This window comes from Streptomyces sp. NPDC001219, from assembly GCF_053597915.1.
Genome location: NZ_JBSFJF010000043.1, coordinates 1 through 56,637, shown reverse-complemented (window position 1 = coordinate 56,637; position 56,637 = coordinate 1). Strand labels below are relative to the sequence as shown.

Genomic DNA, 56,637 nt, shown 5'->3' with positions numbered 1-56,637 from the left:
CACAGGTTCGCGGCCTGCGCCATGGGGTCGTCACCGTAGCTGCCGGGGTCGCCGAAGAGGGCCAGGTCAGCCTTGCCGTCGCCGTTGAAGTCCCCCACCTGCGGCGCCTGTCCGTACGTGGCGATCGGTGTGCCGCCGGTCAGGCCGGACGGCGAGCCCCACAGGATCACACTGCCCGACGATGCCCTTCCCGTACCGATGACCAGGTCGCTGTAGCCGTCGCCGTCCAGGTCGCCCTTGCTGAAGGTCTCGCCGAAACGCTACCTGGCGGCGGCCGATCCCGGCACGCCGCTCGTCGAACGGCTCACCAGCTTCTTGTGGGACGGCACGAGCCCCTTCGCCGAGCCGTACGTCACCGCCACGTAGCCCGCCTGGGCCTTGTGGGAGACGGTGGCGCCGGGGGCACCGGAGACGAGGTCCGCATAGCCGTCGCCGTTGAAGTCGTCCGCGGGCGCCGCGTGCCCGGTCGCCGCGTACGCCTCCTGGGGAGCGAGCGACCAGGCGGCCAGGCCCCCGGCCACCAGGAGCGCGGCCGCCAGCGGAGCCGTGGCGCGAACACCCCGTACACCGCGGGCACTTGGAGCGTTACGGGCCCTGCGGAGATCAAGGCGTCTCAGGTGCGTCATGGGGGCTTCCTTCGGTCGACAGGCCATGTTCACCTCAGAGGACACTCCGGACCCGAAGCTGGTTGTATGCACCATGCGACTCGGTGCGTGCCCGCGACGCGCGCAGCCAACTCCGCCACCCTCGGGCCCGATAGAGCGGACGCAGCGAGTGGCGCGGTCGGCCCGGCTGACCTTGGGCTGGCGGCATCACCTACCGGGCGACACAAGCTCGGCCAGGTCGAGCACCTGGACCTTGTTGGCCACCTGGTAGTCACCGTTGGGATGGCTGACGTGACACATGTCCACCCGGAAGACCTGCCCCACGTTCCCACCCTGCAGACGACGCGGCGAGGCGAAACTCATCGCCTCGGTGGGAGCGCCTTGGCTGCGCCGGCCCAGTGGCGGGCAGTCGGGCGGTGGCGGCCCGCCGGGTTCAGGCGAAGTCGGTAGCGGGCTCGGTGGCGTAGCGGCTCATGGTGTCGATGCTCGCCTCGGGTGTCAGCGGCCTGTCGTCGGCGGTCATGTTCTGGAGGTCACGGAAGTACTGAACGTACAGGTCGGGGGTGAACATGCTGAGCATCACGGCGGGTTGGTCGGTCACGTTGGCGAAGGTGTGCGGGGCACCGGGCGGGACCACCACGAGTGTCCCCGCGGTCGCTTCGTGGTCCTTGTCCCCGACGGTGAACCGCACCGTGCCGGAGATGATGTAGAAGCCCTCGTCGTGCCGGGTGTGGCGGTGCTGCGGCGGTCCGGGGGTGTGCGGGGCGAGGACGGACTCGGTGATCCCCAGGCGGTGCCCGGTGTGGCTGCCGTCCTCGAGGACGCGCATCCGCGTGGTGCCGATGACGATCATCTCACCGTCGTCGGGGCCGACCACCGACACGGCGGGGACGGCCCGCTCTTCACTGGTCTTTGCCATGTCACTGGTCTTCGCTTCTTCACTGGTCTTCGCTTCGTCGGTCATGTTCCGAGTGCACCGCCAGGGGGCCGCCGGTGTCCAAGACCTGTTCCGCGAGGGCGATACCCAGTGGGTATCGTTGCAGCGTGGAGCTACGTACCCTGCGCTACTTCGTGGCGGTCGCCGAGGAACTCCACTTCGGCCGGGCCGCCGCCCGGCTGCACATGAGCCAGCCGCCGCTGAGCCGGGCGATCAAGCAGCTGGAGACCGAGACCGGTGCCCTGCTGTTCACGCGCTCGCCTGCCGGCGTCACGCTCACCCCGGTAGGCCAGGTGCTGCTCGACGAAGCGCGGGCCCTGCTCGACCAGGCCGACCGCGTCCGTGTCCGGGTGACCGCGGCGGCCGGCACCGCGACCCTCACCATCGGCATCCTGAGCGACGGCACCGACCCCGGCATCGCCAAGCTGGCGGCCGCCTTCCGCCGGACCCACCCGGGCGTCGACATCCACATCCGCGACACCGACCTGACCGACCCGACCTGCGGGCTGCGCGCCGGACTGGTCGACGTCGCCCTGACCCGTGCGCCGTTCGACGACACCGCGCTGACGGTGCGTGAGCTGCGCAGCGATCCGGTCGGTGCGGTACTGCGCGCCGACGATCCGCTGGCCCGTCGCGACCGCCTGAAGCCGGCCGACCTGGCCGACCGCCGCTGGTTCCAGTTCCCGCGGGGCACCGACCCGATCTGGCAGTCGTACTGGAACGGCGGCAGGCCGCGTGAGGGCCCGGTGGTGCGCGTCGTCCAGGAATGCCTGCAGGCCGTGCTCTGGAACAGCACGGTCGGCCTGGCCCCACTCGGACACGCCCTGCCCGAGAACCTGACCGCGGTTCCGCTGGTCGACATGGCGCCGAGCCGCCTGGTCGCGGTGTGGAACGCCGGCGACACCAACCCGTTGATCCGCTCGTTCATCGGGATCGCGAGGGCCGCGTACCGCCGCTGAGCCCCTCCGACTCCAGCCGGGGAGTGGTCGGCTGGAGCGGAGCCGCAGGTGCTCATGGCCGGAGCGCCAAGGGGGAGGTGGCTACCGGTAGCCGGAAAGTCACGGTACGCACAGGTCATCGTGGCGGGCCCGCCATCGCCGCACTCCACCCCGCCCGCCCACGATCGCGGCACGCGTTCACCCGACGACGCTCCGTACGCCCCTACCGCAGCTGTGACGAGGCCGATAGCGTCGCAGCGGCGTCCTCGCGCATCCTTCGCAGGAAGTAGCGAGAGAGCGAGCACCCCCCGATGCCCAGTCCCCGCCAGTCCCTACGTATGACCGCCGGTGCGCTGGCCGCCGCCGCACTGGTGATGACGGCCTGCGGCGTCAGCGGCGCTGCGGGGGCCCAGTCCGACGGCGCCAAGGGCGTGAGCACGTCCGGCACGGGCTCGCTCGCACGCTTCACGCAGCAGAAGGTCCAGTGGACGGCCTGTGGCGCGGACGTCACCAGCGAGGCCGTGCCCGGCGCGGAGTGTGGCTGGGTGACGGTGCCGGTGGACTACGCGGCGCCGGGCGGGGAGACCGTCAAACTGCGGGTGTCGCGGGTGCCGGCCAAGGACCACGGTCGTCGGCTGGGGTCGCTGCTCTTCAACCCGGGCGGGCCCGGCGCGGGCGGTGCGGCCGATGTGGCCAACGGAAACTGGCAGGCCGGGAAGGAGGCTCGGGCCCGGTATGACCTGGTCGGCTTCGACCCTCGTGGCACGGCCGGTTCCGGGCAGGTCAAGTGTCCCGACGGCGTGCCGCAGGAGCCCGAGAATCCGCCGCGTACCGAAGCGGGGGCCAGGAAGGCGTTCGCCGACGCGGCCAGGCGTGGCCAGGCCTGCCGGGGCGCGAGCGGTGCCGTTCTCGCGCACATGGACAGCGTGAGCGTCGCGCGCGACCTGGACGTGCTGCGGGCGGTCCTGGGCGATGCCAAGCTGAACTACACCGGTGTCTCCTACGGCACCTACATCGGCCAGCAGTACATGAAGCTGTTCCCCGACAAGGTGGGCCGGATGGTGCTCGACGGCGTCGTCAACCCCGCCGCCGACATGCAGCAGGTGGCCCGCCGCGACCTCAAGACCTCCGATGACGCGATGCGTCGCTACGCCCGGGATCTCGTCGCGCGCGGGGACGAGCGGCTGGGAGCCACGGCCGACGAGGTTCTGCGGCGGGTCACCGCGTTCGCCGAGAGGCTGGAGCGGAAGCCGCTGCGAGGGGCCGACGGTGAGGAGTTCACCGACGCCACCTTCTCCATGTACCTGGAGACGGCCGTGACGGACAAGGAGAGCTGGAAACCGCTGACCAAGGCGCTGGTGGCCACCCTGCACGGGGACGCAACCGCCTTCGACCGCATGGAGGCCGGGACGGCCGGGGAGAGCGGTGGCGAGCAGCTGACGCCGCAGGAGGAGCAGACCGAGGAGAACGAGTCCATGAGTATGCCGGCGGTGCTGTGCCTGGACTCCCCGTCGGCCCCGAAGTCTCCGAAGGAGATGCTCAGGACCGCCGACGCGTTCGCCGAGCAGTCGCCGCTCTTCGGGCGTCACTACGCCTGGCAGATGATCGACTGCGCGACCTGGCCGGTCGCCCCCACTGGTACAGCCGAGCCGGTGAAGGCCTCCGGGGCGGCACCGGTGCTGCTGGTGTCGTACACCGACGATGTGCAGACTCCGCTGGAGAACGCGCAGGCGGTACACCGGCAGTTGGGCAACAGCTCGCTGCTGGTGCGCAAGGGCGAGGGGCACGCGGCGTACGCCTCGGAGAGTCCGTCCACATGCACCGACCGTGCCGTCGACAGGTATCTGGTCGGGGGAAGGCTGCCGGGCAAGGCCACCAACTGCCCGCGTTGAGACGGTCGTTCGCGGTGGTTCGCCGGTGACGTCGGACCACCGGGAACGGCCATGTCGCGCCGCTGGAGCCGTTCGCCGAGTGCGCACGGGCGGGCCGCCGGACCAGGCCGGTGCGGCGGCGAGGCGGATACGGCCACACAGCGATCACCGTCACGCCGCCGTGAGACCGCAGCGCCGTCACGCCGCAGCACCGTCACACCACCGCCCCCCTGATCTCGCCGCAGCACAGGGCGACAATCACCCATAAGATGGACAGTGCGGACGCACCACCGTGCCCGACAGGCGCGGGAGAGCGGTGCGGAAGGGCGAGCGACCCGGGGACGGGATGCCTATGGATCAGGTCGGTCCGGAGCGGACCGTCATCCTGACGGTGGACGACGACCCGGGTGTGTCACGCGCTGTGGCCCGCGATCTGCGGCGGCGCTACGGCGCGTCGTACCGGATCGTGCGCGCGGAGTCCGGCGAGTCCGCGCTGACCGCCCTGCGCGAGCTGAAGCTGCGCGGCGGCCCTGTCGCGGTGATAGTGGCCGACTACCGGATGCCGCAGATGAACGGCATCGAGTTCCTTGAGCAGGCGCTCGACATCTACCCCGAGGCCCGGCGGGTCCTGCTGACCGCGTACGCGGACACGGAAGCGGCCATCGACGCGATCAATGTCATCGACCTCGACCACTACCTCCTCAAGCCCTGGGAACCGCCCGAGGAGAAGCTCTACCCCGTCCTCGACGATCTCCTGTCGGCCTGGCGGGCCAGCGACCACCGGCCGGTGGCGGTCACCAAGGTCGTCGGACACCGCTGGTCGGCGCGTTCCTCGGCGGTGCGGGAGTTCCTGGCCCGTAACCAGGTGCCGTACCGCTGGTACTCGTCCGACGAACCGGAAGGTCAGCGGCTGCTGTGCGCCGCGGGCCAGGAGGGCCGGCGGCTCCCGCTGGTGATCACTCCGGACGGTACGGCCCTGATCGAGCCCGAGGACCAGGAGCTCGCCGGCCGGGTCGGCCTCGCGACGACCCCGGCGACCGACTTCTACGACCTGGTCGTCATCGGCGGCGGACCGGCCGGTCTGGGTGCGGCGGTGTACGGGGCCTCCGAGGGCCTGCGGACCGTTCTCGTCGAGCGCTCCGCCACCGGGGGCCAGGCGGGGCAGAGTTCGCGCATCGAGAACTATCTCGGCTTTCCGGACGGCGTGTCCGGGGCGCAGCTCACCGACCGGGCCCGGCGTCAGGCGACGAAGTTCGGTGCGGAGATACTGACCGCGCGCGAGGTCACCGGGCTGGAGGTCAGTGGCGCCTCGCGCGTCGTCCGGTTCGCGGACGGCTCCGCTGTCGCCGCGCACTCCGTGATCCTCGCGACCGGCGTGTCGTACCGGCAGCTGGAGGCACCCCGGGTGACCGAGTTGACGGGCTGCGGAGTGTTCTACGGCTCGGCACTGACCGAAGCGGCCGCGTGCCAGGACCATGACGTGTATATCGTCGGCGGCGCGAACTCCGCCGGTCAGGCCGCGATATACCTGGCCCGGAGCGCCAAGTCGGTCACCGTACTGGTGCGCAGGTCCTCCTTGGCCACGTCGATGTCGCACTACCTCATCCAGCAGGTCGACGAGACGCCCACGATCTCCGTGCGCACCCACACGGTCGTCGACGCCGCCCACGGGGCGCATCAACTGGAGCAGATCACCCTGCGCGACACGGCGACCGGCCACACCGAACTCGTCGACGCGCAGTGGATGTTCGTCTTCATCGGCGCGGCCCCGCGGACCGAATGGCTGGAGGGCACGGTGCTCCGGGACTCCCGCGGGTTCATCCTGACCGGCCCCGACCTGACCGCGGACGGGCGCCCGCCGGCGGACTGGGAGCTGGACCGGCCGCCGTACCACCTGGAGACGAACGTCCCGGGCGTGTTCGTGGCCGGGGACGCCCGCGCCGAGTCCGCCAAGCGTGTCGCTTCGGCGGTGGGAGAGGGCGCCATGGCGGTCATGCTCGCCCACCGGTATCTGGAGCAGTCATGAACGGCCGGCCGCTGCCGTGCAGCCAGGAGGAACTCGGCTCGCTGTTCCTGTTCGAGAAGCTGGACTCCGACCAGATCGCCCGGCTCTGCCGCGAAGGCCGCGTGGAGGAGTTCGCACCCGGGCCCGTGTACGGGGAGGGCGACGACGCCACGTGCTTCTACGTGCTGCTCGAAGGGACGGTCGTGCTCTCCCGCCGGATCGGGGACTACGACGTGGAGATCACCCGCAGTTCCAGCCGCGGGGTGTACGCCGGGGCCTTCCAGGCCTACCTGGGAGACCGCCTGCGGCAGGTGTACAACAACTCCCTGCGGGTCACCGAGCCCACCCGCTTCTTCGTGCTGCCCGCGGAGACCTTCGCCTCGATCATGCGCGAGTGGTTTCCCATGGCCGTGCACCTGCTCGAAGGCCTCTTCTTCGGCGCAAAGAGCACCCAGGAGGCCGTCGGCCAACGAGAACGGCTGCTGGCTCTGGGGTCGCTGTCCGCCGGGCTGACCCATGAGCTGAACAACCCCGCCACCGCGGCCGTGCGCGCAACATCCGCGCTGCGCGAGCGCGTTGCCGGGATGCGCCACAAGCTCGGCATCATCGCGGCACGCCCGTACCGGCGCGACAGCCTGGAGACGCTCATCGAGGTCCAGGAGCGCACGGCCGAACGCGTCGCCAAGGCCACCGCTCTGAGCCCGCTGGAGGCCTCGGACCGGGAGGACGCCCTCGCCGACTGGCTGGAGGACCACGGCATCGGGGACGGCTGGCAGCTCGCGCCGACCTTCGTACAGGCCGGCCTCGACACCGACTGGCTGGACCAGATCGCCGCGGCGGTGGACCCGGACACCCTCGAAGGTGCCGTGCGGTGGCTCAACTACACCGTGGAGACCGAACTGCTGATGAACGAGATCGAGGAGTCGACCCATCGCGTCTCGGCCCTCGTCACCGCGGCCAAGCAGTACTCACAGCTCGACCGAGCGCCCCACCAGGTCGCCGACGTGCACGAACTGCTGGACAGCACCCTGCTGATGGTCTCCGCGAAGATCGGCCCCCGCATCACCGTCGTCAAGGACTACGACCGCGGCCTGCCGAACATCCCGGCCTACCCCAGTGAGCTCAACCAGGTGTGGACGAATCTGATCGACAACGCCGTCTCGGCGATGAACAGCACCGGCAGCGACGGCACCTTGACCGTACGCACCGCGCGGGACGGCGACCATCTGCTCGTCGAGTTCGGCGACACCGGCCCCGGCATCCCCGCGGAGATCGGCGACCGTGTCTTCGACCCGTTCTTCACCACCAAACCGGTGGGCGACGGCACAGGTCTCGGCCTGGACATCTCGTGGCGCATCATCGTCAACAAGCACAACGGGGACCTGCGGTTCCACTCCGTCCCCGGCGACACCCGCTTCCAGGTACGCCTCCCGCTGGCCGCACCCGATCCCCCTCCCCCACAGGAGCCCTCATGAGTTCCCCGAACGGAATCGACCCCTCGGTCCCGCCCAGCGGAACCGGCTGCTTCGAGTGCGACATTGACGGTGGCTGGTGGTTCCACCTGCGACGCTGCGCCCAGTGCGGCCACGTCGGCTGTTGCGACGACTCCCCCGCCAAGCACGCGACGGCCCACACGCGGGCCACCGGACACCCGGTGATCCGCAGCTTCGAACCGGGCGAAACCTGGTTCTACGACTACGAGACCTCGGAGATGTACGCCTCGGGCCCGCCCCTGGCGCCCCCGGAGAGCCACCCGGCCGATCAGCCCACCCCCGGCCCCGCGGGACGGGTCCCGGCGGACTGGACCGACCGTCTGGGATAGGCAGACCCCACATCTCACTGCGCGGCCCCCTGCGGCAGTCAGACCGCGGTGGGGCTCCGCGCTGGGCCGTTCCACGCCGGCTCCCGTCGCCGAGTCCGGCGCTGCGCTGACGCGGCCGGGCCCCACCGACCGGCCCGCGCCCTCGCGTTGGCGGCGATCGGGAGCGGCGCTTAGCGTGGGAGAGGAACGGCGGTTCGTACACATGGTCCGGAGAGCCGACACGGCCGGACTGCCCTCAATGTGGAGGACCAGGATGGCATCTGTCTCCTTCCTGCTCGTGGCCGTGATCCTCACCGCCTTGGCCTTCGACTTCACCAACGGATTCCACGACACCGCCAACTCGATGGCCACCTCCATCGCCACCGGAGCGCTGAGCCCCCGGGTTGCCGTCGCCGTCGCGGGTGTCCTCAATCTGGCCGGTGCCTTCCTCTCCACGGAGGTGGCCAAGACGATCTCGGGCGGCATAGTCCAGGACAGCGAAGTGTCCCTGGTGATGATCTTCGCCGGTCTGATCGGGGCGATCCTGTGGAATCTGGTCACCTGGCTTCTCGGACTGCCCTCCAGTTCGTCCCACGCCCTTTTCGGCGGGCTGATCGGTGCGGTGTGGGTGGGGGCCGGGGGGTCCGCGGTGCGCTTCGGCGCGATCATCGAGAAGATCGTGATCCCTGCGGTCGCCTCGCCGGTGGTGGCCTGCGTCGTGGCGCTGCTGGCCACCTACCTCGCCTACGTGATCACCCGGAGGACGTCGCGCCGCGCCGTCGGCAAGGGCTTTCGCGCGGGACAGATCGGGTCGGCGTCCCTGGTGGCCCTGGCCCACGGCACCAACGACGCCCAGAAGACCATGGGCGTCATCACCCTCGCGCTCATCGCGGGCGGCGTGCTCGACCATGGCGCGGGCCCGCCCTGGTGGGTGGTGCTGAGCGCGGGTCTGGCGATCTCCCTGGGCACCTACGCGGGCGGCTGGCGGATCATCCGGACCATGGGCAAGGGCCTCACCGACATCCAGGCCCCGCAGGGCTTCGCCGCCGAGACCAGCGCGACCGCGGTGATCCTCGCCTCGTCGCACATGGGCTTCGCGCTGTCGACCACCCAGGTGTGCACCGGCAGCATCCTCGGTGCGGGGCTGGGCCGCAGGCTGGCACATGTGCGCTGGAGCGTCGCGGGGCGGATCGCGGTGTCGTGGCTGCTGACGCTGCCGGCCGCGGCCGCCGTGGGAGGCGTGGCAGCGTGGGTGGCCGGCCGGGGCACCGCGGGGGTGGCCCTGGTGGCGGGCGTCGCCGTGGCCGCCGCCACGGCCTTCTACGTGCTCTCGCGCCGCCGCCCGGTGAATCCGGAGAACGTCAATGAGCTGCCGGCGAACGCCACGAAGTCCACGGTCGATTCAGCCGCCTGAACCGGCACGACCGGACGTGCCGTCGCCAGGAAACAGGCAGCGGAAGGGGAATCGGGATGGACATCGACTGGGGCACTCTCGCCGGGGTCTTCGGAGCCAGCCTCGGGATCACCGTGGTGGTGGTCGTGATGTTCTCGCTCGGCCTGGCCGCGTGGGGCCGCGCCGGACGTGGCGAGCCCGGCCCCGAGGCGCCCCGGGGCCGGCACCAGAAGATGGCGACCGCCACGGCCCTGCTGTGCTTCGCCGCCTGCCTCGCGGTCGCGGCCTACGGGATCGACATGATCGTTCCCGGCTGAGGGCTGAGTCGGGAGCGCCGAGAGGAAGAGCACATGACCGTCCCGTACGAAACCATCGGCATCAGCACCAGGCTGGACGGCAACGTCCTGTCCGCGACCTTCAACGCCCCGCCGCTCAACCTCATCGGTCCCGAGGTCGTGCGCGACCTGGTCGGGCTGCTCGGGGAACTCTCCCAACCGGCGACCGCACGGGTGGTGGTCTTCGACAGCGCGGACCCCGACTTCTTTTTCCCGCACGTCGACCTGACGAAAGTGCCCGAGTACACCGCTGAAGCCGCGAAGGCCGGAGGGCCGGGCGACGCCTCGCTGGGGATGCTGTTCCGCAAGCTCAGCGAGATCCCGGCCGTCACGATCGCCAAACTGCGCGGCCGTGCCCGAGGGGCGGGCAGCGAGTTCCTCCTCGCCTGCGACATGCGCTTCGCCTCCCGGGAGAACGCCGTCCTGGGCCAGCCCGAGGTCGGCATCGGCACCACGCCCGGTGCGGGAGCGATCCAGCGCCTCGCCCGCCTGCTGGGCCGGGGCCGAGCACTCGAAGCCGTGCTGACCTCGGCCGACTTCGATGCCGAACTCGCCGAACGCTACGGATGGATCAACCGCGCGGTGCCCGACGCCGAGCTGGACGAGTTCGTGGCCGGCCTGGCCGCGCGCATGGGGGACTTCCCCCGCGACGCACTGATCGCGGCCAAGGCAGCCGTCAACGCCCTCACTCTGCCGACCCCCGCCGACGTACGCGCGGATGCCGCCCTGTTCCAGCAGCTCGTACGGAGTGAGGCAACGCGGCAACGCACGGCAGAGCTGTTCGAGCGGGGCTTCCAGACCCGTGGCCCTACCGAACTCGGCCTCGGCGACGTACTGGGCGAGCTGAAGGCCGTCGACTGATGCAACGGACGACGGCAGGCAGACGACGGCAGGCAACCGGCCTGTGACCTGCGGGTACGGCGATCAGCAGGCAGATGCCTCGCCCGCCTGCGGCCAACTGCGGTCGCTGCCGTCGGGCACCGGGTCCGCGGTCGCGCCGACCTCCGCCTCCCGCCCCGCATCGCCGGAGTCCCCGCGCAGGGTCGCGGTGGCGATCTGCAGGAAGTCCGGTACGAGACCCACGCAGCTGCTCTCCGGTGCCGCCAGGCAGGTCTCGACGGGCGGGGCGTCGGTGACGGGCAGGTAGACGAGGTCAGGGCGGGAGTAGGAGCCGGCGACCCTGACCGGGACGAGCGCGATGCCCTGCCCGGAGGCGATGAGTTCGAACTTCTCCTCCAGTGAGGACGTCCGCCGCTTCCTGACGTCGAGGACCGGCTCCTTGTCGAGATCGGCCGAGGTGAGAGCCTGCCGGCCGGCCAGCGGATGCGTCACGGGCAGGCAGGCGACCTTGGACTCGTGGCCGATGGGGACGGTGCGCAGACCCGAATCGTCGAAGGGGCGCCGGAGGTATCCGACGTGCGCGCGGCCGTCGCGGAGCGGTGCGTCCTGCTCCCACCAGCGCAGCGGAAAGACATCGATCTCGACCTTCGGATGGCTCGCCGTGAACGCGCGGATCGCGTCCGACACATGCAGGCCGGGCGAGAAGGCGACGACGAGCCGCTGCTCGCCCTGCTCGGCCTCGTGCACCCGCCGCAGCGCCGTGTCCACCACCGTGCTGATCCTTCGCGCCTCGTCGTACAACTGCCGCCCTGCGGCCGTGAGTTCAACGCTGCGCGTGGTCCGCGTGAACAGCAGGCAGCCCAGCTCCTGCTCGAACGCGCGGATCTGCCGGCTGAGGACCGGCTGCGCGATGAACAACGCCTGTGCGGCCCGGCCGAATTGCCGGTGCTCGGCCACGGCGACGAAATAGCGGAGCTTCCGCAGATCTAAATCCATACCCGAAAGGTATCAACGTGCTCGAAAGGGTATTGGACGCCCGGCCGCATCGCTCGGAGACTTGATTCATGATCGTCATCGCCGCTCCGGCGAGCGGCAACGACAGCCAGATCCTGCGCAATCCGGCTGGAGACCGCTCCGTCCCGCGGTGAAGACATCGGGGTCGTCGTGTGCGCCCCCGCCCAGCTCTCTGACGCCGGCCGTGAGCGCGTCGACGCGATGGCCGGCCCACCCACCGATCGATACCCGGCCACTCCGCCCGGCGAACGATGCCGGCCGACGACGGCCGTCAGCCAACCGTGCATCGCAGTCACCCTCACCACGATAGGAATCACATGACCGACACCCGTAAGACCGCCCTCATCGTCGGAGCCTCCCGGGCCCTGGGCCTCGCGCTCGCCGCCGAGTACCTCCGCCTCGGCTGGGACGTCATCGGCACGGTCCGCGGCAACCGGCGTACCGGCCTCCACGACCTGGCCGACGCGTCCGGAGGGCGGCTGACCATCGAGTCGCTGGAGATGACCGAGCCGGAACAGGTCTCGGCACTGCGCGACCGACTGGCGCGGCGCACCCTCGACCTGCTCTTCGTCAACGCCGCCATCACGCGCGGCGATATGCCCATCGGGGAAGTCCCGACGGACATGTTCACCGAGGTCATGATCACCAACGCGCTCAGCCCGATGCGTGTCGTGGAGACCCTCCGCCCCCTGGTCGCGCCGACCGGAACCATCGGTGTCATGTCCTCCAGCCAAGGCAGCATCGCGCTGAACACCCGCGGCGGGCAGGATCTGTACCGGGCCAGCAAGTCCGCGCTGAACCAGCTGATGCGCAGCTACGCCGCCCGCCATGCCGAGGACACGCGGACGCTGCTGCTCGTCGACCCGGGCTGGGTGCGCACCGAACTCGGCGGACCGCACGCCGATCTCAGCGTGGAGGAGAGCATTCCGGGCGTCGCGGAGACGATCGAGCGCCATCGGGGAGAGCCCGGCCTCCAGTTCCTCGACTACCAGGGGAAGGTTGTGCCCTGGTAGACGCGTGACCACCGGCCCTCGCCGGCCGGCGTCGGCGAGCCGGGTGGGCCCGAGGTGCCACGAAAGCAATCGCACAAACGGCGCCTTCACGCGGTGTTGGCCACGCCCGGAAAGGCGTGGCCAACATCAGCGGAAATGGCTCCCCGGACGGGCCATCAGCCCGTCAACTCGTCACAGGATTTCGATGGAGTTGACCTTCGGCGGACGGTTCGGGAAGGAGATCTCGTGCCACCGCTCGATCTTCACCGAGTCGCCATTGGCGTCGTAGTAGATCAAGTCGTTGTTTCCTGTGGAGATCTTGTCGACCCACCAGCCGCCGAAGGAGATCTTCCCCCGGTTCGCGTAGCAGTCGACGCTCTGCCGTCCGCCGCTGTGTGACCAGATCTTCAGGAAGTTCTCCCCGCCGCGACAGGTGACATGGTCGATGGCGTAGGCGTTGCCGGTCGGTACGGTCAGGGTGACCGCGGCGGCTGCGGCGAACGCCACGGCCGCCGAACGCACGACCTTCTTGGTCTTCGAGATCACAGCTTCTCCTTGCCTCGATTTCCGAACCGGGCGCTCACTTCGCCACCACCGTGGTGGCGTCGATGTGGTGCCCGGATGATCCGAGCGTGTGGGGTGATCTGTCCCAGTCGCCACGAAACAAGGCAGTTTGGGACGCTGGAACGAAGAAATGGGCCCTGACCGGGACATACACAAGCATCCTGGAACACGGGAACGGGACGCTACAGACAACAACTTCTCGACTCAACGGGGTATATCACCACCATTACGGCCCATTCCCCGAGGAGAGGAACTGTTCCGGATGATGCGTCAAGTTCGTGTGCTGCTGCTGACCGTCTTACTGCTGGTGACGGGCTCGATGATGTCGGCCACGCCGGCCTCCGCCGTCATCGGCGGTTCGAAGAGCACCTACGGCCCGTGGGCGGTGCGCATGCTCGTCGACGGGCAACCGACCTGCACGGGGACAGCGGTCACACCCCAGTGGATCATCAGCGCCTCGCACTGCTTCTACGAGCAGGCACAGCCGGTCGCCGACAAGCGGATCTCGTTCCGGGTCGGCAGCCTCGACATCCGGAAGGGCACCACCGTCCGTCCGGTACCCGGCGGACGCGTCGGAAGCGCGCAGGCCGACATGATGCTGATCAAGGTCCCGCCGATGAAGGTCACCCCGGCGCGCCTGGCCACGGCCGGTGTCCACCTCGGCCAGGCCGTGCGGCAGTACGGGTGGGGCGCCACCTGCACCGAGGACGAGAACACCTGCCAGTCCCCCGTGCTCAAGCAGTCGGACCTGCGGGTCGTACGGCCGGACGACCCCCGGTGCGCGGGCTACACCGCACCGGGCGGCTCGGACTTCTGCATGGAAAAGGTGTCCGGGATACCCGCCGGCGGCGACTCCGGAGGCCCGGTGATGAGCATCGCCCCGTCCGGCTCCGAAACCCTCCTCGGCGTCTTTGACGGCTCCGACCGGGAGAACGTCGCCGAAGCCGGGGAGATCTCCCAGCAACTCGCCTGGATTCGCCGAGTCACCCGGTAACACAGGCGGCACAGGTAGGAACCGACGCCGCCGATACGTTCGCGTACCGGCGGCCTGACTTTGAGGCACCCGCGCCCCCTGCGTCAGCTGCGCTGCGCCCGGTCGTACACCTTCTTGGCCATGGCCCCCAGCACTTCGCCCTGCATCTGAGTCGGCGTCAGGGAGTCCAGCGCACTGTTGACCGAGACCAGGACGCCCTTGCCGGTGGTGGCGTTGAAGTCGGCCAGCCACGGGCCGCCACTGGAGCCGCCGGTCATGTCACAGGGGATGGCCTGCAGGCCGCTCTCCTCCTTCGCCGTACCGACGCAGCGGAGGAGTTCCTCGCCGAGCTGTGGGCGGGTGGCGGAGTAGCCGAAGGATGAAATGGTGCCGCCGACGGGGCGGTTGAAGGCGATCTCCTGGCCGTCGACGACATCGGTGAGCTTGCGACCACTCTTGTCGGCGTCGACGACCAGCGTGGACAGATCGTCGGTGGAGTCCGTCTCCCAGCTGCGCGGGGTCACGGCGGCGCGGACCGCGAAGGCGCCGTGGGGCATCTTGCCCTTGCTGTAGCCGGGGACGAACACCATCGCGATGTTGGTGTTGCCGGGAGAGGAACCCCGGCGCACGCAGTGTGCCGCGGTCATCACGGCGGAGCGGTTGGCGCTCTTGACGGCGGTGGCCGTGCACCAGGTGTCGGCGCCGTTGGCGTTCACGAAGAAGAGCCGCCCCACGGTCTTCATGGCGGTGCCCTGCCACGGCTTGGCCTTCGGTCCGGTCGGACCGAGGTCCACGGACTTCCCGACAGCCTTCACACGGGCGGGCGTCCAGTAGGCGAGGGCCTCCTGACGCTCTTTGGGGGTGTACGTCAGGACGGAGACCGGGTCGGCCGAGGCGGCACGAGCCTGCTCTGCCACGGCCGTCGCCGGGCCCGGGGCAGCGAGGACGAGGGCCGTACCGGCCACGGCGAGTCCCATGGCCCGGCCACGAAGGCGCCGGATCACGGAGGCGGATGTCTCGGACATTACAGAGGTCTCCTCAGCTGGTGCACCAGGCGGCGGACAGGGGCTTTCAGTCCGCTCCGTACAAGAGAGAGGAATGCGCCGATTCGGTTGCGTTGTCGGCGATTTGTGGCGCAAGTGCGTGGTTGGCCGATACTCGATGGGCGTTCCACGCGGCCCTGAGGGCTTCGAGCTCGGTGCGGGGGAAGTGGTCGCCCCACTTGCCGCGGTACGCGCTCACTCCGTACTCGTTCACGACTTCGTCGAAGCAACGAATCACCGCTCGGGCCACGACGTCGAGATCCTGCTGGGTGGACCAGATCTCCGCCCCGGCGTTGTCGTGCTCTCGGCCGTGGGCAAGCTCCAGCAGGCGTATCCACACGTGGGAGCCCTCACGGTAGAAGATCCATCGGAAGGCGGTGGGCTCGGCCTCGAACTGTGCCCGGCATTCCGTCTCTCCGACGATCAGACGCGTGACAGTCGTCAGGAGATCTTCGGGGGCAGTGGTGAGGTAGGAGGCCGTGACTTCGGCTTCCGCATGGTTGTCGCTGACGATGCAGTTGACCCAACCACGTCCGGACAGAACCCAGGTAAGTCGCAGATGCGTCATCCTCGTTCTTCTCCCCAGGTTACGAGTCCCTGCACTGATCACTGAGGGGCCCTTGCGCACATCTGAGTGTGGGGGATGGCGAGACTGCTGACCAACGGATTCGCCGACGACGACCGACGCTCACCGACAGGGCGAGCGCCCGGGGCCGGGGGGCGAGCAGCGGCCGCCCCCCGCCCCGAATGAAGGCGCCTGCCTGGGCCGGCTCTGTCATAAGGTCTGCCCATGCCCACCACGAGTGACCTGCGGCCCACCATCGGAGGCCGCGCCGCCGGTGTCGTCGGTCTGCTGGTAGCCCTCGGCATCTGCGGCGTATCCATATCCCAGGCCGCCGTCGCAAGCGGCTTCTTGGGCACGGCCGGCAAGCTGACCGTCAGCGAGTGCCGCAGCGGTACGGGCGGCGGCGGAGGTATGCGCCACTGCTACGGCACCTTCCACCCGGCGGAAACCGGTCACGGCAAGGGCCGGTCGAGCGATCCTCATGCCCGGGTGAACACCCAGCAGGCCGAGCCCGGCGACACGCTCCAGGTCCGCAAGGGCAGCGGTGGCTACGTCGTCGCCGGCATGGGCTCGGCCTGGATCTGCCGCGCCTTCGCCTTCCTGGGCCTCCTGATCGGCTCAGCGGCCCTTCCCGTCACGGCGAGCGGCGTCCTGCCACGGAGAGGCTCGAGTCAGGACCTCTTCGCAGCGGTAAGCGGCACCCGGCTCGCCTGGATCGCCAAGCGCCTGGTTCTCACGTCCGTCGCCGGAATCGCCGTCTCCGCCTACCTGGCCTGGTTGTTCTGACCTTGGTCGGAACAGCTCCCTCCGGTCCAACGCGCCGCCCATAGCAGTCACTTACCAACAGCCCGCCCCGGCACCGTCGGCAGTACCTTCCTTGCGACGCGGAGCAGCACCGCATCATCCGGTACGAGGCCGTCCACGCGCCACAGAAACGGGGCGCAAGCCCGGTGGCCGCCCGGAGCCGAACCTCGTGCAGTTGCTCTGGGCCCCCTGCGGCCATGCCGGAGCAGTGAGTACGCCTACTCATGCGCTTCACCACCTCGCTCGGCACCCTGATGCCATGACGGATGCCCTTCCAGCGCCGCGACGCCGGCGCCCCTGGTCGCACCGAACGCGCCTGGGCGTGGACCTGGCCCTCGCGATCCCGCTTCTCCTCCTGGAAACCACGTGGCTCGTGGTGGACTGGATGTTCGGCCTCGGCCTGAAGATATGGGCAGCGCAGGGCGACCAAGCGCGGATCGACGCGGCCGCGCTCGCACACCTCGGTCGGGTGTGGGTGCTGCTGGTCGCCGTACTCGCTCTGGCAGTTCTCGCGGGAGTCTTCCGCGCCCGCTGGACGGCGATCGCACACCTGCTGGTAGCTCTCCTGGCCGGCGGGGTGCTGGCGGTCGCGCAGCACCAGTGGGACATCAGCCACCCCCCGTCGCCCTGGTGCGTGCGCCATAGCGCGAACTGCTGAGACAGCTGCGCGGCCCAGCCGGGGGTGAGCCGTCCGCGCAGGGCTGTCTCGTCGCGCAGTCCGCGCTCAAGGCTGCTGTCAGTCCCACAAGGCCGGCCAGTTGTCGGGGCAGCTGCGTGCGGAGGGGCTCAGCGCAGTCGGCGTACGCGGAGCACCAGGTCGTCGGTATGGTGCGCGCCGGCGCCGCCGTCGGGTGCCACGCGCGGTCGCTGCTCGTCCACCTCCACCACCCAGTCGTCGTCGAGTAGTTCGGCGACCGTCGAGGGCCAGACGTAGTCAGCCGGGTCGAAGCCGCTTTCGGCCGCCTGCTGCTCGTCCATCCCCGCGTGGTGGACGAGCAGCAGTACGCCGCCGGGCGCGACGGCCGCGAGCAGTGCTCGCTCGGCCACGGCGTCGGGGGTGCGCAGCAAGGCCGGGTACTGGGCGGAGACCAGGTCGAAGGAGGCCGGCGGAAGCGCGGCCTCGGTGAGTGCGGCGTGTACCCAGCGAACGGCGACAGCAGCGTCCCGCGCGTGCCCGGCCGCACGCTCCAGCGCCACGCCCGAGACCTCGAGCGCGGTCACCTCCCAACCGCCGCGCGCGAGCCAGACGGCGTCCGCACCCTCACCACAGCCGACGTCGAGAACCCGTCCGGGTGCGAGCCCGGCGACCTCGGCCACGAGCGCACCATTGGGCTGGCCGCTCCACAGGTGTTGTCGGTCGGCGTATCGGTTGTCCCACTCCTCCCGCACCGCGGGGTCTCCGACGTATCCGTCGAGAGTTGAGGAGGTGTCGGACGCGGGCGAACCTGCTGCGATGTTGTCGGTCATGGGCCAACCGTCGCCCGACACGTCCCGGTCCCGCCACTTTTGTTGCCGTTCCGGCAAAGCGTGGCCGTCCTGGACGGTGACAGAACTGCAGCCCGGTCGCCCCCGTCCGAGCCCCTCCCCCTGTAGTCGCTCCAGCAGATGCGGAGACGGCGTGTCCCGCACGGCGCGCCCACCTCCCAGAGCACCGTGCCTTGTTGCGCTCGCGTCAGCAGGAGGGTGCGATTCCCCAGGCGGCGGCTCGGGCGGCGGCTGCCGCGCGGTTGGGAAGGTCGAGCTTGGCGAGGATGTGCTCGATGTGGGTCCCCACGGTGCGCGGCGTGATGTGCAGCCGCTCGGCGATCTCCCGGTTGGTGCGGCCGGCGGTCAGTTCCGCCAGTACCTGGAGCTCGCGCGGCGAGAGTCCGCCGGTCGGTCGTACGTCCGTGATGGGGTCAACTGCGGCTTTCTCCTTGGGCGGTGGGCCCGAGCGGGGGTCGACGGCCGCGGCGAGGGCCTCGGTGAGCAGGGTGACCACGGCGTGCGCCGGGTCGGGGGTGCGTCGTGGCCGGCGGGTGCTGACGTTCAGCATGCCGACGTACCGGCCGTCGGTGGCGAACAGGCACTGGACCACGCCGTCCTCGATGCCGAGGGGACGCAGTACCTCCTGGAAGCCCGGGGACACCGCCAGGAGCGGGCGGGGAACGTCCCTGAGCCAGAGACCGCCTCGGGCCGGGCTGCGGAGCACGGAAAAGACCGGGTCGTGGTGGAGGCGGGTCTCGATATAGGCCGTGGCATCGTCCGGGTAGCTCCCGGCCAGGGTGCTGTGGCGCCGGCGCAGCGGGTCCCAGCGGGCCAGGGAGGCGTGGTCGTACTCCATCACCTCCGACAGCGCCGCCAGGACCGTACCGACGCCGGTCGCGCCGGTCGTGGCCCTCCTGGCGGCCGCACGGACGTTTACGGCCGCGTCCAGGATGTCCGTCGTGCTTCGCTGCGCTGCCACGCCCCAAGAATGATCATGCGCCCGGAAGACGTCAATCCGGAATGCGTCAGCGGCGCAGGGTGTCGTGTACGACCTGACCGTCCATGACGGTGAGGACGACGGGCATCTTTGGGATGTCGTGGGGGTCGGTGGTGAGCAGGTCACCGTCGAGCACGCAGAGGTCGGCGACCTTGCCCGGTTCCAGCGAGCCTTTCCAGTCGTCGGCGAAGTCCTGCCAGGCCGCGTCGATCGTGTACGTACGGATCGCCTCGGCCAGGCCGATGCGCTGCTCGGGGCCGCTGACCCGGCCGGCGGCCTTCGACTCGCGCAGCATCATGGTGGCGACGCCCTGGCGCCAGTCCGGGTGCGTGACGGGGGCGTCGGACCCGCTCGCGACCCGCACACCGGCGTCGAGGGCATCGCGGTAGGGCCATGCGTAGGCGGCCCTGCCGACGCCCACGAACTCCTCCTCCATGTCGGCGACGGTCCACTTGATGGTGGGGTTCATGTTGACGCCGAAGCCGTGCGCGGCGAGCACCTTCATGCTGTGCGCGGTGAGGAAGTCGCCGTGGATGACGTAGTGGCGGGCGTCGGGCCGCGGGTGCTCGGCCATGGCCGCGGCGAAGGCGTCCGCGACGGTGTCGATGGCCCGGTCGCCGGTGACGTGCACGCCCAGCTGGTGCCCGGCGGCGTGGGCGTGCCGGATCATGGCGTCGATCTCCGTGATCCGCTCGGCGTCGGTGGCACCACCGACGCACAGGGAGCCACAGCCGCCACCGACGTACGGCTCGTGCATCCAGGCCGTCCTGTTGGGGACTATCCCGTCGGCGAAGATCTTGACTCCGTGGATCGCGAGGCGTCGCGGATCGGCGTCGCCGGACTCGCCGAGGGCGGGGAGGGTGTGGGCGAACTCCTCGGCGGTGCTCGCCATTCCGGTGGGCAGGAGCAGGACGCCGAGGCGGGCGGTCAGTTCGCCGTCGGCCAGCAGCCGGCGGTAGATGTCGAGGGTCTCCGTGCCGAGCGCGCCGCGCATGATGCCGTCGCCGCCGGGGCCCAGTCCGGGCTCGGTGTAGCTGGTCACACCGAGCCGGGCGAGCGTGGTGAGGGTGGACCTGATCGCGTCGGTCCTCTCCTGCCGGCTGAGCGGCGGCAGCGCGTTCTGGACGAGGGCCTGGGCCCCCTCGTGGAGCAGCCCGGTCGGCTCCCCGGCTTCGTCCACGACGACGGCCCCGCCGGGCGGCGCGACGGTGTGCCGGTCGATCCCGATGAGTTCCAGTGCCTTGGAGTTGACCCAGGTGGCGTGCCCGGAGAAGGAGTACAGCACCACGGGGTGGTCCGGACTCACGGCGTCGAGGTCGAGGCGTGAGGGCAGCCGCGACGGATCGGAGACGCACTCGTCGAGGTAGCCGGTGTCCCAGCCGTGTCCCGTGATCCACTGCCCGCCCGGTACCCGCCCGACGGCCTCGCTCACCGCCTCGGCCACCTCCGCGAGGGAGGAGACGGCGGGATGGCCGAGGGCGAGGGCGAGCGGCGGCGTCGTCATGCCGAAGGCGCATCCGTGCAGATGGGAGTCGTTGATACCGGGAAGCAGCGTCGCCCCCCGGAGGTCGACGACGCGGGTGCCGGGACCGACGAGCGGCGCCACGTCGTCCCGCCCACCGACGGCACTAATGATCCGGCCGGTCACCGCCAGCGCCGAGGCGACGGAGAACTCCGCGTCGACCGTGACCACCCGCCCACCGACAAGCACCAGATCCGCATACGTGTCCACAGAAGTTCCCTTCAGAAACCGGGCGCACTACGGCCACCCGCGAACGATCTCGCGAGGACTATGGCCGCGCCCCCACCTCCCGCACATCGGTCATTCCACCGATACGCGCGTTGCCCCCGCGCCGCCCCGGTGGCATCCCGTACGGCGGCCGCACGGATAGGGCGACCACCACACACCGAAAGGTAAAAAATTAGGCAAGGCTAAGCTAAGTTAATGGCTCATGGCCCCTCCGTGGGGCCCTCTGTGAAGGAGATTGACGCCATATGACCGCACTCGCCCACCGCATACGCCGTACGACCGCGCTAGCCGTGAGCCTCGCCGCCGGCAGCACTCTCACCCTGGCCGGAACCGCGACCGCGGACGCGCACTCGGGGAACTCGTGCGGCTCGGCTGCCAGTTCCGCGCCGGTCGCCAAGGGCCTCTACCAGACCGCGTACTCCGAGCGAAACCACGTGCTCTGGGCCACGTCCTCCGTGGGCGAACCGCCGGTCACCAACTCCAGCCTGGTCAAGCTCGATCCACACACCCTCAAGGTCGAGGCGACGTACAGACCGCCGGTCACCAACCCGGAGACCGGCGCCGTCGAGGCCGTGTACGGAATTGCCGTCGACGACGAGCACAACACCGTCTGGACGACGAACACCCGCGACAACTCCGTGGGCGTCTACAGCCAGCGCACCGGAAAGCGCCTGGCCACCCTGCCCGGCGTGCACCATGCCCGTGAGGTCGTCGTCGACGAGAAGCACGACCTGGCCTGGGCCAGCAGCTTCGCCGACGGCAGTGTCATCGCCTTCGACACCCGCACGTACACGGAGAAGAGGCGGGTCACGCTCGCCGGATCGAGCCCCGCCGGCATGGCGGTCGACGAACGGACCGGCACCGCCTACGCCACCGACTTCGCCAACGACCGGATCATCGAGATCGCCCCGCACGCCAAGAGCCCGCGCCTGATCCCGACCGGTGACAGCCCGCTCTCGATCGCCCTGTCCAAGGACGGCCGCACCGCCTACTCCGCCGACCAGGCCGCCGGCACCGTCTCGGTGATCAACCTTCGTGAGGGTGCCGTCACCAGGACCGTGCCGACCGGGGCGGGCGCGAAGTCCGTGGCCACCGACCCGCGCTCGGGCCGGGTCCTGGTCGCCAACCGCACCACGGCCACCGTCACGGTCGTCGACCCCCGCAAGGGCACCGTCGTCGACACCCTGAACACCGGCGCCAACACCAACCACGTCCACGTGGCCCACGGCGCGGCGTTCGTGGCCGCCAAGTCCGGCTCCGGCCCCGAGGGCCAGGACCTCCTGCACCGCTTCCCCCTCGGGCACTGACACCTCCACCGCCGCGGCCCGGTCCGGAGCCGCACCGGGTCCCGCCCGAGCGCGGGCGGGGCCCGGCCGCCGGGCCCCGGGCCCGCCACATCCGGAGGACCCCGACGGCCCTCGCCGACGAGATCCTCCGGATGCTCCAGCGGCCGACTGCCTGACGGACCGGACTGCACCTCGCGGACATCTGCCGCGTACCCGCCTCCGCGATCGGAGCGACGAAACCGGCGAAGCCCGCAGCGGCGCCCATCGCGGCGCCGGACCATCCGCCTGGGGTCAGGTCAGAACGTCCAGGTCGTGTACCACGTCGCCTGACTGGTGGGATGTGTCAGGTCGGTGGAGACTCCGCTCAAGCGACCGTCGGCGCCACGGGAGCCGATGTAGCGGCCCCTCGCGCCGTCACTCCAGGCGATGACGAAGTAGATGGAGCTGCCGTCCACGAAGCCCTGCTCGATGGTGCCCGTCGTCGAACTTCCGGTCCTGGCCATGCCGGTGAGGTTCCCCTGGGCGTCCTGCGTCACGGCGAGCGTCGCGTTGGCCGAGTTGCTCTGGTAGACGGTCCAGAAGCCCCCCACGTTGAAGTCGGCGGCCGCCGCACTGGCATGCGGAGCGGCGGAAGGCCCGTGTGCCGCCGCGGCCTGGGCGGAAGGGGCGAGAGCGATGCCGCCCAGGGCGACGGTGAGCGCCACGGCGGCCGTGGTGAGTCTGGTACGCATGGGGGTTCCTTCCTATAAAGGGGAATTTATGCGGCATGGGTGCTGGTGCGAGCCATGAGCCTCGCAGTAGCGGCCGTTCCCGGACAGGCGAGAACCGGTCATTGCGGCACAGACGGGACCGCCCCTCCAACGGGCTGGCCTACAGGCCCAGTTCGGCATGGACGGCAGCGGCGTCGGCATCGGCCGACGAGCGGGCGAGCGGGGGAGCGGGCGACGGGCCACGGGCCACGGGCCACGGGCGAGCCTCGCTGCCAGACCTTCGGCAGCCTTGGCTCACGCTCAGCCGTCTCGCTTCAAGCTCGACCGTCTTGTCTCACACGCAGCCGTCCGCTGTCACGCTCGGCCATGCGCCATCAGCGCGGCGTGCGGCAGCACCAGCACACCGCCACGGTCGGCGAACTCCGTGCACAGCGAGTCGAAGTGTCCCTTGATGGTGTCGATCACCTCGGGGGACTGACTCCGCACCGTCTGCCCGATCGTTGCCACGCCGGCGGCCGGGCCGCTCCACCACTCCTCGGGAGTTGTCCGGTGGTCCCACCTCAGGGTTTCGCAGACGACACTCCTCAGGCCCGCCTCCTCCAGCAACGCGGCGAGGCCCTGCTCGTTGCGAGGGAAATCGTCTTCGGCATCCAGCGCGGGCAGGTGAGCCGGACGGCTGACGCCCGCTGCCTGGACGGCTCGTCCGAGCAGCGTCTGTCCGGCGGCTGCGGGGACTGCCCAGATGGTGACGGCGATCCGGCCGCCCGGCCGCGTGACCCGGCACAACTCCTCCAGGGCTGTCCGGGGGCGGCCGACATGGTTCAGGACGAAGTTGCCCACCACAGCGTCGAACTCGTCGTCCGCGAAGGGGAGCTGCGGCAGAGCGGCAAGGTGCACACTGGCCGCTGGCGCGTTCTGGGCGGCAACAGCGGTCATGCTGGGTTCGGCGTCCACGGCCGCCACGTTCGCTCCCCGCTCACCCGCGGCTGCCGCGGCGGTGCCCGTGCCCGTCCCCACGTCGAGCACGCGCATGCCCGCCTCGATCCCGGCGGCGTCGAGCAGCCTGGGCACCGGATACTCGCAGAGCTTGGCGAAGCTGCCCGCATAGGCATCGGCCTGCGCAGCCCACGCGCGACGCTCGGACTCGTCGAACGCTGTCACCGTCATCAGCACTCTCCCCCAGAGCCGCCGAAGAGCCTCGCTCCTCGGGATGGCCCGACGTTAACGCATCGATCACAGGGTCCTGGTCTTCGCGGCCGGTGGCCGAAGGAAGAGGCTAGGGATGGTGGGGCGGCGAAACGGTCTGCGCTGTGCGTACGCCCACGACGCTGTGCTGTGCCACTGCCGCGGCCGTCGAACCCGTGTCGGCGCGCAGGGCGGTGGCCATGCGGGTGCGGAGCTCGTCCGCGCGCTCGCCGAGAAGGATGGCCGATATCACCAGCTCAAGCGTGATGCGGTCATAGTCCGCCGAGGCGCTGCGGTAGCGCTCGGGGTCCGATTCCACGAGCGCGGAGGCGATGCGCCGCCCACCGCCGTCCACCTTCGTGAACACGGCCTCGTACGCCAGGAATCCGGTCCAGCTGCGGTGCAGGAAGAGGTGCTCGTCCTCCACGTAGATGTTCCACTTCTCGTCCATGCTCGCGGCTCGGTATCCGAGCTGGATTCGCTGCCATTCGCTCTCGGACCACAGGCGGTCGGGGACATCCGGCATGGGGCGCGGAACCGACATGGCGTGCGCCTTACGGAGGGACGATCGTGTCACGGGTATCTGCTGGGACATACCGCGAGCGTATCCCTCGGCACTGACAATCCCCGGCGTGACCACAGCTCCCCCGACCGGTGGCCGTGGCGTTCAATTCTTCAGGCGTCGGAGGGGATTCGAGCCCTGACGAACCCTCCAGGAGAGCCGTTCACGCCTGTGTGATGGGGTGTCCCCGTCGGACCACCGTGCGAAGACGCCGCACGACAGACGCAAGGACACGATCGGTGACACCAGGCTCAGTGACCCGCTACGACCGGAACGGCGCCCACCTGCTCGCCCTGCTGCTCGCCGGGGCCGCCCCTGGCGATGCCGGGCGGGTGCGCCGTCGGCTGGGCGAAACGGAGCCCCGTTTCCTCACCTGGGTTCCCCTGACCGCGACGGCCCGCGCGAAGGCGGCCGGCGACCCCGACGTGCTTGTGCGGCGAGCCCTCGCCCGGGCCGAGAGTCTCACCGTCGACGACCTGGCCGCGTTGCTCGAACGGCCCGACCCGGTCGTCGATCACTGCGTGTACGAGCACGCCGAGGCCCTCCCGTGGATGCGCCGTCTCATCCTCTCCCCCGGGCGGCACGCCGAGCCCAGCGCTCTCGCCTCCCTGCTGACCCGTATCCGCGCCACCACCCAGGAAGCGCCGGCGCTCCCCCACTTCGTGGGCGCGGCCGTGGTGAGCGAAGCGCCCGAGCTGGCCGAGCACGCCCTGCGCACCTGCGGCCGCGCGCTGACCACCGCAGAGCAACTGCGCGCCGTGCTAGGGCTGTTCGCATATCCCGACCGGCTGCGCGCGCTGCTCGACCCCGCAACCGGCCCGGCCACCCTGCACCCCGCCGTTGCCGACCTCGCACGCAGCGCGCTCGACCCCGATGGCGACGTCGACGTCAACACCAACGGCGACACCGACGGCGACACCGGCCGTGACCGGCTGCGCGCCGCAGTGGCGACCGCCGAGGGGCCCGAGGGCCTGGTAGCCGGACTCCGCGCGGGCGAATCCGAACCTGCCTGGCGCCGTACCGTCGACTGGGACGCCCTCGTGACGGCCCATCAGGCGGCGCCGCTGCCGGAGCCGGCCGTACGCGCCCTCGCCGGCCATCCTGACTGTCCCGAGCGGCTGATCGCCGACCTGTACCGCACCGACCCCGCGGTGGTCACCGCGGTCGCACCACTCTGTCCGGCCCTGCTGCGCGTCGCCGCCCGGACGCCCGGCCATCCCGAGATCCTCCGGATCGCCGCCGGTCTGGGCCCGTCCGGCGACCGCGCGGACCTCAGCGCCCTCGTCCTCGACACCGTCGCCCCCGCACGCACGGCGGCCAAGGCTCTGCTCGAACTCGGCCCCACCGCACCGCTGCGCCTGCTCCTCCACCGCCGACTCGGCGCCGATCCGCGACGCTGGGCCACCCTGCGCACCTCGCTGTCGCGGTACAAGGGCACCCTCGCCGACCTGTTGGCCGGCATCGCCGACGGCACGGTGCCCGAGCCCGGCCCCTCGGTCACGCCTCCCGCCCTGGCCAAGCCGTACCGGTTCCTGCTGTACGCCGCCGAAGCCGACGATCTGCGCGAGCTGCTCCCCCACCTGCCCGATGAGCTGCTGCACGCCCTGCTCGGCAAGGGCACGCTGCCGCCGCACGCCCTCGACACCGCGCTCGCGGCGTCCGACCCCCGCGTACGGGCCGCCCTCGGCGGCAACGTCGCCCTCGGCATCCGTGACCTGCGCCGACTGACCGAGTGCGACGAACCGGCGGTCAACGCCGCCGTGTACCGCAACCAGCGGGCCACGCTCTCCCTCCGCCGCGCGATCGCCTCCGGCGTCCCCCGCACCCCGGGCCGCACCGGACTCGTCCCCCTCGACGCCGAGCTGCGCAGCGAACTCCTCGCCGCCCAGGACCGATCCCACCGCAGCCCGCTGATCACCAGTGGTGACCCCGCGCTGGTCCTGCACTCCTGGGGTTGGTGGGCTAGCGACGAGGCGCGCCACTTCTCCGTGGTCCGGGTGTGGGAGCGTGGTGGCCCGGACGCCATGCGGCGGCTCCTGGACCTGGCCCCCGCCACCCTGCCGCCGGTCCTCGCCAAGGCGACCGCTGACCTGGAGCACCCCGACGGCCTGGACCGGTTCCGGGAAGGGGGCGAGCCCTACGAGGACCCCGAAGCGCTGCCCCGGGTCTTCGCCACCCCGCGCGGACGCAACGCCACCCGCCGGCTGATGCAGAAGATCGTGCACGAGCCCTACGTGTACGACTTCCCGCGTCTGATCGCCGCCCACCACGCGCACACCTTCGAGCCCGAGCCCATCCAGGAGCTGCTCCGCCACGAGGACGTCGACGAGGCGACGCGCCAGGCCCTCACCAGCCCTGCAGGTGCCGTCGGCGCCGAGCCGCTCGCTCATCTGCGTGCCACGCCGTACGGCAGCAACCTGCACCGCTGGTTCGCCGAGACCGTCGGGCAGGGCCTGCTCGCGCCCGAACGGCTCGTCGACACCGCCCAGCCGGCCGCGGCGGCGCTCACGCACCTCGGCCAGGTCGGCGTCCGGGCACGCCGGCACGCCGTCGACCTCGTAGCCGAGCATCTGGCCGGCCACCCGGAAGCGTGGGTCATCGCGCTCAACCTGGTCGGTACCTTCACCGGCTCACTCGCCGAGCTGATCACCACGGCCGCGAGCGTGGCCGGCCCCCGGCCCGATGCCGATGAGCTGGCCCGCCTCGACGCGTACGCCCGGACCGGCGACGCCCCGGAACCGGCCGCGGCACCCGTGGGCGCGCTCACCCACGGCGAGCAACGCAAGCGGGAGAGGGACCTCGACCCGGGCGCGGCCCTCGCCTCGGCGCACCTGCTCCGCACGCTCGTCGCGGGCGCGCCAGTGCCCACCGACCCCGCTGTGCTCGACGTCCTCGCCGCTACGCCCACGACCGACTTTCCCGGGCCGTCCCATCCTGACTGGCTCGACGAGGCCTGTGACCGGCACGCCTCCCCCGACACTCGCCGGCGCCTCACCGAGAGGTCCACCGAACGGCCGCGGCGGGCCGCTCTCTTGGCCTGCAGGCAGGGGGCCGTGGCACCCAGCGAGTTGGTCGCCCGGACGCCCGCGCGCGAGATGTCCCCGCTGCCGAAGCACTGGTTCATACGCGAGGTGCCGGCCGAGGCCACGGTGAGTGCCGCGCGCCGGCTGGTCGCCGACCGGCTCGGCACCGACCCGGAACGGTGGCTGCGGGCACTCGCCGCCATGGACACCGACTGGGCGGAGCGGCCCTTCGTCGAGCTGCTCGACCACGGCAGCGGGGACGCGGTCGCCACGGTGCTCACCGGGGCGGGCGCCGGACTCCTGCTGCACGCGGGCACCGACGCCCTCGCGGCCGTGCTGCCGCGGCTCGACGCGCAGGCCACGCTCACCCTCACCGAGCGCGCCTGTGCCGGCAGGTATCTGCCCGACGCCCTCCTGGACCATCTGTTCACCCACGACGACCGCGCCGCGCTGCTCGTCCTGGCACGAAGCTCCCGCGACCGGGACCTGAAACTGCGTCTGCTGGCGGTCGACGACCCCACGATCAACGCGACGCTGTACGGGAAGGTCCACAGCAGCACCTCGACCGCCGAGATCCGCCGGATCATCCTCTCCCGCCGGCCCCAGGGCCGCACCGCCGACGGGCCGGACGACCTCCTCCCGCTCGCCCCGGAACTCCGCGAACGGCTGCTGGAGCGGAGCTACTTCGACAAGAGGTCGGCGAAGTACCTCCGGGTTCTGGTCGAGGCGGCGGACCCCGAACTCGTGGAGCACGCGCTCACCTCGTGGGGCAAGCGCGTTCCGCTCCCGGACCACCTCCTGGCCGCGCGCAACACGCTTCGCCACGGCGGCGCCGAGCGTCTCCGCTCGCTGATCGAGCGGGGCCTGCTCAGCGCGGGTGCCGCCAAGGTCGCCACAAAGGCACTGTCCGCGCCGGACCCGGACGCGGTCCTCACCGCCCGCCTCGACAAGGAACTGAGCACGGAGCGCCTCGTCGCCAAGCTCCGCACCTGTGGGGAGTACGAACACAAGGAGATCCTGGACCTCCCCTACACCCGCGACTGGGACGTCCTGATCCGGGCGCACGCACAGGATGCGTTCCGCCGGGAGGTGTGGGGCACCATCGCCCGGCTGCCCGACGCGCCGGACGAACTCACCCCGGCCGCCTTCGAGTACTGGTCCTGCTTCATCGACCGCACCCTGACCGACCGCGGCCCCAGCTGGGCCCGTGCGGCCATCGGGATCATCCCGAACCTTATGCTCCAGCGAGACGAGTGGGCCGCCGTCCTCGACGCCCTTCTCGAACGGGGTCTGATCTCCGGCAAGGAGATCATCCACGGTGGCGCCTCGGCCAACCGCATGCTCCACTACCTCGCCGAAGCCTCCGTCCGCCGGGAAGCCCCCGCCGCCCTCCGGGCCGCCGTTCAGGACGCCACGAGCGAACTCGCCCTACTGGCCGGGAAGCTCCTGGGCACCGACAACGAAGCCTGGCAACGCCTCTTCGCCGCACTGACCGGCAAGGACCCCCACTGGCTCCTGCCCGGCTCCCACACCACCCCCGCCGCCCTCCTCCACCACGCCTCCCGAAAGCCCCTCGCCCACCCCTGCCCCTGATGCCTCAGAGGCCGGCGCGCTGCCGCATCTCCGCCTCATCAGTGACGTATGTGCCGGGCGCGAACCGCTCGATGGCGTCGGCGATGATCTGGCAGCGCTGGGCGCGACGGGCCCGGCCGAGCCATCGCTTCTCGTAGTGGAGGTAGTGCAACGTCGCCTTGCCCTCGGGCGAGCCGGATGTCCGGGGACGGAGCCACACCGCGAGCGCCGTGTCGTTGAGGACGGTCGCGAAGCCGATGTCGCTCCAGGGAACGTTCCGGCTCCCGGCTGTGATCCCCTGCGCATCGATGCGCAGCGGCGCCAGACGCACGACCGTCAGCATGGGCAGCAAGCCCAACGCCACTCCCGTCGACGCAGCGACCCACAGCAGGTTGCTCAGCGGACGCTCGCTCAGAAACGCCAGCCATACCGCCGCCGAGACCGCGGCCGGAATCGCCACCCCGCCCAACAGCCATACGACTCGCCGCTTCCACTCGGCCGGCAAGTGCACTGCCTCTTCGCTCACACGTCCCCCAGTCATCGCCTGACGACCGTAGCAGCGCCTCGTTACCGGCTTTGTGGCTGTGTTGTCGTAGGGGCTACTGAAGCCGCAGAACGCCAAGGGGCTCGGTCTTCGAAGACCTCGGTCAACCAATGGAAGACGGTCTCTCCGCGCTGTTCACGCGTGCCGCCGGGACTGGCGCCTTCTTGCGTTCCCGCAGGCCTTCGCTCAGACGGCGAGTTTCGTCGCGCTGCCGCGTCCGCCCGGTCCGTCGGCGAACCGGGTGGGGAGCCAGTCGGCGGACAGCCGTGCGCGGGCGGCGAGGTGGGTGATGTAGGCGTCGCGCACCTCGTCCGGTGAGGTGAAGCCCGGCTCGCCGGCCAGCCAGGCGTCCGGGACGGCCGCGACGCACTCGCGGAGCAGCCCGGAGGTCACCCGGGGCGCGAGTGCGGCGTCGGCGGCCGCCAGGTCGGGGCGGCAGGAGCCGAGCGCGTGGTGCCGGAGGTCGTATGCCTTCCCGACCGCGCCGTCGGCGCCCGCCCACCGGTGGTGGAAGACGAGCGAGGCGCCGTGGTCGATGAGCCACAGCCGGGACCGCTGCAGGCCGGAGGTCGGCCAGGTCATGAGGTTGGTGCTGTGCACGGTGCGGTCCACGTTGGCGGTGAACGCGTCCAGCCAGACGATCCGGGCGGCCTCGGCCGGATCGACGTCCAGGGCGTCCGGTGTGAAGTCGGCGGCTCCCGGGAGGTGGTCCATGCCGAGGTTGAGCCCCGCGCTGGCCCGGAGGAGGTCCTGCACCTCTTGGTGCGGTTCGTCGCGGGCGACCGACGGATCGAAGTGCACCAGCACCAACTCCGGTATCCGGAAGCCGAGTTTCCGGGCCAGTTCACCCACGATGACCTCGGCGACCAGCGCCTTGCGGCCCTGCGCCGAGCCGGTGAACTTCACGACGTACGTGCCCAGGTCGTCCGCCTCGACCACGCCGGGCACGGAGCCGCCGCTCCGCAGCGGGGTCACATAGCGCTCGGCCGTCACGGTCCGCAGCGGCTCCGTTGTCGTCGTCATGTGCTCCCCGTCGTTCCGCCTGCGCCGCCTCCTGAACGACAGTGCACTCTACGGAAAGTCCGGGAGCAGGCCACGGGATTTTTCGGTGGCTCCCAGCCCGGGACCCGCAGAAGGGTCCCGGGCACGGCAGGCATCAAGCCCCGGCGTCGTCCCGCGGTGTGAGGCGGAAGCCGAACCCGGCGCCACCGACGTCGACCGCCGTGGCGCCGCCGTCGACGGTCAGCACCGCCCCGTTGACGAAGGACGCAGCCGGCGAGAGCAGCCATCCGATCGCCTCGGCGACCTCGCCGGGATCGCCGGGACGGCCGGCGGGCAGCAGCCGGGTGGCCTCCTCGTAGGCGGCGTCGACGCCACCGTCCCCGAGGCCGGCCTCCTCGGCGAAACGGGCCATCCGGCCGTCGGCCATCTCGGTACGCACCCAACTGGGGCAGACGACGTTGGCGCGCAGTCCCTCCGCCCCGTAGTCGACGGCGAGGGAACGGCAGAGCTGAAGCAGGGCGGCCTTCGAGGTCGCGTAGGCGGCGTTGCCCGGACTGTTGCGCAGGGCGGCGACCGAGGCGACCGCGACCACCGCGCCACGGGCCTTCAACAGGTGGGGGAGGGCCGCGCGTTGGAGGAGGAAGGGGCCGGTGACGTTGGTGGTCAGCACGGTCTCCCAGTCCGCCACCGACAGGTCGCCGACGGTCCCGCCGCGGGAGGTCCCGGCGTTGAGGACGAGCCCGTCGAGCCGTCCGTAAGCGGACACCGCCGTGTCGACGAGGTTCTGGACGGCGTCGGGGTCGGCGGCGTCGGACGGATGGGCGAGGGCTCCGGTCTCCTCGGCGACGCGGTTCAGCGGTTCGGGGCGGCGGCCCGAGATCACTACGTGGTGTCCGGCCGCCCGCAGCAGCCGGGCGGTGGCGGCGCCGATCCCGGTTCCGCCGCCCGTCACGATGACAACTCTCGGGTCCGACATGTCCGCTCCGCCTCGCAGGTGGTCGTGGCTCGGGCGTTCCCCGCGTGATCATACGGACCGCCGTCCAAAGGGACGGGCTACGCGCGGGGCTTTCAGGCGGGTCCCCTCACACGGCCGCTCACCCCTTCTCGGCCCCCGACGCGCCGGCTTGCTCCGCCGCCTGCTCCTTGGCCGCGCCGGCCGCCTTCACGTCCTCGATCAGCCGTGCCAGCCCCGCGTCGAAACGGGCCCGGTACTTCTCCACCTGGTCCTTGCCCAGCTGCTCCGGGCCGAAGGTGTGCGCGAAGTCGATGAGGTTGAGTTTCGCGGTGGCGGCCGGGCTCTCCGCCGCCGGCTGCTCGTCCACCGCGATGAGCACGCTCGCCGCGATGAAGGCGAGGCCGGACTTGCCGGCCGCCGTCCTGACGTCGGTCAGCTGCTCCACCAGCGTGTCGTAGACGCTGTGCTCCTCGGAGAAGCCCCGCACGACCTGCTCGGACTCCTGCCCGATGACGCGTCGGCTCTTTCCCTTGAGCCCCGTGCCGCCGACCGCTCGATAGCCGCGGTCCGCGGAGCCGGTCACTGTGTCGGCGACCTTCAGCTTCATCTTCTTCTTCCAGGCGTCGGCGTGTGACATGGACGTGAGCAGCTCCTGCTTGCTCGCCGTGCTCTCCCCCACCTTGATGTCGAGCACCTTCGGCGTCTTCATGCCGAACGTCAGGTTGTCGATGTAGATGTGGGTCGAGTCATCGCCCCCGCCCTTCTGGCCGTCCATCGCCTCGACCTGTGGGGCGGTGTACGACTGCGGAACCACGTCTTCCAGAGCGGGGTGTCTGCCCGCGCGCATGTCGGCGTAGAAACCCCGCTCGACGTCGTTCGTGGGCTTCTCCTTGATTCTCCCGCCGGCCCGGTCCTTGATCCCGCCGTGCCCGCCGGTCTGTTCCTCCTCCGCTGCCCGCTGGACGGCCTCGCCGGGCGCGCCTTCGCGCCCGCCCGTGGCCCCGCCCCGCCGCCCTTCTTCGACCAACCGCGAAACCGCGGCGTTCCCGGCGGTGCGTTGCAGTGCCAGCATCGTCGCCGGGACGGATTCCGCCTCGGCCGACGGACGCGCCGTCGTGGCCGCCGGGCGCGCCGCTGCCCGCCGCCTCCGGCCTTCGTCCGCTCTCGCGCCCCGCTCTCCGTTCGCGTACAACTCCGCCTCCTCCTACGGACCTTGGCGGGCCCGTCACCGGTCGATGGGTGTGATGCCGTACCAGGAAAGGCGTCGACTGCCGCGCTGTGAAGGTACGGCGGGGCACGAATGCGGGCATCACGGCCCCGGAATCGCGGGCAAACCGGCCACGGACCGCCACGCGCGGGCGGGACCTGTCCGAGCGCCTCGGGCCGGGTCGGAACCGTGCGAGGGCCGCGCGTGCCGGGCCGCCTGCCCGGGAACGCGGGCCGACGTCACCGTGCCGGCCGGGCCGCTGACCTGGACGGGCGTGCGGGGGCGCGGCCGAAGTCGGTGGTCAGCCAGTGTTCGATGGACTCATCAGGGAATGCGCGGGGCCGGTAGGTGCCCGCCACCGGGGAGATGTCGGTGATCCGGTCCAGACGGAAGGTGCGCCAGTCGTCGCGGTCGACGTCGAAGGCCACGAGGTACCACTGGCCGGCGCGGAGGAAGTGGCGGTACGGCTCGACCAGGCGGGTGGACGTCCCGCCGTGCTGGTCGGTGTAGCGGAAGCGGAGCCTGCCGTCCCCGGCCACCGCGTCGGCGATCACGCCGACGGTCGCCGCCGCGACCACGGCGCCTGGCTGCTGCAGCACCTCGGTGGCGAGGTCGGTCGCGGCGGCGCGGCGCCGCAGGGGGCGGGGCAGGACCTGGTCGAGCTTGAGCAGAGCGCTCGAGGCGACCGCCGCGTCGGGGAGCCAGGCGCGGATCAGGTGCAGCCCGGCCACCAGCGCGGTGATCTCGTCCGGGGTGAACAGCAGCGGCGGGACCTTGACCCCGGGGCGCAGCCGGTAGCCGCTGCCCGGCCCCGGGCGGGCCTCGACCTGGTACCCGAGCCGGCGTAGCCGCTGGACGTCACGTCGTACGGTGCGGACGCTCGTGCCGAGCCGTTCGGCCAGGTCGGCGGCCGTCCACTCGCCGCCCGACTGCAACAGCGTCAGCAGGGTCAGGGTCCTGATCGCCGGGTCGGGTTCCATGCCGTCAGCCTTCCAGGAGAGGCGGACAGGTTCAGGCCGCCTCTGCTCCTAGCCTGAGGCCCAGTCACCGAAGGAGAGGGAACCATGCAGATCGCTGTCACCACCCCGACCGGCAACGTCGGCCGTCACCTCGTCGCCACGCTCGTCCGCGCCGGGGTCCGGCCGCGCGTCTTGCTGCGCGACCCCGGCCGGCTGTCTCCCGAGCTCCGGAGCGAGGTGGATGCCGTGCCGGTCGACCAGTTCGACGCCGACGCGGTGGTGGCCGCCACCCACGACGTCGACGCGCTGTTCTGGGTGGACCCGAGCACCGGCGGTGCGGACCCCCTCGCCGACTACGCCCGCGCCACCGGCAGCGTGGTCCGCGCCGTCACCGACAACCGGATCGGCCGCGTCGTCTTCCAGAGCAGCGTAGGCGCCGAGAAGCGGCACGGTGCCGGCGAGATCGACGGGCTGGCACACACCGAGACGGCCCTGGACGACCTCGGCGTCGACATCACCCACCTCCGCTGTGGCTACTTCTTCACCAATCTCGAACTTCAACTCGACGCCCTACGAGCCGGCACGCTCCAGGTGATCCTTCCCCTCGACCAGCCCATGCCCTGGGTGGCTCCTCGCGACATCGCCGAAGTGGCCGCCACCCGTCTGCTCTCTCCTGATTGGTCCGGACGCTGTGTACAGGCGGTTCACGGACCCGCCGACCTCACCTGGCGACAGGTCGCCGAGATCCTCACCGCCGCCACCGGCCGGCGGATCGGCGTGGAGCAGATCACCGACGACGCCATGCGCACCCAGCTCCAGCAAGCCGGGCTGCCCGACGGACTGGTCGAGGCCGTGCTGGGAATGTCGACCGGCCTCCGGGAGAACTTCGTGCCCGAACAGCGCCGCACCCTCCGGACCACCACCCCGACCACCCTCGCCGCCTGGGCCTACGACCATCTCCGGCACCGGATCGCCGACGTGTAGCAGGTCATCAGGGCAGGTGGCGGCGGCGAGGCGAGCCGTACGCTCCCCGCCGCCGCCCCACCCGCTCCCACGCCTACGGCAACGGCAGCACTCACCCGATGTCGGGCGCGGACCGCACCTCGATCCGGTCCCCCGTCCGCTCCATCTCCAGAACGACGAGTTCGTTACGGCCCCGTCGCCACAGATGGCTCGGCGCGTACAGGGTGACCTGCGGCCCGAGGGACCAGTACCGGCCGAGCGCGAAGCCGTTGAGCCACACCATGCCCTTGTCCCAGCCCGGAAAGGCGAGGAAGCCGTCCGCGGGGGTGTCGACATGGACCCGGGCCCGGTGGAACGCGGGACCGGTCGGCGTCGCTCCGCTGCCGAACCTCAGCGCCGAGAGGTCGTCGAGTGGCAGCCGGCGGATCTCCCAGTCCCGCAGTTCCTCGTCGTCGAGGAGGACCTTGCCGCTGATTCCCTTGGGGTCGTTGAGGCCCTGGCCGAAGTTGACCCGTCCGGTGGGATCGACCAGGAGGTCGAGGGTGCTGGACGCGCCGGCCACGGTGAAGTCGATGGTGTGGTCGGGCTGATTACGGTCGAAGGCACCCAGACGCCTGCCGTCACCGAACACCAACGCCCGGTCGCCCAGCCCCGCGACCCTCAGCCTCTTGGTGTCACGCGGCCCGCGCACCCGAGTGCGGTAGTGGATCAACCCGTACGACTGCCCGAGCGCCTCCATATGGACGGGGGTGCTGCGCCGTACCGGAGTGCCCAGGGCGTCCAGCGCGTCCATGAACGGCACCGACTCACGGACGGTGACCTTCTGGTCCGGCAGGCGGCGCGGCACGGGCGGCAGGGGTGTGTGCGGCACGGTGGTGTACTTGGCCAGCACCGCACGCACCTGGTGGAACTTCTCGGTGAGTTCGCCGGATTCGCTGATCGGGGAGTCGTAGTCGTAGCTGGTGACGGTGGGCTGGTAGGAGCTGCCGCTCAGGTTGGCACCCGCGTACCAGCCGAAGTTCGTTCCGCCCACCGCCATATAGAAGTTGATGGAGGCTCCTGCTGCGAGCATCTTCTCCACGTCGGCTGCGGTCTGCGCCGCGTCGGTGGTGTGATGCCGTTCGCCCCAGTGGTCGAACCAGCCGTCCCAGAACTCCGTGCAGAACAGGGGCTTGTCCGGCTGGAATCTGCGCAGCTCCGCGAAGGGCCCGGTGGGGTCGCCGGCGAAGTTGACGGTGGACAGGAGGTCGGGAAGGCTGCCGGCCTTCAGCGCCTCCTGGGTGGCCCCGTTGGAGCAGAAGAGCAGGCTGTCGATGCCCTGCGCCCGCATGCTGTCCCGCAGGTGGCGCAGGTGTGCGTGATCGTCGTCGTAGCTGCCGTACTCGTTCTCGACCTGCATCGCGATGATGGGCCCGCCACGGGTGGCCTGCAGGTCGACGAACCGGGGCAGCAGTTCGGCGAACCAGGCGTCAACCGCTCGCTCGTAGGCGGGGTCGGAGCGGCGCAGGGGCGCGTCCTTGTTCTTGAGGAGCCAGGCCGGCAGGCCGCCGAAGTCCCACTCCGCGCAGATATACGGCCCCGGCCGCACGATCACCTTGAGCCCGACCTCGTCCGCGGTCCGGACGAAGGCGGCGACATCGCGCCATCCGGTGAAGTCGGCCTTCCCTTCGTGCGGTTGGTGGAAGTTCCAGGCGACGTAGGTCTCCACGGTGTTCAGGCCCATGGCCCGCATGCGCAGCAGCCGGTCGCGCCAGTCCTTGGGGTGCGTCCGGAAGTAGTGGAAGGCCCCCGCGAGAATCCTGAACGGCTTCCCGTCCAGCAGGAATTCGCTCCCGCGGAGGGTCAGCCCCCGCGGGCTGTCGGCCTGGGCGAGGGTGGTACGGCCGCTCCCCAGGGCGATTCCCACGGACGCACCTCCCACCATGGCCGCGCCCAGGAATCTCCGTCGGCTGAACTGCGTCACGTCTGCTCTCCTCGACTCGACTGACCGTCATGGCAAGGCGTTTGAACATGTTCAGTGGTGCGCGCTTCTGTGCATTGAGAGTGTTATGGAGAACAGAAACGAGCACAAGGGTTCGTGACGCGTGGGGCTGAGCGGGGTGATGCAGACGGACGGGGCGGGACGCGCGGGTACCGGCCGGACCGGCCGGCGAACACCGCCCCCACCACTACGGCTTCGGGCTCGGACGCGGGAGCGGGTAGTCGCAGGCGATGGCTGGAATGTCAGTGGCGGCCGGTACCTTAGCCACATGTCGATATCTGTTGGTCTCAGTCTCAGCGTCTCCGGTTTGCAGCCGGGAGAGGAGACAGCACGCGTCGCCGAGGCACTCGCCGCGTTCCTCACCAAGCACGATCTCGAGGATGACGTCGCCGTATCCCAGGATGCACCGGCGGGTCAGGTCTTCGCGGAGACCGACTACCCCATCATCGTGACCCGCTTCGGCCCCTGGTCGGACACGATCGAGCAGGGATCGCAGGACACCGTGCACGCGCTCGCTCCCACCGCACAGGTCGACCTCCGGTGGGAATTCGAGGACGAGGATTACTAGGGCCTGTATCGAAGTGCCTGGTGAGGATGGCGGAGAGCCCATTTTGTGATCCAGAATGACTGGATGGTCACGCTTGAGACTCCCCGTTTGATCCTGCGTCGCTGGCGCGAGGAAGACGTCGCGCCCATGACTGCCATCCATGCCGACCCCGAGGTCATGCGGTGGATACGTGACGGCAGCGTCCGTGACGAACAGCAGACTCGCGACGGAATCCGGGCATGGGAGAGCGAGTGGGAGTCACAGGGCTTCGGCCTGTTCGCCGTGGAGATCCGGTCCACTGGCGAGCTGGCCGGGTTCACCGGCCTTTCGGTGCCCCACTTCTTGCCCGAGGTGCTGCCGGCGGTCGAGGTCGGCTGGCGGCTGGGACGTTCCCACTGGGGGCAGGGCTTGGCCACCGAAGCCGCTGTGGCCGCCGTACGGTTCGGGTTCGAAGAGCGAGGGCTGGAGCGGATCGTCAGCATCACTCAGGTGGGCAACGACGCCTCCGAACGGATCATGACCAAACTGGGGATGCATCCGGTCCGTGAGACCTTCCACCCCACCGGCGGTCAGCGAGTTCGGGTGTTCGCGTTGTCGTCGGACCAGTACGTCACAACCACTCGTTGACCACAAGAGCGAGGGTACGCGGCGGGGACAGTAACGTGTCCTGCTGCGCACCCTCGCTCTTGCTCTCCCTTGCCTGATCACGAGATCACGAGGCATCCCTCGGGCAAGAGGTGGCGGCATTCAGCGAAGGTACTCCTCAATCGCCTCCACACCGCGCACGGCTCCCCCGCTCTCCCTGACGACCTTGCGCATCCGGTCGAGGTTGGCACGCACCGTGGAGTCGGAGACGATCCGGGCGACCGCGGCGCGCAGGGACTCGACGGTCACCGTCGCCGCGTCCAACTGCTCACCCAGTCCCAGTTCCTGGACCCGGCCGGCGTTGGCGGCCTGTTCGGGCATCTGCGGGACGGTGATCAGCCCGACGCCGTAATACAGCGACTCCATCGTGGAGTTCATACCGGCGTGGGAGACGAAGGCGGCGGCCTTCTGCAGCACGGCGGGCTGCGGGAAGTACGGCCGGACGTCGATATTGGGCGGGATATCGCCCAGATCGGCGAGTTCCACATTTCCCACGGTCATGGCGACTTGATACGGCCCGCCGCCGAAGGCCTCGATGCAGGTGCGGTAGAACTCGGGCCGGTCGTTGAAGACCGTCCCCAGTGAGATGTAGAGAACGGGGACGTCGGGGTCGGCGGGTGACCAGGATTCGGCCTGCCCCCGGTCGCCCATCGAGGGGCCGATGAACTGGAAGCGCTCGTCGAAGGTGTCCCCGGCCGGCTGGAACTCCCTGGGTATGAACACGAGGTTGAGTTTCTCGGTCACGTCCATGAGGCTCGCCGGGTCGAGCTCGACGCCGAATTCGGCGGAGAACTCCGCGCAGTCGGGGGCGAGTGCGGCGGTCAGGGGGTTCTGGTCGCCGAACCCGTCCATGAAGGTGGCGAAGAGCGAATACTCCTCGTTCGAGGCGAGATTCGGAATGCACCGCACGGCGGGCAGACCCAGCTGTTCGGCGAGGACCCGGGCCGACCAGTTCATGGCGTCGTAGCAGATCGCGTCCGGCGACTCGTTGACGCAGTGCTCTCGCAGCACCGGATAGGCCGCGCTCAGGGCCGCGAACATACGGCGCAGGAAAACGGCGACATCCGCGGGACGGAACTCACTCGGCGGCGCCCCCATGGCGTCCCCCGGGTCCAGCTCCACCCACCGCGCGCCGGCGCCGGTCACCGCTTCGGCGTGCTCCGCGCTGGTGGCGTAGTCCACTCGGTGCCCTCGCCGCACGAGTTCCTGGACCAGCGGCAGCGTGGGATTGACATGCCCGTGCCCCGCAAGGGCCACAAATAACAGGTGTTTTGGCATATCACACATCCTACCGAGCCGGGATTCCGCGTCGGAGGTGGCCGGGGGGCCGGAGGGACCCGAAGTCGCGCGCCAACTCCCCGCCCCCGGGCGGGACATCGGCGTTTCGGCCACTCGGCGTTCGACGGTAGGTGCTTGCGGGACAAGGGTCGGTGTATCCCGCACTCGCCACGAACCGCTCAGCGCCGGGGTTCTCGGTCCGACCGAAAGACATGTGTTCGAAATCCAGGCGCGGTCGTTGAGCCTGATGACACCGGCACAACTGTCAAAGGGGGAGGCGACGTTGACATCGACCGGGCCACGCCGCGATACGAACAAGGGCGGGCGAGGGACAGCAACGGCGAACGAGGGCGGCATCTCGAACGCGGAGCGCGAGCTCTACGGGGGCCGGCTCCGCTGGGATCAGACGTTCGTCCAGTACGAGAACGCGTTGGCCCGGCTGCGATTCGGGCAGCTGGCGGCGGCGCTGCCGCGCATGGTGGGGATGGTGCTGCGCACCGGATGGGAGGCGGACCGACGGGCGCTGGCAGGCGTGGTGTCCGCCCAGGTCGGGCAGGGGGTGACTGCCGCCTGGGGGCTGGTCGCGGTCAATCGGGTCCTGACACAGCTGTTCGCGGACGGTCCGACCGCGGACAAGCTGCGTGACGCCCTGCCGTCGTTGGTGGTGTTGGCGGTGGTGTCAGTGGGGTCGGCGCTGCTGGCGGCATGGTCGACGGCGATGTCCGGCCGCCTGGAGCCGCAGGTGGAACGCTCGGTCTCGGCTCGGTACTACGCGGCTGTCACCCAGGTCGAGGTGGAAGCGACCGAGCGGCCGGAGGTCCAACGGGTCTTGGAGGCGGGAAAGTTCGGCACGGACTCGGCGCGCAGCATGCTGCGGTTGTCGGTGGGCGTGGGCAACGTCCTGATCGGCATGGTGGCGGCCGCCGTCGTCCTGGTGTCGCTGCACTGGATCTTGCTGCCGATGCTGCTGGCGATCGCCCTTCCCAAGGGATGGGGTGCGGTGCGCTCCGCACGACGCGAGTACACCTCGCGGCTGAACTGGATCGACCACCGGCGTGCGATCGCGTCACTGCTGGCGTATCTGACCCGGCCGCACGCCGCCGGGGAGATCCGTGCACACGCGGCCGGAGCGACGCTGCTGCGCGGGTACGAGGAGATGTCGCGGCAGACGGAGACGGAGCAGCGCCGACTGGCGCGGGCCCAGGCGCACACGGACCTGGTCGCCGGCGGCTTCGCCGGTCTCGCGTCGCTGGCCTGCTACGGGTTGCTGTGGTGGCTGCTGGCCGCCGGCGGCTTGCCACTCGCTGTCGGGGGCACCGCGGTCATCGCCATCCGCACCTCCACCGAGCGCCTGACGTCCCTGGTACAGCAGGTCAACCGGCTCTACGAGGAGCTGCTGTTCCTCACCGACACCAAGCACGCCACCGAACTGGCCACCGAGCACGCGATCCCGCGCACCGGCAGGCCCTTGCCCTCCCCCGTCCGCGCCGTGCACGTGGAAGGCGTGTCCTATACCTACCCGGGAGCCGATTCCCCTTCGCTGAAGGACGTGAGCCTGTCCGTCCGCAGGGGCCGGGTGACGGCCCTGGTGGGCGCGAACGGCTCGGGGAAGACGACCCTCACCAAGATCGTGGCCGGGCTGCTGCTGCCCACCGAAGGGCGCGTGTGGTGGGAAGGGGAACCGGGCGAACGGGTCGAACTCCGTGAGGCCGACCGCGGCGAGGTCTTCGCCTCGGTCGGGCTGCTCGCACAGGACTTCCCGCACTGGGAGATGACCGCGGCCACGAATGTGGCCATCGGTGTCGGCGACCGCCCCCGGGACATGGACCGGGTCACGGAGGCCGCACAGGCCGCTGACGTCCACGAACTCATCACAGGCCTGCCCCACGGATACGACTCGATCGTCTTCAAGGGGTACGAGCGCGGTGTCCAGCTCTCGGGTGGTCAGTGGCAGAAGCTGGGGACCGCTCGCAGCCGGTACCGCGACGCCCCGTTCTTCCTCGTCGACGAACCCACCTCGGCGCTCGACCCGCACGCGGAGATCGCGGCCTTCGAGGGGCTGTGGTCACTGGCCGAGCAGGGCCACGCGGTCGTACTGGTCACCCATCGGCTGGCCGCGACCGCGAAGGCCGACCACATCTACGTGCTCGATCACGGAGAGGTCGTCGAAGAGGGCACCCACGAGCAGCTCATGGCCGTGGAAGAGGGCCGCTACCGGGGGATGTTCGTCGCCCAGGCCGCCCAGTACGGGCTCACCCAGGCCGACAGCGATGCGCTGCCGGCGCCTCGGCACGGTTCTGCTTCCCGGGACGATGCCGTACCTCGGGACGGTGCCGCTTCTCGGGGAGGTGCCGCTCCGCGGCGGGAGGAGGCGAAGTGAGGCGCGGTGAGGCGCGACGCGGCTCACCGCGCTGTGGGAACCCCTGGCGGACGACTGCCCTCTACGCGGTCACCCACCCGCACTCCGGAGTCGGCGACCTGGGACCACTTCTCACCCGGGTCGGCAAGACCCTCCTCAGTGTGCCGGACGAGCAGGTCACCGCCACCATCGATGTGACGTCCTGGCTCGACCGCAAGTGGAGCGCGATCCTGGCGCACCGGAGCCAACTGGAGCGGGAACGCCCCCTGCCCGGGATACTGTCCCGTCTCCCTGAGGAAACCCGAAGCCGGATTCTCGGCACCGAGCACTACACCCGTATCGACGTCTCGCCCAGTACTGCGGCCGATACTGTCGCCGACCCGAACCAGCTGACGCCCGACTGGCCGTACCCGTGAGTTGCTTGCCCATGAACGTCCACCGCCCGGCTTCCGCCCACTCCTCCCTCACACCGGAGCAGCAGGAGGACCGCACCTGGCATACCGCGACGGCACCACCCCCTTCCCCCTCGTCCCCCTCCCCCGTGACTCCGACATCGCCTCCAGGCGGGGCAGGGCGGCGCACGTTGCAGCTCCAGGACGGGGAACTACGGTGCGTCCGGCCCGTTCGGACAGTAGTCGTCGGGCATCTCCTGCTCGAACCAGACGACCTTGCCCGTGCTCAGCATCGTCGCTCCCCAGCGCTGGGCGAGATGGTCGACCAGGAACAGTCCGCGGCCGCCCTCGTCGCCCGTCTGCGCATGCCGCATCCGGGGCAGCTGCGGCGAGTCGTCGCCCACCTCGCACCGGAGGGTGTCGGTGCGGAGCAGTCGCAGGGCGATCGGGCGGGAGGCATAGCGCACCGCGTTCGTCACCACCTCGCTGACCATCAGCTCGGTCGCGTCGAGCATCGAGCCCAGACCCCAGCGATGCAGCGCCCTGCGGGTCAACTGCCGGGCCCGGCCTGCTGTTTGCGGCTGGGGGCTGAGGAACCAGTACGCCACGTTGTCCTGCGGAAAACCCTCGAACCGGGCGGCTATCAGCGCAACGTCGTCAGGCCGGGCATCCGGCTCCAGGAGGGTCAGCACGGCGTCGCAGAGCACGTCCAGCGGCGGGGATTCGAGCCTGGCGGCGGCAGCTTCCAGGCGGGCGCGCAGCTGCTCCACGCCTGTCAGGACGTCCATGTTCCGCGACTCGACAAGGCCGTCGGTGTAGAGGAGCAGAGTGGCCCCGGTGGGCGCGGGCATCTCCACGGTTTCGAAGGGCACACCGCCCACTCCGATCGGCGCACCGGACGGGGCCTGGAGCACCTCTGCCGAGCCGCCCGGGTGCAGCAGCACCGGGGGCGGATGGCCCGCGTCGGCCACCTGCAGTCGCTGCGATATCGGGTCGTAGATGGCGTAGAGGCAGGTCGCCATGTGGTCACTGCCGAGGCGCTGGGCCTGCTCGTCGAGGTGATACAGGACCTCCTCCGGCGGCAGGTCGAGCCTGGCGAGGGTCTGCACGGTGGTGCGCAGCTGGCCCATGATCGCGGCGGAGGTGATGGAGTGCCCCATGACGTCACCGACGACCAGCGCGACGCGGTTGCCGGGCAGCGGGATCGCGTCGTACCAGTCACCGCCGGCCTGGGAGGTGTCGACGGTCGGCAGATACCGGCTCGCCAGCCGGACACCCGTGGTCTCGGGGAGCGACGGCGGCAGCATCGTGAGCTGGAGCGCGTCGGCGACCGAGGCCTCGTGTCCGTGCGGCGTCGTCCGGTCGACGCCGGACGCGGTGTGCATGGCGAGCTGGGAGGCGACGAGCAGGTCGTCCGTCGCGAAGGGCGGCCGTTCGACGCCGCGCAACAGGGCAACGGTGCCCAGGAGGCGCTGGCGTCCGTACAGCGGGGCGATGATCAGCCGTCGGCCCGGTGACGGCGTCGTGGGCATGCTGGCCACGGGGGCCAGCAGCTCGGCCACCGCGGGCGCGATCTCCGGGGTGTCACCGAACACGGCTCCTCGGGCCAGCAGAACCTCAACGAATCGGCCGGTGATCGTCAGATGCCGGCGTTCGGCGGCCCTCGGAGGCGGCCCGGTGACCGAGCCTTCCGGCCCCTGCCCGAGGCTGTGCAGTCGCAGGACAAGCGGCTCGGCCGCCGGCTCCTCCCTGGGCGGAAACGGATGACGCAGATGGACGACGATCATGTCGGCGAACGCGGGAATCGCTGTCTGCCGGAGCTCTCGTAGCGTGTCGTCCAGATCGATTCCGCCGGTGATCCGCTGCGTCGCGGCTTCGAGGAACCGAAGCCGGTCGGTCTGGTGGGTCTCGGGGGCGTCCTCCGTCCGCTCCCGGGGGCCCTCCGCAGCACGCTCGCCAGCCGGTGTGGGGCGGGAGGCGCCGGAATCCGAGGCCCCCAGCCTTTCCCTCGATTCACCGGACACGTCGCCGGAAGGGCAGCTTCCGGGCGGCCCAGGAGACGGCGGCCGGGACGGCGGTGTCGGTGGTGGTGCCTCGTCCGGCTGCTGCTGCGGCGGCGGGGACCGCTCCTCGTCGGGCGGTGGGGGCTGCCGCCTCGCAGGCTGAGGCGACTCGGCGGCATCGGTGTCAACGGGGGCCGGACTCGCTGCCAGGTCTGGTGGAGCAGAGCCTCCCTCGGCCCCGGCGGCGAGCCTCTCGGGGCCTTGGTCGGGAGTGCGGGGCTCCATCACTCGTCTCGCCCGTCGTCCGGTGGGGGTACCAGGGACCTCACGGGGCGGCCTCAACCGCGTCGCGCGCAGTTGAAGAACAGCTGTTCCTCGGGCGGCACGTCCGAGATCGCCGGAGCGTAGGAGTACGAGGTCTCCTCGATGACCTCAAGATCCGCCTCCTCGACGACCTGGCGCAGGTCCTCCCGCAGGTAGCCGGAGACCCGGATGAGGTGGCCGAGGAACGGGATCTTGAAGTAGTCCACATCGGCCTCCACCATCGAGAGGGTGAACAGGCCACCGGGGACGAGCAGGTCGTGGACCATCCGCAGCGTCCCGGGGATCTCCGTGCGCGGCAGCATCAGCAGGGAGAAGAAGGCCACGACCGCATCGAAACGCCCCAGGTCGTGTGGGCCGCCGGGCCCCAGGTCAGCCATGTCCAGCCGGTGGAACGTCGCTCCGGACACATACTCCCGGGCAAGATCCACCATCCCACGGGACAGGTCGACCCCGACCACCTCGAACCCCGCCTCCACCAGCTGCCGGGCGGTTGGCAAGCCGGTTCCGCAGCCCAGGTCCAGCACACGGGATCGAGCGGGCAGCGCCCCGATCAGCCACTCGGCGGCGGCGAGCTGCCCCTTCTTGTACGGGAACGCCTCGTCATAGCGATCCCCGATCGCGTCGAACGCCTCGGCCTGCCCCTCGCGGTCGCGCAGTATCCCCTCGGAACCGACCGCGTCGCTCTCGTAATCGACCTCGATGAACCCTCTGCTCACGAATTGCACCTCTTTTCGTGCAGCTATTCGATTGTATCGATAATGGGCGCTTTTCATCTGCTATGGCGTTGCAGGAATCCGCCCGCTGGGGCCGTGCGAAACGCGTGACACTCGCCCGAAGCGCGGCGTGAGCAGCCGGTCAGGGCGAGCAGGGTGAGCGAGGCGGAGCGGGTCCGGTCGTGGCGCTGAGGCCTGGCCGGTCCGTGCCCTCGGCGCCATCAGGCAGGGATCGGCGTACGTCTTCCCCGGGCGGCGGGATACGGGTACGCCAGAGAATCCTCTCGATGGTGACGCCGCGCTCGGCGAACCACTCCACCGCGCGATGCAGCACGCCGACTGCGGTCACGGCCGTCTCGTCATCGTGGACCTCGGTGTAGGCGACGCGGGAGTGGTCGTCGATGACGGTGTGCACGAACGCATATCCGAGCTTCGGGCCGCCGTAGGCGTTGCGTGACTTGCCCGGTGTCGCGACGCGGTGCTTCTCGCCTTGGCGGCGACCGACGCACCGCCAACCGCCTCCATCGGGGATGTTCCCGAGCTTCTTCACCTCCACGTGTACGAGCGATCCCGGGTGGTCGTGCACGTACCGGCGGACGGGTTCACCTGTCGCTCGATCGACGTAGGCGAGTCGGTTCAGTCGGACCGATCGCAGGATTCGGTGCACTGTCGACGGGGCGGTGTCGAGTCTCGCGGCGAGCTGGACGGGCCCTTCTCGCAGGCGCAGTCGCAGGCTGACGCATCGCTCCCCGGGGTCGTGAGGATCGATCCTGCATGGACTCGCCTGCAAGGTAGCGATCGGCCCAGCGCTTTACGGTTGGCCAGGACACCTGGAATCGGGCCGCGACTTCGCTGATCGGCCAGCCGTCGTCAACGACGAGCCGAGCGACTTTCAGACGGTGGCGCGGGGTGAGGACGGCGTTCGGATGTGACATGTTTGAGTTCCTGGACAGCCTGAAGGGCCGACCATCGGGTGTGGGCGGCCCTTCGACAACTAGAGGTGTGGGTAGAGGGCGTGAAGATCAGTCCACCGGGGAGACCCGGATGAGGTTGCCGTCGGGGTCCGTGATGACGAACGTGCGACCGAAGACAGCGTCGTGTGGCTCCTCCGCGACATGGACTCCCTTCGAGACCCAGCTCGTGAAGATCTCGTCAATCGCGGTCGCTCCTCCTGGGACCATCAGTCCGACTTCGCTCGTTCGAGGGGTGCTCGGGACCGCATGCTCGCTGTAGCCCGTCCACAGCGCGAACAGGACGCCGGGGGCAACCTCGAAAGCTACGTAGTGGGGACTGATGAAGGTCGGTTCGATCTCGAACAGGTCGCTGTAGAAGGCGGTAGCGGTCTCGGCGTCGCGGACGCCGATCAGGAACAGGTTGGGTGCGGGCATAGTGCGCTCCTCAGATCGTTGAATTCTCGGTACTGCTCCAGTTGACCGCCGCATCGCGACAGAGCCTGTCACCTTTTCTGCAAAGGTTGGTCAGCATGAAGGCTTCGAGGCTGTTGCATCTCTTGCTGCTCCTGCAGACCCGTCAGCGCATCACCACCACCGAGCTCGCCGGACGTCTGGAAGTGTCTCGGCGGACCGTGCTGCGGGATGTCGAGGCGCTCTCGACAGCAGGTGTGCCTGTCTATGCCGAACGCGGGCGGAACGGCGGGATCGTCTTGCTCCCCAGTGCACGGCTCAACGCATCGCATCTGGAACCATCAGAGCTGGAGGCACTCTCCGTAGCCGGTTTGGACAGCGCGCAACTTGAGCGTATGGGTCTGTCTGCGGTGTGGGAGTCGGCCGCGCGCAAGATCGCCGCTCGGCAGGCTGCAGCACCTGGATCGCCGAGCCTGCTGCAACTGGCGGACCTGGTGCTGGTAGACAGCACCGCGTGGTTTGCTGACTCAGAGGCAGGGGTCGACGTATCGGATCTGGCCTCGGCACTGCGACACCGCCGCCGGCTGCGAATCCAATACCGGCGCAGCGCCGAGAATCAGGCCTCAACGCGGGTGGTCGACCCGTACGGGATCGTCGCGAAATCCGGTCGCTGGTACCTCATCGCCGATGACCAGGGGAACGGTCGGCTGTTCGCTCTGGAACGACTCTCGTCCTACGAACAACTCGACGCGCCAGCTGCTCTCCGACCAAGCGAAACCCTCCACACCAGATGGGCCGCGTTGAAGGAACGCACCGAGGGGCAAGGTCGCGTGAGCGTGACCGTCCGCCTGCCAGAACATGGACTCGACCTGGCGCGGCGCATCCTCGGCAACCGCATCCACGACATCTCCGACGCGGAAAACGGCTGGTGCACCGTCGTCGTCCGCTACCCCGACATCGAGTCAGTGCGTCAGCTCCTCCAGTTCGGCGACCACATCGAGATACTCACCCCAGAGACAGCCCGCGAACGCATCAGTCAGCTCGCCAGAGACCTGGTTGAAAGGCACTCAACCCCGGCCTCGTGACTGCCGAGCGGAACGCCCTGCTCTCAATCAACGTCTCCGGTCAGTACATCTAGCCGCCCGCCAGACGGATTTCGCCGTAGTCCGGCCAGGAGTTGAAGTCCCCCGTGGTAAGCGGCGGGAATGCGGTTCCGGTGCGATGGACGGCGGCGAACTGGGCGGGCACTCGGACTTGCTCGGCGGCGCAATGCCGAGCCGTCCAAGGATCTCCATCGCATCAGATGTGTCGCGAAGAACCGGCACGTCGTGTGCGGGCGCCACCGGCTGCACGTACGGGGCAAGCCGCCCGTCATCATCGCCCGGGCCAGGAGGCAGCTGCGCCACACCCTGAGCTGAGCGGCCGGCTGAGGCCAGCGTTGCCGACCTCGATCGTCAGGTCGCCGAGCCCTCGCCCCGCCAGGGCTGCGGAGCCCATGAACGTGAAGCTGCCCACGCCCACCCCGTGCCGATGGAGACCTTCTGCCGGCCACTGCGCGAGGTGCTCGCCGCCACCGGCCCACACCTCCGGCCCCCTCCTTCCGCCACCTCATCGCCTCCAGGCGCTCCAGACCGCTGCCCGTCGGCGCGACGGTGGCCGGAGTAGAGGCGAAAACTGGACCAACGAACGGACATCCGGTACGTGTCCGGTGAAACCTGGCGAGGTGAAAGCCCGTCATGTCCTGTGAATCGACGGTGTCGACCGACCCCTCGACCAGCCACTACTTCCAGGAGCCCCACGTGCCTGCCGTTCCCACCAGCCCGGCCACCTCCTCGATACCCGCTCGGTCCGCCCCATCCGGTCCCGCTGCCCCCTCCGCCTCAAGATCCCGCCGCCGTCAACGGATCACCATGGCCGCCGCCGTGGGCACCCTGCTCGCCGCTGTCGCGCCCATGCCTGCGACGGCCGCCCCCAAGGCCCCGGCCGACCCGGTGTCCACCGTCAGCTACACCGCCGCCGAGCGTCGGGGCGCTCTCGCCTACTGGACCCCAGCCCGCATCAAGGCCGTGGGGAAGTCCGTGGACCTCGGCCCGACCGGCCCGAAGTCCCAGCCGTGGCTCGGCGCCGCCATGAAGACCGTCGGCCGGCTCTTCTTCGTCAACGCCGACGGCGCCGACAGCTGGTGCACCGCCACCGCCGTCCGGAGCGCCAACCGCTCCGTGGTGATGGCCGCCGGACACTGCGTACGCCGCCCCGCCTCGCCCGTCAACACCTACACCGACCTGGTCTTCGTCCCCGGCTACCACAAGGGCGCACAGCCCTACGGCGCCTTCTCGGTGCGCACCACCCTGACCCCGCGCACCTGGGCGGAGGACGGCGTCAACGATGTGGCGGCGCTGGTCGTGGATGCCGACGCCAAGGGACGCAAGCTCACCGATGCGGTGGGCGGCCAGGACATCGCCTTCCACCACCGGGTCGGCGGGCGGACCGTGGCCTTCGGCTACCCCGCGACCCGCCCGCAGCGCGGCGAGGAACTGCTGCACTGCACCGGTACGGCGGCGCCCGCCCGCACCGGCGAGCAGTCCGTTCCCTGCGACATGAACGGCGGTGCCAGCGGCGGCCCTTGGCTGACCGACTTCGACGCCTCGACCGGACAGGGCGTACTGGTCTCCGTCAACAGCCACGGCGACGGGCTGGAGAGCGGCACGCGCATGTACGGCCCGGTGTTCGGGGACCCCGCCAAGCAGGTCTACGGGCGGGCGGAACGCGGCTGACCGGTTAGCGGGGCCAGGCCGTCCCTCCGGTCCGTCCCCACGGACCGGAGGGGCGGTTCAACTCCGGAGGAATGCGAGGACGGAGTCGGTGCGGCCGAGCACCGCGTGCCCCGTCCCGGGCAGCATGTGCACCTCGGCGTGCGGAAGGCAGTTCCGTATGCGCCGGGCGGTTCCGCGTGAGTCGAACATGGCGTCGCGGTCGCCGACCGTCACCTGCACCGGGATCGTCAGGCTGCGCAACGCCGCGTCGGAGAAGAGGGGCAACGGTTCCCTGCGCGGCTTGAAGTGCGCGAAGGTCAGCATCACGCTCTCCAGGACGGGCGCGTCCTGCTGCGAGTTGAGGCCGGTGAGGGAACGGACCGAACGGCGCGCGCCCCAGCGGCCGAAGGGCCGCACCAGCAGAGCCCGCAGCACGCTGATCGTCCGCTGTTTTCCCAGGCCACCGGGGCAGAGCAGGGCCAGCCGGGTCACCCTGTCCGGGCGGCGGACCGCGTAGTCGACCGCGAGCCAGCCGCCGAACGAGGCCGCGACCATGGAAACACGGGTGAGGCCGAGGCCGTCGAGTACGTCGTCCAGCCACCGGGCCGGAGCTTGGGAGTTCACGGCGGGCCGGGACGGTGCGCTCAGTCCCGGTTCCCCGACGATGTCGACCGCGTAGGTGCGGAAGTGGCCGGCCCAGGTGGTGATGTCCTCGCGCCACATCGACGCGTTCACGCCCGCGCCGTGCAGCAGGACGAGCGGTGGCGCGTCGGGCGGCCCGGAGACGAGGACGAAGGTGTCCCCCTCACGGGTCGGCACCCGCACCTGCTCGGCGGGCACCGGCCAGTCGTTCAACACCTCTTGATACCGCTGCCGGACCTCCGCCGCGCCCTCTTCGGACCTGTAGATCGCCACGCTCATGACGCCAGCACCTGCTCGATGTGCTCCAACACCTGGGCCGTGTCCTTCAGTCCACCCAAGATGACGATCTTCATTCGAGCCCTTCCCTCGTCGTAGACGGTCTGGATACGCAACTGCCTGCCGCCGTCCCGCTCGCGGCCGGAGACCCCGGCGGTGAGGAGAGTCGCCAGGCGGTCCGCCGTAGGACGTGAGACCTCGTCCAGCTCCACGATGCTCGACACTTCCGCGTGCTGCGCGCCGCCGGCGCCCTCGTCCGGCTGCCCGGGCAGCGGGCGGCCGGTGAATGCCTCCAGGTCGGTATGTGCGATCCGGTACTGCTTGCCGATACGCACCGCGGCCAGTCGGCCGTCCCGCACGTAGTTGCGGATGGTCCTCACATGCAGCCCGAGACGCTCGGCGACCTGCTCCACCGAGTACAGACGTTCACTCATAGAGCTACCCTATTTTCCTCTCCAGGTGAAGACAATAGGGCACTTTGAGGAACGATGGGTAAGGAAGAGGAAGGATGCGGCTGGAGCAGCGAAGGGTGGATCTCACCCTGCAGGACAACCAGCAGAGTGGAGCCCCGCCCGCCCCGGACAGGCATCGACTTGGACGCGGGCCGGGCAGTGATCCGGCGGCGTGGCTGAGTCGCCGAGTCCCCCGCGGCGACGGAATCGGCAGAGTCGGGGCGGGCATTGCGGGGCGATCCGATTCCACCTCAGAGCAACAACACGTGACCCCATCACAGAATTTGACGTGCAATCAGCGAACGAGCGGAACCGCGACGGTGGGACAGTGACGGCCATTCGCTCCCGCCCCCCGGAACGAGCCGAACCCTTCCCCTCAGTGAGGCTCAGCTCAGTGAAACTCAGCCGACAACGCGCCTACGACTCCTCTTCCAGCTGTGCCCAGGTGCGGGTGTCCAGGGTGTCGCCGGGACCGATGCGGGTGAGTTCGGTGCCGTCTCGCCCGAAAGCGACGATGAGGGGGCGCGGTCGGGGGCCCGCGTGGGGAGTCCGCCAGGCGGCGATGAGCCTGCGCTGCTCGGGAGCGTCGATCCTGCGGTTGTCGACGAGGAGATGGCCGACGTCCGGCCCGAGGTGGACTTCGACGGAGCCGACCCATGGGCCGGGGACGCTGAAGTCCGTCGGGGCAGGACGCCCGGTGAGACTGATCGAACCGGATTCACCACCGATCTCCATCACGTCGACGTGGACAGGCTCATCGTCCAGCGGGCCACTACTGCCGCCACCCAGGTACCGCCACCGCTCGTCGTACCACTCCAGAAGCACGGTGTGCTCATACGCGCGCCGGGTCTTCGGAAGCCACATGAGCCAGATCGCCCCGACGCCGGCAGTGGTGTCGACATCGGCCGAGACCACCGACAGCACCCACCGCGGCAACCACCGTGGCTGAGCCTCCGCCCCCTCCAGCACCCGCCGCACCACGCCCGGATAAAGGGCCTCCACCCAACGCTCCACCGATAAGGTTTCTCTCCATCCCCACATACACCGGCAGTACCCGGTACACCACGAAACCAAGCTCCAGCCAGCCACGTTCTGCGAGCCAGTGCCTCTGTGTGCCATTGCTTCGCTGTCTCATTGCCTCTCTGTGTGTCATTCGGGAAGGGCGTCCGAAGGATGTCCCGCAACGATCTTCTGAGAGGTGTGAACACCGTCAGCTGGTGCCCCTGTTCGACTATCCGGCGAGGGCGAGGTTGTGCAGTCGGGCGATGCCGCTGGATGACCACCCTGGTGCCCCGATAGCCGTCGTCGGCAATCACCGTGGCTTTCCCGACGGCGCCCTTGGCGCCGGACAGCTCCCACGCCTTGCAGTCCTTGCGGAACCGCTTGCGAGGCCGGAGCGCCAACAGAGGTGCGAGGTGGCTGATGACGCGGTCGGCCGTGGACTTCGAGACGCCGAAGAGCGGGGCGAGCTGGCGCAGCGTCAGGTCGGTACGCCAGTAGGCGGCGACCAACAGGACCCGGTCCTCCAGCACCAGACTCCACGGCCGGCCTCGCCGGACCGCTTCTGCTCCCTCACGGCGCAACGCGGTCACGAGCTTACGGAAGCAGCGCGAACTCAGCCCGGTGAACGGGGCTATCCAGGACGGCTCCAACGCCGTGATCACACCAGCCACCCCGAGATCATTTCACCGTGCCAGCAGCCACGGGACGGCTGAATGCGGTGTCTCACGACGTTGGTTCTACGGAAGTCGTCGAGGGCGAGCTGGGCCGTCCGGTCCCTCATGGCCCGGCCTGTCCGCGGCATCGCGCATCAGCTGCCGGACTCCGCGAACAGGCCGGTAGCCGAACGCGTTTGCGGCGGCAGTCGAGTCGTACACCCGGTCCAGGCGCTCGGGCACTGGCCACCCCTGGTCGCGGAATGCCTGGACGACGTCCGGAACCCGTTCGGTGAGCACCGCGCGCGCATCGCGGGAAAGGGCAAGGCAGTCCTCTCGGCGAAACGGGTGCGGTCCGGAGATATTGAACCTGCCGGTCACGGTGGAGTGCGTCACGGCCAGGACCCCCGCCGCTGCTACGTCGGCAATGTCGACTGCCCGGTGCAGCAGGTGGCAGGCCCGCACCGCCAGCGGCTCCGGAAAGCACCGCGATATGCGCAGCGTGACCGAAGAAACGGCGCAGGCGGCGACCAGCTCCTCGGCGGCCAGTTTGGTCTCGTCGTAGATGTCCCTGGGAAGCGGCGTGAGCTGCTCGTCCACCCAGACCGCACGGTCGGTGGGCACCAGGGCGTGTCCGTAGACACTCGTACTGCTGATGTAGACGACCCGCCGGGCGCCGAGGCCGGCGGCATCGTCGAGCAGGCCCGCAGTCACACCGACGTTCACGGCTCGGAACTCTTCATCGGGCAGGCGCCCGACGTGCGGGGCGTGCAGCGCGGCAGTATGGACCAGGACATCGGCCGACTGTAATGCGGCCAGCCGCACGGGCCGGTCGCGCAGATCTCCGATGACACTTGTCCAGTGGCCGGGAACCCGGTCCACGCCGCGGACCACCCAGCCGGCCGCGTCGAGTGCCGCAGCCAGGGCCGCTCCGACCCGGCCCGAACTCCCCGTAACCGCAACCAGCCCAGCGGGGGCTCTCTTCGTCGCTAAGTGCACGTGTCCGACTGTACGGCGTGGAACCGGTCTCCTGAGAGGGCACAGCGAAAGAGGGAGGCGGACTCAGCTCGCGGTTGCGGTTCGAATCCCAGGGCGATCAGCACGGCTCCCGCCAGACGACTCATCCCCCACCGGAACCGAGCAATGTGGCGCGCACGCCATCGGACCGCGAACCCGCGATCACCTGCGTGACGAGGGTGAAGCCAGTGCCGGGAATCGATGTGAGGGGTGTGACCGCGGCTACGAAGCCGAGTCCCTGATGCCACCGCGCACAACGAGCCTACGCATCGGGCACACGCCAAGCCATCGGTTCCCCGTCCTGTTCGGCTCAGGCCAGATCGGGACCAACCACGTGTAAATCAACTTGGAAATCATTCACGGGACAGCCCTTAGTCGGGCCGGAGACAGCCGCAACCCGACCCCGTGGAATCCGGTTGTCGTCGCCGTCCCCAGCGTGTTGTGATCGGCGACGGTACCGCCGACACGGAAGGAGGAGTGATGCGCCGACCACGTAGGGCGGTCATGGACAGGCTCTGAAGCCAGGGGACGGCGCCGACGCCAGTGAGAGCGGGACGACACCTACCGCTGGCAGCTGAGGAGGCTCGGCTGACAGTGACCGGGACAAAACAAACAACCCCGGTCGAGGTCCGGATTCGGCGGCTGAGAGATGCCCCGGTGAAGCAGGAAGCGGAAGTAATCGCCGACCCCTGATGAGGGGGAACAGGCGGTGAACCGGTCCCTCGCCCGCACCAAGCCTGGGAGCCGCTTGGCCGCGCACGCGGACGAGCGGTGAGAACAGAACGGAACCCTGCACTCCCGATTGAAGATCCCTTCTTCGATCCGGAGGCAGAGCCATCAGCAGAACCGCCCAGAACCAGGGTTTCACCTGCGAGAACTGCACGACGAGCGTCGTGCCGCTGAGCAACGGGAGCTACCGGAATCACTGCCCGACGTGCTTGTGTTCCAAGCACGTCGACATCCGCCCCGGCGACCGGGCCTCCGCCTGTCACGGGATGATGCGCCCGCAGCGCGTCGAGCACCGCCGCGGTAAGGGGCTCGTGCTCGTCCACCGCTGTGTCGCCTGCGGGTTCGTCCGGCCCAACAGGATCGCCGACGACCCGGTGCAAGGCGACAACATCGACGCCATCATCACGCTGATGGCCACGGGCAGGTAGCTTCAACGACCGGTGCCGGTGCCCACGGGAACACTCCGTGGGCACCGCCGTGCTGAGCCTTGACCACCAGCTTGGCCATTGATCCGCTCGATTGCGTAAGCGCCCGCGGTCCACCGCTGCACACTTGGCTTCCTCGGCATACGCAGAGCGGATCGAGGGCCGGCATCCGCTGAAGATCACATACTGGAGGCATCATGGTGAGTGACGCTGAACAGAAGCACCTGCGCCGTTGTGTGGAGTTGGCGCGCGAGGCGCTGGAGGCGGGCGACGAACCGTTCGGATCGGTGCTTGTCGCTGCGGACGGGACCGTACTCGCCGAGGACCACAACCGGGTGGCTTCAGGTGACCGGACCCGCCACCCGGAGTTCGAGCTGGCGCGCTGGGCCGCGGCGCACATGACCCCCGAGGAACGGGCGGTGGCGACGGTGTTCACCTCCGGTGAGCACTGCCCGATGTGTGCCGCCGCGCATGGCTGGGTCGGGTTGGGTCGCATCGTGTACGTGAGTTCTTCCGAGCAACTTGCTTCCTGGCTCTCAGAGTTGAAGGTTCCGATGCCTCCCGTACGGCCCCTGCCGATTCAGGAGATCGTCCCCGGCCTCGTGGTGGAGGGCCCGATTCCCGGGCTCGCGCAGCAGGTACGCGACCTGCACCGCCACTTTCACGGGGCCTCCTGAGCGGCGCGACGGCCTCCCGCAGAACAACGCACTGACGCAGCCCGCCACACCGCTGGGGCACCGCCCGTGCGCCGCCATGCACTGCCGCTACCGCGTGGCCCGTTCGAGCATCTGGTGCATTGCCTTGGGGTGCCGGCTCTCGGTCCGGGCCCACAGGGTGCGTGCCATGTCGTCGTCCAACTGGATGAAGCAGGACAACAGCAGTGAGTGCGGCCGGCGTTGGAGGAGCAGATCACCGCTCACGCCGAGGGTGGGGCCGGCCGAGAGGAGCACGAGGTCCGGAGTGCTGTGCCGCACCGGCCAGCCGAGCACGAAGCCTTCGGCCCGGGCCGGGCCGAGCTGGAGACCGAGCGCGGTCCAGCCCTGGGTGAGGGTGCGCTGCATGTCGGACGGCGCGTCCTCCATGATCGTCCGCGCCCACTGCTCGGCGGTGCGGTCCTGGGCCTGGCCGAGGTCGGCGAGCACGGCGTTCTCGTAGTCGATCCGGGCCAGCGTGCTGAGCTGACGCGCGTGGGGCGACACCGGGACGTGGCGCACCCTCTCGGGGTTCTTCCGGTCTGACGCGAGATCAAGCATGGCTGCCCCTCATATGTGGTGTGGGTCGGTGGCGAGTGCTGCGGCAACGGACAGGCGGAGGCGATCAGCGCCGCGGGGCGACGAGGAGGCCCGGACGGTCTGGGCGACCTGGACGGTTTGAATGGCCTGGCCTCGAGAGCGCCCAGATGCCTGCTCCGGCCGGAAATCCCTGGTGAGGCCATGGATGCGCCACGGCCAGGCGGTGCGCGCGCTGTGCGGGAGCATCATGAGCACCCCTCCATCCATACAGTCATGTATGGATGGATGCTAGCAGTGTGCCGCCTGAGGCAGACTCCTTGGCGGACTCACACCGACGAGGGGAAACCGATGGCGGCACCGACACGCACCCCGCGCAGTACATGGATCGAGGCCGGGCTCCGCGCCCTCGCTGCGGGCGGGCCGGGCGCCGTGCGGGTCGAGCCGCTGGCCAAGGCGCTGGGCGTCACCCGGGGCGGCTTCTACTGGCACTTCAAGGACCGTAGCGCGCTGCTGGAGGAGATGCTCGACACCTGGGAGCGGATGAGCACGGATGAGGTGATCGAGCGCGTCGAGACGGAGGGTGGCGACGCCAGGGAGAAGGTACGGCGCGCGGGCGCCCTCACCTTCTCCGACACCCTGCTGCCGATCGACCTCGCCGTCCGGGCCTGGGCTCGCCACGACCCACCGGTCGCGCAACGCCTCCGCCGCGTCGACAACCGCAGAATGGACTACGCCCGCTCGCTGTTCAGTACCTTCTGCACCGACCAGGACGAGGTCGAGGCCCGCAGCATGCTCGCCTTCTCCCTCGCCGTCGGCAAACACTTCCTGGCGGCCGACCATGGCACCCGTACCCGCGCCGACGTACTCGACGCTGCCACCAGGCAGCTGTTGACCTAGGGCCTGTCTCTTTGACTTCACGTTGATCGGGCCAGGTGCGAGGGTGGTGGCCATGCCGCGACTTGGTCACCGCCTCCGGTCCTTCAGATTC

51 protein-coding genes and 3 pseudogenes (1 of these 54 only partly in view) are annotated in these 56,637 nt (G+C 70.0%); 24 read left to right on the top strand and 30 right to left on the bottom strand.

From position 1 onward, the window contains the following. The 3 genes and pseudogenes from ACWC9R_RS25160 to ACWC9R_RS25150 all read right to left on the bottom strand — a co-directional run. Positions 1–626: pseudogene (locus ACWC9R_RS25160) on the bottom strand (FG-GAP-like repeat-containing protein); it reaches 901 nt to the left of the window's first position. Positions 627–812: 186 nt separating this feature from the next. Continuing rightward, entirely contained in the window at positions 813–968 is a 156-nt protein-coding gene (locus ACWC9R_RS25155; protein WP_450734718.1) for a hypothetical protein, read from the bottom strand. A gap of 70 nt (positions 969–1,038) precedes the next feature. Continuing rightward, positions 1,039–1,569: a cupin domain-containing protein gene (locus ACWC9R_RS25150; RefSeq protein ID WP_450734716.1), complete on the bottom strand. Its 531-nt coding sequence runs from the start codon at positions 1,567–1,569 to the stop codon at positions 1,039–1,041. An 80-nt stretch (positions 1,570–1,649) separates the two neighbouring features. On the opposite strand from ACWC9R_RS25150, the gene ACWC9R_RS25145 reads away from it, so the two are divergent. The 8 genes from ACWC9R_RS25145 (at position 1,650) to ACWC9R_RS25110 (ending at position 10,746) form a co-directional block, all read left to right on the top strand. Next, a complete protein-coding gene (locus ACWC9R_RS25145) occupies positions 1,650–2,501 on the top strand; it encodes a LysR family transcriptional regulator (RefSeq protein ID WP_450734714.1) in 852 nt (283 codons plus the stop codon). Positions 2,502–2,791: 290 nt separating this feature from the next. Continuing rightward, positions 2,792–4,372, top strand: a complete 1,581-nt coding sequence (locus ACWC9R_RS25140; protein ID WP_450734712.1) for an alpha/beta hydrolase — start codon at positions 2,792–2,794, stop codon at positions 4,370–4,372. A gap of 331 nt (positions 4,373–4,703) precedes the next feature. After that, a complete protein-coding gene (locus ACWC9R_RS25135; protein ID WP_450734710.1) occupies positions 4,704–6,377 on the top strand; it encodes an FAD-dependent oxidoreductase in 1,674 nt (557 codons plus the stop codon). Then, positions 6,374–7,831 (top strand): ATP-binding protein, encoded by a 1,458-nt coding sequence (locus ACWC9R_RS25130; RefSeq protein ID WP_450734708.1) that lies wholly within the window; start codon positions 6,374–6,376, stop codon positions 7,829–7,831. Before ACWC9R_RS25135 ends, ACWC9R_RS25130 begins: the two co-directional genes overlap by 4 nt. Next, positions 7,828–8,178 carry a UBP-type zinc finger domain-containing protein gene (locus tag ACWC9R_RS25125; protein ID WP_450734706.1) on the top strand — a complete coding sequence of 117 codons (351 nt, stop codon included), beginning with the start codon at positions 7,828–7,830 and terminating at the stop codon, positions 8,176–8,178. Before ACWC9R_RS25130 ends, ACWC9R_RS25125 begins: the two co-directional genes overlap by 4 nt. A gap of 253 nt (positions 8,179–8,431) precedes the next feature. Then, a complete protein-coding gene (locus tag ACWC9R_RS25120; RefSeq protein WP_393365362.1) occupies positions 8,432–9,571 on the top strand; it encodes an inorganic phosphate transporter in 1,140 nt (379 codons plus the stop codon). A 56-nt stretch (positions 9,572–9,627) separates the two neighbouring features. Further along, positions 9,628–9,867 (top strand): hypothetical protein, encoded by a 240-nt coding sequence (locus ACWC9R_RS25115; RefSeq protein ID WP_450734704.1) that lies wholly within the window; start codon positions 9,628–9,630, stop codon positions 9,865–9,867. Between the two features lie 33 nt (positions 9,868–9,900). Then, the gene (locus ACWC9R_RS25110) at positions 9,901–10,746 is read left to right on the top strand and encodes an enoyl-CoA hydratase/isomerase family protein (protein ID WP_450734702.1); all 846 of its coding nucleotides are present in this window, start codon (positions 9,901–9,903) and stop codon (positions 10,744–10,746) included. Positions 10,747–10,809: 63 nt separating this feature from the next. Here ACWC9R_RS25110 and ACWC9R_RS25105 read toward each other — a convergent pair whose 3' ends face one another. Further along, complete coding sequence (locus tag ACWC9R_RS25105; RefSeq protein WP_450734700.1) at positions 10,810–11,721, bottom strand: LysR family transcriptional regulator; 912 nt, start codon at positions 11,719–11,721, stop codon at positions 10,810–10,812. Positions 11,722–12,056: 335 nt separating this feature from the next. Between ACWC9R_RS25105 and ACWC9R_RS25100 the strand changes: the two genes are divergently transcribed. After that, positions 12,057–12,752, top strand: a complete 696-nt coding sequence (locus tag ACWC9R_RS25100; RefSeq protein WP_450734699.1) for an SDR family oxidoreductase — start codon at positions 12,057–12,059, stop codon at positions 12,750–12,752. Between the two features lie 171 nt (positions 12,753–12,923). Here the strand turns inward: ACWC9R_RS25100 and ACWC9R_RS25095 are convergent, their stop codons facing one another. Then, the gene (locus ACWC9R_RS25095; protein WP_362613313.1) at positions 12,924–13,277 is read right to left on the bottom strand and encodes a beta/gamma crystallin domain-containing protein; all 354 of its coding nucleotides are present in this window, start codon (positions 13,275–13,277) and stop codon (positions 12,924–12,926) included. A 280-nt stretch (positions 13,278–13,557) separates the two neighbouring features. Here ACWC9R_RS25095 and ACWC9R_RS25090 point away from each other — a divergent pair, with 280 nt between their 5' ends. Further along, a complete protein-coding gene (locus ACWC9R_RS25090) occupies positions 13,558–14,289 on the top strand; it encodes a S1 family peptidase (protein WP_450734696.1) in 732 nt (243 codons plus the stop codon). Positions 14,290–14,372: 83 nt separating this feature from the next. Here ACWC9R_RS25090 and ACWC9R_RS25085 read toward each other — a convergent pair whose 3' ends face one another. Together ACWC9R_RS25085 and ACWC9R_RS25080 are read right to left on the bottom strand one after the other, a co-directional pair. Beyond that, positions 14,373–15,293 carry a trypsin-like serine peptidase gene (locus ACWC9R_RS25085; protein WP_450734695.1) on the bottom strand — a complete coding sequence of 307 codons (921 nt, stop codon included), beginning with the start codon at positions 15,291–15,293 and terminating at the stop codon, positions 14,373–14,375. 46 nt (positions 15,294–15,339) lie between these two features. Next, positions 15,340–15,879 carry a hypothetical protein gene (locus ACWC9R_RS25080; protein ID WP_450734693.1) on the bottom strand — a complete coding sequence of 180 codons (540 nt, stop codon included), beginning with the start codon at positions 15,877–15,879 and terminating at the stop codon, positions 15,340–15,342. Between the two features lie 222 nt (positions 15,880–16,101). Here ACWC9R_RS25080 and ACWC9R_RS25075 point away from each other — a divergent pair, with 222 nt between their 5' ends. Both ACWC9R_RS25075 and ACWC9R_RS25070 read left to right on the top strand, forming a co-directional pair. Further along, positions 16,102–16,662, top strand: coding sequence for a hypothetical protein (locus ACWC9R_RS25075; protein WP_450734691.1), 561 nt, complete (start codon positions 16,102–16,104; stop codon positions 16,660–16,662). Between the two features lie 277 nt (positions 16,663–16,939). Then, positions 16,940–17,338: a DUF6234 family protein gene (locus ACWC9R_RS25070; protein ID WP_450734689.1), complete on the top strand. Its 399-nt coding sequence runs from the start codon at positions 16,940–16,942 to the stop codon at positions 17,336–17,338. Positions 17,339–17,466: 128 nt separating this feature from the next. On the opposite strand, the gene ACWC9R_RS25065 is transcribed toward ACWC9R_RS25070, so the two are convergent. From ACWC9R_RS25065 to ACWC9R_RS25055, 3 genes are all read right to left on the bottom strand, one after another. Beyond that, complete coding sequence (locus ACWC9R_RS25065) at positions 17,467–18,147, bottom strand: class I SAM-dependent methyltransferase (RefSeq protein ID WP_450734687.1); 681 nt, start codon at positions 18,145–18,147, stop codon at positions 17,467–17,469. A 205-nt stretch (positions 18,148–18,352) separates the two neighbouring features. Next, positions 18,353–19,126: a LuxR C-terminal-related transcriptional regulator gene (locus ACWC9R_RS25060; protein WP_450734686.1), complete on the bottom strand. Its 774-nt coding sequence runs from the start codon at positions 19,124–19,126 to the stop codon at positions 18,353–18,355. A gap of 46 nt (positions 19,127–19,172) precedes the next feature. Then, positions 19,173–20,876 carry an amidohydrolase gene (locus tag ACWC9R_RS25055; protein WP_450734684.1) on the bottom strand — a complete coding sequence of 568 codons (1,704 nt, stop codon included), beginning with the start codon at positions 20,874–20,876 and terminating at the stop codon, positions 19,173–19,175. A 263-nt stretch (positions 20,877–21,139) separates the two neighbouring features. Between ACWC9R_RS25055 and ACWC9R_RS25050 the strand changes: the two genes are divergently transcribed. Further along, positions 21,140–22,201, top strand: a complete 1,062-nt coding sequence (locus ACWC9R_RS25050) for a YncE family protein (RefSeq protein ID WP_450734682.1) — start codon at positions 21,140–21,142, stop codon at positions 22,199–22,201. 275 nt (positions 22,202–22,476) lie between these two features. On the opposite strand, the gene ACWC9R_RS25045 is transcribed toward ACWC9R_RS25050, so the two are convergent. The 3 genes from ACWC9R_RS25045 to ACWC9R_RS25035 form a co-directional block, all read right to left on the bottom strand. Continuing rightward, positions 22,477–22,911 (bottom strand): hypothetical protein, encoded by a 435-nt coding sequence (locus ACWC9R_RS25045; RefSeq protein WP_450734681.1) that lies wholly within the window; start codon positions 22,909–22,911, stop codon positions 22,477–22,479. A 333-nt stretch (positions 22,912–23,244) separates the two neighbouring features. Continuing rightward, complete coding sequence (locus ACWC9R_RS25040; RefSeq protein ID WP_450734741.1) at positions 23,245–24,051, bottom strand: class I SAM-dependent methyltransferase; 807 nt, start codon at positions 24,049–24,051, stop codon at positions 23,245–23,247. Positions 24,052–24,166: 115 nt separating this feature from the next. Beyond that, positions 24,167–24,670 (bottom strand): hypothetical protein, encoded by a 504-nt coding sequence (locus ACWC9R_RS25035; RefSeq protein ID WP_450734679.1) that lies wholly within the window; start codon positions 24,668–24,670, stop codon positions 24,167–24,169. Positions 24,671–24,876: 206 nt separating this feature from the next. On the opposite strand from ACWC9R_RS25035, the gene ACWC9R_RS25030 reads away from it, so the two are divergent. Beyond that, positions 24,877–29,253, top strand: a complete 4,377-nt coding sequence (locus tag ACWC9R_RS25030; RefSeq protein WP_450734677.1) for a hypothetical protein — start codon at positions 24,877–24,879, stop codon at positions 29,251–29,253. 4 nt (positions 29,254–29,257) lie between these two features. On the opposite strand, the gene ACWC9R_RS25025 is transcribed toward ACWC9R_RS25030, so the two are convergent. The 5 genes from ACWC9R_RS25025 to ACWC9R_RS25005 form a co-directional block, all read right to left on the bottom strand. After that, positions 29,258–29,758: a hypothetical protein gene (locus ACWC9R_RS25025; RefSeq protein WP_450734675.1), complete on the bottom strand. Its 501-nt coding sequence runs from the start codon at positions 29,756–29,758 to the stop codon at positions 29,258–29,260. A 204-nt stretch (positions 29,759–29,962) separates the two neighbouring features. Continuing rightward, positions 29,963–30,799 (bottom strand): HipA family kinase, encoded by an 837-nt coding sequence (locus ACWC9R_RS25020; protein WP_450734673.1) that lies wholly within the window; start codon positions 30,797–30,799, stop codon positions 29,963–29,965. A 133-nt stretch (positions 30,800–30,932) separates the two neighbouring features. Continuing rightward, on the bottom strand, positions 30,933–31,754 hold the full coding sequence (locus ACWC9R_RS25015; RefSeq protein ID WP_450734672.1) for an SDR family NAD(P)-dependent oxidoreductase: 822 nt from the start codon (positions 31,752–31,754) through the stop codon (positions 30,933–30,935). 118 nt (positions 31,755–31,872) lie between these two features. Next, positions 31,873–32,925: an inositol polyphosphate kinase family protein gene (locus ACWC9R_RS25010; protein WP_450734670.1), complete on the bottom strand. Its 1,053-nt coding sequence runs from the start codon at positions 32,923–32,925 to the stop codon at positions 31,873–31,875. Positions 32,926–33,179: 254 nt separating this feature from the next. Next, a complete protein-coding gene (locus ACWC9R_RS25005) occupies positions 33,180–33,920 on the bottom strand; it encodes a helix-turn-helix transcriptional regulator (protein WP_450734669.1) in 741 nt (246 codons plus the stop codon). Positions 33,921–34,004: 84 nt separating this feature from the next. Between ACWC9R_RS25005 and ACWC9R_RS25000 the strand changes: the two genes are divergently transcribed. Beyond that, positions 34,005–34,883 (top strand): NAD(P)H-binding protein, encoded by an 879-nt coding sequence (locus ACWC9R_RS25000; RefSeq protein ID WP_450734667.1) that lies wholly within the window; start codon positions 34,005–34,007, stop codon positions 34,881–34,883. A gap of 91 nt (positions 34,884–34,974) precedes the next feature. Here ACWC9R_RS25000 and ACWC9R_RS24995 read toward each other — a convergent pair whose 3' ends face one another. Beyond that, entirely contained in the window at positions 34,975–36,825 is a 1,851-nt protein-coding gene (locus tag ACWC9R_RS24995) for a glycoside hydrolase family 35 protein (protein ID WP_450734666.1), read from the bottom strand. 286 nt (positions 36,826–37,111) lie between these two features. On the opposite strand from ACWC9R_RS24995, the gene ACWC9R_RS24990 reads away from it, so the two are divergent. Then, positions 37,112–37,411, top strand: a complete 300-nt coding sequence (locus ACWC9R_RS24990) for a hypothetical protein (RefSeq protein WP_450734664.1) — start codon at positions 37,112–37,114, stop codon at positions 37,409–37,411. Between the two features lie 63 nt (positions 37,412–37,474). Continuing rightward, positions 37,475–38,017 carry a GNAT family N-acetyltransferase gene (locus tag ACWC9R_RS24985; protein ID WP_450734740.1) on the top strand — a complete coding sequence of 181 codons (543 nt, stop codon included), beginning with the start codon at positions 37,475–37,477 and terminating at the stop codon, positions 38,015–38,017. 120 nt (positions 38,018–38,137) lie between these two features. On the opposite strand, the gene ACWC9R_RS24980 is transcribed toward ACWC9R_RS24985, so the two are convergent. Further along, a complete protein-coding gene (locus tag ACWC9R_RS24980; RefSeq protein WP_450734662.1) occupies positions 38,138–39,313 on the bottom strand; it encodes a macrolide family glycosyltransferase in 1,176 nt (391 codons plus the stop codon). A gap of 283 nt (positions 39,314–39,596) precedes the next feature. Here ACWC9R_RS24980 and ACWC9R_RS24975 point away from each other — a divergent pair, with 283 nt between their 5' ends. Together ACWC9R_RS24975 and ACWC9R_RS24970 are read left to right on the top strand one after the other, a co-directional pair. Beyond that, complete coding sequence (locus ACWC9R_RS24975) at positions 39,597–41,693, top strand: ABC transporter ATP-binding protein (protein WP_450734660.1); 2,097 nt, start codon at positions 39,597–39,599, stop codon at positions 41,691–41,693. Continuing rightward, positions 41,690–42,088: a hypothetical protein gene (locus tag ACWC9R_RS24970; RefSeq protein WP_450734659.1), complete on the top strand. Its 399-nt coding sequence runs from the start codon at positions 41,690–41,692 to the stop codon at positions 42,086–42,088. Before ACWC9R_RS24975 ends, ACWC9R_RS24970 begins: the two co-directional genes overlap by 4 nt. Before the next feature lie 188 nt (positions 42,089–42,276). Here the strand turns inward: ACWC9R_RS24970 and ACWC9R_RS24965 are convergent, their stop codons facing one another. The 4 genes and pseudogenes from ACWC9R_RS24965 to ACWC9R_RS24950 all read right to left on the bottom strand — a co-directional run bounded on the left by ACWC9R_RS24965 (position 42,277) and on the right by ACWC9R_RS24950 (position 46,492). After that, a complete protein-coding gene (locus ACWC9R_RS24965) occupies positions 42,277–44,088 on the bottom strand; it encodes a SpoIIE family protein phosphatase (protein WP_450734657.1) in 1,812 nt (603 codons plus the stop codon). Between the two features lie 317 nt (positions 44,089–44,405). After that, a complete protein-coding gene (locus tag ACWC9R_RS24960) occupies positions 44,406–45,107 on the bottom strand; it encodes a class I SAM-dependent DNA methyltransferase (protein ID WP_450734655.1) in 702 nt (233 codons plus the stop codon). 271 nt (positions 45,108–45,378) lie between these two features. Continuing rightward, positions 45,379–46,039, bottom strand: a pseudogene (locus ACWC9R_RS24955) (helix-turn-helix domain-containing protein); the annotation flags it as partial. A gap of 87 nt (positions 46,040–46,126) precedes the next feature. Continuing rightward, positions 46,127–46,492, bottom strand: coding sequence for a VOC family protein (locus tag ACWC9R_RS24950; RefSeq protein WP_055548848.1), 366 nt, complete (start codon positions 46,490–46,492; stop codon positions 46,127–46,129). A gap of 95 nt (positions 46,493–46,587) precedes the next feature. Here ACWC9R_RS24950 and ACWC9R_RS24945 point away from each other — a divergent pair, with 95 nt between their 5' ends. Together ACWC9R_RS24945 and ACWC9R_RS24940 are read left to right on the top strand one after the other, a co-directional pair. Continuing rightward, a complete protein-coding gene (locus ACWC9R_RS24945) occupies positions 46,588–47,553 on the top strand; it encodes a helix-turn-helix transcriptional regulator (protein ID WP_450734653.1) in 966 nt (321 codons plus the stop codon). Between the two features lie 825 nt (positions 47,554–48,378). After that, positions 48,379–49,242 carry a trypsin-like serine peptidase gene (locus tag ACWC9R_RS24940; RefSeq protein WP_450734651.1) on the top strand — a complete coding sequence of 288 codons (864 nt, stop codon included), beginning with the start codon at positions 48,379–48,381 and terminating at the stop codon, positions 49,240–49,242. A 57-nt stretch (positions 49,243–49,299) separates the two neighbouring features. Here ACWC9R_RS24940 and ACWC9R_RS24935 read toward each other — a convergent pair whose 3' ends face one another. From ACWC9R_RS24935 to ACWC9R_RS24915, 5 genes and pseudogenes are all read right to left on the bottom strand, one after another. Further along, positions 49,300–50,142 (bottom strand): alpha/beta fold hydrolase, encoded by an 843-nt coding sequence (locus tag ACWC9R_RS24935; RefSeq protein ID WP_450734649.1) that lies wholly within the window; start codon positions 50,140–50,142, stop codon positions 49,300–49,302. Continuing rightward, entirely contained in the window at positions 50,139–50,573 is a 435-nt protein-coding gene (locus tag ACWC9R_RS24930) for a helix-turn-helix domain-containing protein (RefSeq protein ID WP_450734647.1), read from the bottom strand. Before ACWC9R_RS24930 ends, ACWC9R_RS24935 begins: the two co-directional genes overlap by 4 nt. 435 nt (positions 50,574–51,008) lie before the next feature. Beyond that, complete coding sequence (locus tag ACWC9R_RS24925; protein WP_450734645.1) at positions 51,009–51,593, bottom strand: hypothetical protein; 585 nt, start codon at positions 51,591–51,593, stop codon at positions 51,009–51,011. A gap of 248 nt (positions 51,594–51,841) precedes the next feature. Continuing rightward, a pseudogene (locus ACWC9R_RS24920) lies at positions 51,842–52,264 on the bottom strand (helix-turn-helix domain-containing protein); the annotation flags it as partial. 66 nt (positions 52,265–52,330) lie between these two features. Further along, positions 52,331–53,245: an NAD-dependent epimerase/dehydratase family protein gene (locus ACWC9R_RS24915; RefSeq protein ID WP_450734643.1), complete on the bottom strand. Its 915-nt coding sequence runs from the start codon at positions 53,243–53,245 to the stop codon at positions 52,331–52,333. Between the two features lie 854 nt (positions 53,246–54,099). On the opposite strand from ACWC9R_RS24915, the gene ACWC9R_RS24910 reads away from it, so the two are divergent. Then, entirely contained in the window at positions 54,100–54,420 is a 321-nt protein-coding gene (locus ACWC9R_RS24910) for an RNHCP domain-containing protein (protein ID WP_450734739.1), read from the top strand. A gap of 194 nt (positions 54,421–54,614) precedes the next feature. Beyond that, positions 54,615–55,094 (top strand): nucleoside deaminase, encoded by a 480-nt coding sequence (locus ACWC9R_RS24905; protein WP_450734641.1) that lies wholly within the window; start codon positions 54,615–54,617, stop codon positions 55,092–55,094. An 87-nt stretch (positions 55,095–55,181) separates the two neighbouring features. Here ACWC9R_RS24905 and ACWC9R_RS24900 read toward each other — a convergent pair whose 3' ends face one another. Beyond that, complete coding sequence (locus ACWC9R_RS24900; RefSeq protein WP_450734639.1) at positions 55,182–55,670, bottom strand: hypothetical protein; 489 nt, start codon at positions 55,668–55,670, stop codon at positions 55,182–55,184. A 327-nt stretch (positions 55,671–55,997) separates the two neighbouring features. Here ACWC9R_RS24900 and ACWC9R_RS24895 point away from each other — a divergent pair, with 327 nt between their 5' ends. Continuing rightward, a complete protein-coding gene (locus ACWC9R_RS24895; protein ID WP_450734637.1) occupies positions 55,998–56,546 on the top strand; it encodes a TetR/AcrR family transcriptional regulator in 549 nt (182 codons plus the stop codon). Positions 56,547–56,637: the final 91 nt, after the last annotated feature.

Excerpts from the sequence above, each read along its gene's own strand:
- ACWC9R_RS25105 (WP_450734700.1), bottom strand. The coding sequence starts at position 11,721 with ATGGATTTAGATCTGCGGAAGCTCCGCTATTTCGTCGCCGTGGCCGAG.
- ACWC9R_RS25070 (WP_450734689.1), top strand. The coding sequence starts at position 16,940 with ATGACGGATGCCCTTCCAGCGCCGCGACGCCGGCGCCCCTGGTCGCAC.
- ACWC9R_RS24940 (WP_450734651.1), top strand. The coding sequence starts at position 48,379 with ATGGCCGCCGCCGTGGGCACCCTGCTCGCCGCTGTCGCGCCCATGCCT.
- ACWC9R_RS25120 (WP_393365362.1), top strand. The coding sequence starts at position 8,432 with ATGGCATCTGTCTCCTTCCTGCTCGTGGCCGTGATCCTCACCGCCTTG.
- ACWC9R_RS24930 (WP_450734647.1), bottom strand. The coding sequence starts at position 50,573 with ATGAGTGAACGTCTGTACTCGGTGGAGCAGGTCGCCGAGCGTCTCGGG.
- ACWC9R_RS24935 (WP_450734649.1), bottom strand. The coding sequence starts at position 50,142 with ATGAGCGTGGCGATCTACAGGTCCGAAGAGGGCGCGGCGGAGGTCCGG.
- ACWC9R_RS24895 (WP_450734637.1), top strand. The coding sequence starts at position 55,998 with ATGGCGGCACCGACACGCACCCCGCGCAGTACATGGATCGAGGCCGGG.
- ACWC9R_RS25125 (WP_450734706.1), top strand. The coding sequence starts at position 7,828 with ATGAGTTCCCCGAACGGAATCGACCCCTCGGTCCCGCCCAGCGGAACC.
- ACWC9R_RS25065 (WP_450734687.1), bottom strand. The coding sequence starts at position 18,147 with ATGACCGACAACATCGCAGCAGGTTCGCCCGCGTCCGACACCTCCTCA.
- ACWC9R_RS24990 (WP_450734664.1), top strand. The coding sequence starts at position 37,112 with ATGTCGATATCTGTTGGTCTCAGTCTCAGCGTCTCCGGTTTGCAGCCG.
- ACWC9R_RS25110 (WP_450734702.1), top strand. The coding sequence starts at position 9,901 with ATGACCGTCCCGTACGAAACCATCGGCATCAGCACCAGGCTGGACGGC.
- ACWC9R_RS24905 (WP_450734641.1), top strand. The coding sequence starts at position 54,615 with ATGGTGAGTGACGCTGAACAGAAGCACCTGCGCCGTTGTGTGGAGTTG.
- ACWC9R_RS25155 (WP_450734718.1), bottom strand. The coding sequence starts at position 968 with ATGAGTTTCGCCTCGCCGCGTCGTCTGCAGGGTGGGAACGTGGGGCAG.
- ACWC9R_RS25005 (WP_450734669.1), bottom strand. The coding sequence starts at position 33,920 with ATGGAACCCGACCCGGCGATCAGGACCCTGACCCTGCTGACGCTGTTG.
- ACWC9R_RS25100 (WP_450734699.1), top strand. The coding sequence starts at position 12,057 with ATGACCGACACCCGTAAGACCGCCCTCATCGTCGGAGCCTCCCGGGCC.
- ACWC9R_RS24950 (WP_055548848.1), bottom strand. The coding sequence starts at position 46,492 with ATGCCCGCACCCAACCTGTTCCTGATCGGCGTCCGCGACGCCGAGACC.
- ACWC9R_RS25035 (WP_450734679.1), bottom strand. The coding sequence starts at position 24,670 with ATGTCCCAGCAGATACCCGTGACACGATCGTCCCTCCGTAAGGCGCAC.
- ACWC9R_RS25080 (WP_450734693.1), bottom strand. The coding sequence starts at position 15,879 with ATGACGCATCTGCGACTTACCTGGGTTCTGTCCGGACGTGGTTGGGTC.
- ACWC9R_RS24945 (WP_450734653.1), top strand. The coding sequence starts at position 46,588 with ATGAAGGCTTCGAGGCTGTTGCATCTCTTGCTGCTCCTGCAGACCCGT.
- ACWC9R_RS24980 (WP_450734662.1), bottom strand. The coding sequence starts at position 39,313 with ATGCCAAAACACCTGTTATTTGTGGCCCTTGCGGGGCACGGGCATGTC.
- ACWC9R_RS25115 (WP_450734704.1), top strand. The coding sequence starts at position 9,628 with ATGGACATCGACTGGGGCACTCTCGCCGGGGTCTTCGGAGCCAGCCTC.
- ACWC9R_RS25090 (WP_450734696.1), top strand. The coding sequence starts at position 13,558 with ATGATGCGTCAAGTTCGTGTGCTGCTGCTGACCGTCTTACTGCTGGTG.
- ACWC9R_RS25045 (WP_450734681.1), bottom strand. The coding sequence starts at position 22,911 with ATGCGTACCAGACTCACCACGGCCGCCGTGGCGCTCACCGTCGCCCTG.
- ACWC9R_RS25020 (WP_450734673.1), bottom strand. The coding sequence starts at position 30,799 with ATGACGACGACAACGGAGCCGCTGCGGACCGTGACGGCCGAGCGCTAT.
- ACWC9R_RS25015 (WP_450734672.1), bottom strand. The coding sequence starts at position 31,754 with ATGTCGGACCCGAGAGTTGTCATCGTGACGGGCGGCGGAACCGGGATC.
- ACWC9R_RS25130 (WP_450734708.1), top strand. The coding sequence starts at position 6,374 with ATGAACGGCCGGCCGCTGCCGTGCAGCCAGGAGGAACTCGGCTCGCTG.
- ACWC9R_RS25075 (WP_450734691.1), top strand. The coding sequence starts at position 16,102 with ATGCCCACCACGAGTGACCTGCGGCCCACCATCGGAGGCCGCGCCGCC.
- ACWC9R_RS25085 (WP_450734695.1), bottom strand. The coding sequence starts at position 15,293 with ATGTCCGAGACATCCGCCTCCGTGATCCGGCGCCTTCGTGGCCGGGCC.
- ACWC9R_RS24900 (WP_450734639.1), bottom strand. The coding sequence starts at position 55,670 with ATGCTTGATCTCGCGTCAGACCGGAAGAACCCCGAGAGGGTGCGCCAC.
- ACWC9R_RS25000 (WP_450734667.1), top strand. The coding sequence starts at position 34,005 with ATGCAGATCGCTGTCACCACCCCGACCGGCAACGTCGGCCGTCACCTC.
- ACWC9R_RS25050 (WP_450734682.1), top strand. The coding sequence starts at position 21,140 with ATGACCGCACTCGCCCACCGCATACGCCGTACGACCGCGCTAGCCGTG.
- ACWC9R_RS25150 (WP_450734716.1), bottom strand. The coding sequence starts at position 1,569 with ATGACCGACGAAGCGAAGACCAGTGAAGAAGCGAAGACCAGTGACATG.
- ACWC9R_RS24985 (WP_450734740.1), top strand. The coding sequence starts at position 37,475 with ATGGTCACGCTTGAGACTCCCCGTTTGATCCTGCGTCGCTGGCGCGAG.
- ACWC9R_RS25135 (WP_450734710.1), top strand. The coding sequence starts at position 4,704 with ATGGATCAGGTCGGTCCGGAGCGGACCGTCATCCTGACGGTGGACGAC.
- ACWC9R_RS25140 (WP_450734712.1), top strand. The coding sequence starts at position 2,792 with ATGCCCAGTCCCCGCCAGTCCCTACGTATGACCGCCGGTGCGCTGGCC.